We start from the raw sequence: 56,142 nt of genomic DNA, 5'->3' as shown, positions 1-56,142 counted from the left end.
TCGTCGAAGAAGCTGAAGGTGGCGCGGCCGCGGGCCTTGGCGTGATACATGGCCATGTCGGCCTTCTTCAGCAGGGTGTCGAAGTCCTGGCCGTCGCCTGGCGCCACGGCGACGCCCAGCGTGCCGGTGGCGGTCAGCGCGTGGCCGCCGAGCTCGAAGGGCTTCTCCAGCGCGCGGCAGATCTTCTCTGCCACCGCCGCGTAGAAGCGCGTCGACTCGTCCCCCTCGACAAGGATGATGAACTCGTCGCCGCCGAGGCGGCTGATCGTGTCGCTGTGCCGCAGGCAGCCGGCCAGGCGGTTGGTGACGGCCAGCAGAAGGTCGTCGCCGATGGCGTGGCCGAGGGTGTCGTTGATGTGCTTGAACTGGTCCAGGTCGAGGAAGAACATCCCCAGCGTGCCGTTGTTGCGCAGGCTGCGCTGGGAGGCGTGTTCGAAGCGGTCGCGCAGCAGGATGCGGTTGGGCAGACCGGTCAGCGCGTCATGGTGGGCCATGTACTGGATCTGGGCCTCGGCGGCCTTGCGGGCGCTGATGTCGCTGAATGCCGCCACGTAATGGGCGACGCTGCCGTCAGGGTTGCGAACGACGCGGATCGTCAGCCACTTGGGGTAGAGGCGACCGCTCTTGTGGCGGTCCACGATCTCGCCTTCCCAGCGGTCGTCCTGCTCCAGGGCATCCCAAAGCGCCTTGTAGAAGCCGGGATCGTGCTGGCCGGACTTGAGCACGGACGGACTCTTGCCCAGCACTTCGGCGGCGCCGTAGCCGGTGATGGCGGTGAAGGCCGAATTGACGCTCTCGATGCGGTTGTCCGCGTCGGTCACCATCAGCGCTTCGTTGCTGTGGTTGAAGACCAGCTGGGCCAGTTCGAGCTGGGCGTGTTGCTCGCGCTGGCGGGTGATGTCGCTGAAGACCCAGATCGAGCCTTCGCCGCCGCTGCGTGCATCCAGAGGGCGGCCCGACAGGCGGATCCACAAGGGGCTGCCGTCCTTGCGGACCATGCGGATGTCGCCTTCACTGTAACCCCGGCTGGCCAGATCACGGTAGATGCGTCCGCCTACCTCCAGATAGTCGGCGTGGCTCGGATAGAGGATCTCGGTACGCTGGCCGATCAGGTCGGATGGGGAATGGAAGCCGAAGATCGCCGCCATGTGCTGGTTGGCGTCGAGGATCAGGCGGTCGCGGCAGAAGATGATGCCAACGTGGGCGTTGTCGAAGATCGCCCGTTGCTGGACCAGCAGCCGGCCGATGCGGGCTTCGCCTTCCTTCAGGGAGGTGACGTCGCTGACGGTGAGCACGAAGCCTTCGTCGGGCATCGGGAAGCGCCCCAGCTCCAGTTCCGCGCCGTCGTCGGCGTGCTGCTCAAAGCGTGTGGCGCGGGTCTGCGGGCCGAGGCCGGGTGGGCACAGGCGGGAGACTGCAGCGCTGTGGCGACGCATCGCTTCGAGGGTGCTGCCCGTTTCGGCGAGGCGGGCCGGCAGGGTGAGCAGCGTGAAGAAGCGCTGGTTGCAGGCCACCAGATGTTCGTCCTGGCCGAACACCGCGATGCCCTGATCGATGCTGTCCAGCGTGGACTGCAGCAACTGGGACTTGCGGGCCAGGGCCTGCTGGCGCAGCAGGGCCTCCTCGGCCTTCAGGTCGGTCACGTCTGAATAGATGCCGACCAGGCCGCCGTCGTCCATGCGTCGTTCACGGATCTGCAGGATCTGGCCCGACGGGAGCTTCAGCTCGCTGCGCTCGCGTCGGCTCCGGCAGGCCTGCAGGCGGTGGGGCAGGGTGGGGTCGGTGGCGCAGGCGGCGAGCAGCTCGCGGAAGGGGCGCCCGCCGAGGTGGCCGTCGAGCCCCCACAGGCGGCGGAAAGCCTCATTGCACAGCAGAATGCGGTCGTCGGCATCGAACAGGGCAAAGCCGTCGGACATGTTGTCCATCGCCGCCTCCAGCTGGTGGCGGGCCGCGCTGGCTTCGGAGGACATCTCGCGCAGGGCCTTCAGCGTGGCGACCAGCTCCTCGGTGCGGTGGCGGATCTGCTCCTCCAGCATGAAGGTGGTCTGCAGCAGGCCGTAGTCCTGCCCGGGGGCGGAGGGGTTGCTTTCGGCCTGGTAAACCAGGGCTTCGATGATGCGGTCCCGGCGCGCGATCTCGGCGCGCAGGCCGGCCGTATCGTCCGGGGCGCAGCGCAGGTCTTCGGTACGGCTCATCGTCCGGACTCCTTGCCAAAGGCGATGCCGGTGAAGGTCTGGTTGAGGTGCAGGCCGCGGAACTGTTCGCCGAAGGTGTTGAAGCCGATGACCCGGCCCTTGGCGAAGCAGCGGCTGACCGCGTCGGCCAGGCCTGTCTCGGTGGCTGCCAGGCGCCGCAGGATGCAGTCGCAGCCGAGGATCAGCTCCGCCTCGCCGACTGCCGCGGAAGCGCTGTCGAGGGCTTTGTCCAGATTGCTCAGCAGGTCTTCGCCGTGGGCGATCTTGAAGACGATGCCGCGGTCGATGGCGCAGAAGAAGTCCAGGCTGCCGTCCGGGTTGGCGCGCTGGATGGAGCGCACGAAATCGGCGCCGCCGATGCGTACGAGCAACGGATTGGCGGCGAAGACGGCTGGCGTCAATTGCGCGACGCCGACGCCGAGAGCGCGGGCGTATTCATCCGCAGCGGGGCAGCCGTTCAGTTCGGTGACCCGGCGCTCGGCGGGAATGGCACCAGTGACGATCAGCCGTTCGTTCGTGGGAGTGAAGTGCTGGGTCTGGAACACATCCAGCCGGCGGTGGCTCACGCCCACCAGCAGCACGGCCGCGTTATCCACCAGGCGCCCCTTGTAGATCACCCGGGTATCGACGAAGTGCAGATCGTCCCCGGCCGAACCGCCCGACAGGGGGATGCCGCCGAGGCCGTCGTGGAAGGCACGGGCGACGCTTTCCTCAAGACCGCACAGGCCATCCACCAGCATGAAGGCGAAGCAGGACAGGCTGTCGAGGCGGCTGTGGCGGGTCTGCAGCGCGTTGCGCAGGTCGCGGGCGAAGGCCGCCATGCGGTGCGGATCGAGGCGATCGAGGCTGTCGAGTAGGCCGATCTCGAAATCGATCACATCGTCGCTGAGGGAGGCACCGGCCAGGCTGGCCTGCTGGTAGCCCTGCGGTCCAATCTCGCCGGCGGTGGTGCAGCCGATCAGCGGCGTTTTTCCGAAGGCGTCGGCAAGGCCGGCTTCGAGCTGTTCCGGCGCGTAATTGCTGGATGCGAACACCAGGGACAGGCGATCGGGGGCAGGAAGTAGCTTTTCGGCGAGTTGGTGAGCGGCCGCTATCGCGTCCGTGTGGTGGCTTTCGCCGACGCGGATGCCTTTTGCCGGGTCTCCGTTGGCAGAGTGGGGCGTCATTGTAGTTGTGTCTCCTCGGCGTGGCGCGTCTGTGCGCGGCCTCTACGCGCCTGCGTGGGCACGTTGCGAGGAGATTAACGGAGCCGCTGGCGTATGTCTTTAGTCATATCTCACGAAAGCCGGTGGATAAGCCGGTCTTTCACTAGTTGATGAAGTCTGCCGGAAGCTGACGCACTGCATCCAGTGTGCGCAGGATGTGATCGGAGAGGATGCGCGTGGCTTCGGCGCTGTTGCGGGCCAGGGCCGCATCGACGATGGCCTGGTGCTCGGCATGCACGTCCCGCGGGATCGGCTGACGGAACAGGGACAGGCGGCGGTAGCGCTCCGACTGGTGGTACAGGATGTTCTGGAAGTGGCGGATCCACCGCGAAGGGCAGGCCGAGATCAGCACCTCGTGGAAGGCCCGGTTGCGCAGTTCCCATTCCTCGCGGGTGCCCTTGGCGCCTTCGACGAGCTTTTCCTCGGCGCGGGACAGCATGTGGAAGGCCGCCACCACATTGGCTTCCCAGGTGTCGTCGCCGAGCTCGATGGACTGCTGCAGTGCGGAGGTTTCGAGCAGCACGCGGGTGCGCGTGATGTCCTCGAAGTCGTCGAGGGAGATCGGTGCGACGCGGAAACCGCGCTGTCCCTGGGCCACCACCAGAGCGTCGGTGACGAGTAGCTGCAGCGCTTCGCGCAGCGTGCCAGCGCCCACTTCATATTGGTCCTTCAGGTGCTCGACCCGCAGCTTTTCGCCGGGGCGGTGCACGCCTTCGATGATGTCCCGGCGCAGCTGGCGGTAGGCCGCCTCGGCCAGGGTCTTGGGTTCATCGGCCTCGCTGGCGAGGTCGGTACTGCTGACTAGGTCGTTCATGGTGTGGATTTCCGGTGTTTCTGGCGGGGCCTCGAGGGCGCCTGTCGATTGTTGTGAATTCTAGCCGAACCGGCCTGGAGCGATCATAATCAAAAATCTCGAGAAAAACTGTTGACGTCGAGATAAGAAGGAAATATCGTTTCATCAACGACACTGATTCAGGACCGACCCCAATGAGCCAGCTTTCCGCCGCCCCGCTTTCCGTTCCTCAAGCCGTGATTTCCGCCGAGGCAGCCAGCCTCGCGCTGCAGGCGGCTGTGGAGCACGCCAGGAAGATCGGCGTGCGCATCAACGTGGCGGTAGCCGACAGCGGCGGCAACCTGGCCGGCTTTCTGCGCATGCCGGGCGCCTTCGTGCAGTCCATCGACATCGCCATCGACAAGGCCTACACGGCGGCCGGTTTCGGCTTTTCCACCAAGGACTGGATGTCCGTCATCGGCCACGACGAGGGCATGAAGCTGGGCTTCTCCGCGCGGCCGCGTCTGGTGGTGTTCGGCGGCGGCCTGCCGATCCGCGGCGCGGACGGCCTGATCGGCGGCATCGGCGTGTCCGGTGCGTCCGAAGCCCAGGATGAGGAATGTGCGCGGGCGGCCCTCAAGGCCATCGGCGCCGAGTGAACAAGACAAGCTCTTCACCAAGAAGGACGAACAGCAGATGAAACTGATCAAGAACTTCATCAACGGAGAATTCGTCGAGGCCGCCGGCGGCCGCCTCTTCGATAAGCGTTCTCCGCTGGATAACAGCGTCATCGCCCAGGTCAGCGAAGCCGGCCTGCCCGAGGTGAACGCGGCGGTCGCTGCCGGCCACGCGGCGCTGGAAGGCGAGTGGGGCCGCATCACCGTCGCCGACCGTGTCGAGCTGCTGTACGGCGTGGCCAACGAGATCAACCGTCGCTTCGAGGACTTCCTGGCCGCTGAAGTGGCCGACACCGGCAAGCCACGCAGCCTGGCCAGCCACCTGGACATTCCCCGTGGCGCAGCCAACTTCAAGATCTTCGCCGATGTGGTGAAGAACGTACCCAGCGAGTTCTTCGAGATGGCCACGCCGGATGGCCGCGGTGCGATCAACTATGCGGTGCGTCGCCCGGTCGGTGTGGTCGGTGTGGTGTGCCCGTGGAACCTGCCGTTGCTGCTGATGACCTGGAAGGTCGGTCCGGCGCTGGCCTGCGGCAACGCGGTGGTGGTCAAGCCCTCCGAGGAAACCCCGCAGACCGCCACGCTGCTCGGCGAGGTGATGAACGCGGTCGGCATCCCGAAGGGTGTCTATAACGTCGTGCATGGTTTCGGTCCGAATTCCGCCGGCGAATTCCTGACCCGCCACCAAGGCGTCAATGCGATCACCTTCACCGGCGAAACCCGTACCGGCGCGGCGATCATGAAGGCCGCCTCCGATGGCGCCCGTCCGGTGTCCCTGGAAATGGGCGGCAAGAACCCGGCCATCGTCTTCGCCGACGCCGACCTGGATGCGGCCATCGAAGGCACGCTGCGTTCCTGCTTTGCCAACTGCGGCCAGGTCTGCCTCGGCACCGAGCGCGTGTATGTGGAGCGCCCGCTGTTCGACACCTTCGTCGCCCGCCTGAAGGAAGGCGCCGAGAAGCTGGTCGTCGGCCTGCCCGACAACCCGGAAACCGGCATGGGCCCGCTGATCTCCCAGGAGCACAAGCAGAAGGTCCTGTCCTACTACCGCAAGGCGGTGGAGGAGGGCGCCACGGTCGTGACCGGTGGTGGCGTGCCCGACATGCCTGGTGCCCTGAGCGAAGGCGCCTGGGTCCAGCCGACCATCTGGACCGGCCTCGGCGACGACGCAGCCATTGCCCGCGAGGAGATCTTCGGGCCCTGCACGCTGGTGATGCCCTTCGACAGCGAAGAGGAAGTCGTCCGCCGCGCCAACAACACCACCTACGGCCTCGCCGCCTCGGTGTGGACCAAGGACGTGACCCGCGCCCACCGCGTCGCCGGCCGTCTGGAAGTGGGCCTGGTGTGGGTCAACTCCTGGTTCCTGCGCGACCTGCGGACGCCCTTCGGCGGCGCCAAGCAGTCCGGTATCGGCCGCGAAGGTGGCGTGCATTCCCTCGAGTTCTACACCGAGCTCAAGAACGTCTGCGTCAAGCTTTGAAAGGGATTTGAAGATCATGAGCAGCAGTCCGTCCTCCCCGGAAATCGGCCGCTTCCTCCCGGCGGCCGGCCGGCAGACCAACGTCCATGACCTGGGCTCTGGCGAGCCGGTGCTGCTCATCCACGGCTCAGGGCCGGGTGTCACCGCATGGGCCAACTGGCGGTTGGTGATGCCGGCCCTGGCCGAGGCCCGTCGCGTCATTGCGCCGGACATGCTCGGTTTCGGCTACACCGAACGCTTGCCAGGCGATGTCTATTCGATGGACCGTCAGGTTGCCCATGCGATCGCCGTACTCGACGCCCTCGACATCGAACGCACCGACCTGGTCGGCAACTCCTTCGGCGGTGCCATCGCGCTGGCCCTGGCGATCCGCCACCCTGAGCGGGTCCGCCGGCTGGTGCTGATGGGCAGCGTCGGTGTGCCTTTCGAGATCACCCCGGCGCTGGACGCCGTGTGGGGCTACCAGCCGTCCTTCGAGGCGATGCGCGGTCTGCTCGACCTGTTCGCCCACGACCGCAACCTGGTTAACGACGAGCTCGCCCAGCTGCGCTACGAGGCCAGCATCCGCCCCGGCTTCCAGGAGTCCTTCGGCGCCATGTTCCCGGCTCCACGTCAGCGCTGGGTGGATGCGATGGTCAGCCGTGAGGCCGACATCCGCGCGCTGCCCAACCAGACCCTGGTGATCCACGGCCGCGAGGACAAGGTGATCCCGCTGCAGACCTCCCTGACCCTGGCCAGCTGGATCCTCCGCGCCCAGCTCCACGTGTTCGGTCAGTGCGGCCACTGGACCCAGATCGAGCACGCCAACCGTTTCGCCCGTCTCGTCGCCGACTTCCTCGCCGAAGCCACCGACGCCGAACCCCAACCGCTTTCCTGAGAGAAATCCATGGACAAGGCCCTGATCACCCAGCTTGGCGATGAGCTCTACAACGCTCTCGTCAATCGTGAAACCCTGACTCCGCTCACCGAGCGCCATCCCGAGATCACCATCGAGGACGCTTACCAGATCCAGCAGCAGATGATCGCCCGCCGCCTGGCGGCCGGCGAGCGCGTGGTCGGCAAGAAGATCGGCGTGACCTCCAAGGTCGTCATGAACATGCTCGGCGTGCATCAGCCCGACTTCGGCTGGCTGCTCGACGGCATGGTGTACAACGAAGGCGAGGCGATTCCCGCCAACACCCTGATCCAGCCCCGCGCCGAAGGCGAGATCGCCTTCCTCATGAAGAAGGACCTGATGGGCCCGGGGCTCACCGCCGCCGACGTGCTGGCTGCCACCGAGGGCGTGATGGCCTGTTTCGAGATCGTCGACAGCCGCATCAAGGACTGGAAGATCAAGATCCAGGACACCGTCGCCGACAACGCCTCCTGTGGCGTGCTGGTGCTGGGCGACCGCATGGTCGACCCGCGCAAGGTGGACCTCGCCACCTGCGGCATGGTCCTCGAGAAGAACGGCGAGATCGTCGGCACCGGCTCCGGCGCGGCAGCCCTCGGCCACCCGTGCAATGCCGTGGCCTGGCTGGCCAACACCCTCGGCCGTCTGGGCATCGGCCTCAAGGCCGGCGACATCGTGCTGTCCGGCTCCCTGGCCGCGCTGATCCCGGTGCAGGCTGGCGACAGCCTGCGCGTCACCATCGGTGGCATCGGCGGCTGTTCGGTTCGTTTCAGCTGAGGCCGCCATGGATCTGCAACTGACCGGCAAGCGCGCTCTCGTTACCGGCTCCACGTCGGGCATCGGCTTCGCCATCGCCCGCCAGCTGGCTGCTGAAGGCGCCGAGGTGATCATCAACGGACGCAGCCGCTCCGGCGTGTCCGCCACCATCGCCCGCCTGCTCGAAGCGCTGCCGGAAGCCAAAGTCACCGGTATCGCCGCCGATCTGGGAAGCGCTACCGGCTGCGAAGCGTTGGTCACCACCTGTCCGGACGTGGACATCCTGGTCAACAACCTCGGCATCTTCGATCCGCGCCCCTTCGAGGAGATCGACGACACCGAGTGGTTCCATTTCTTCGAAACCAACGTGATGAGCGGCGTGCGCCTGTCCCGCCACTACCTGCCGGCCATGAAGGCCCGCAACTGGGGCCGCATCGTGTTCATCTCCAGCGAGTCCGGCATCTGCCCGCCGGCCGAGATGGTGCATTACGGCATGAGCAAGTCGGCCCAGCTGTCGGTGGCCCGCGGCATCGCTGAAACCTGCACCGGCTCCGGCGTGACGGTCAATTCGGTGCTGCCCGGCCCGACCCGCACCGAAGGCGTCGCCACCTTCTTCGGCCGCCTGGCAGACGAGCAGGGCGTGTCCTTGGAGCAGGCGGAGAAGGACTTCTTCGCCAATGCCCGGCCGACCTCGCTGCTCAAGCGCTTCATCGACCCGGCGGAGGTGGCGAACCTCGTCGCCTACGTCTGCAGTCCCCTTTCGTCTGCCACCCACGGCGCGGCCCTGCGGGTCGAAGGCGGTGTGGTGCGCAGCATGGTTTAACCCTTCGCGACCCCAAAAGGAAACACAGCGATGACCAAGAAAATCAAATGCGCCCTGATCGGCCCGGGCAACATCGGCACGGACCTGCTGGCCAAGCTGCAGCGTAGCCCGGTGCTGGAGCCGGTGTGGATGGTCGGCATCGACCCGGAATCGGACGGCCTCAAGCGGGCCCGTGAGATGGGCCTGAAGACCACCGCCGACGGCGTGGACGGCCTCCTGCCCCACGTGCTCGCCGACGGCGTGCAGATCGCCTTCGACGCCACCAGCGCCTACGTGCATGCCGAGAACAGTCGCAAGCTCAACGAGCTCGGCGTGCTGATGGTCAACCTCACCCCGGCTGCGATCGGCCCCTACTGCGTGCCACCGGTGAACCTCAAGCAGCACGTCGGCCAGCGGGAAATGAACGTCAACATGGTCACCTGTGGCGGCCAGGCGACGATCCCGATGGTCGCCGCGATCTCCCGCGTGCAGCCGGTGGAATACGGCGAAATCATCGCCACGGTATCCAGCAAGAGCGCCGGCCCCGGCACCCGCAAGAACATCGACGAATTCACCCGCACCACCGCCGGAGCGGTCGAGAAGGTCGGCGGCGCCAGGAAGGGCAAGGCCATCATCATCATCAACCCGGCCGAACCCTCGCTGATGATGCGCGACACCGTGCATTGCCTCGTTGAAGGCGAACCGCAGCAGGACGCGATCCGCGAATCCATCGCCGCGATGATCCAGGAAGTCCAGAAGTACGTGCCGGGCTACCGCCTGGTGAACGGCCCGGTCTTCGACGGCAACCGCGTGTCCGTCTATCTCGAAGTCGAAGGCCTCGGCGACTACCTGCCCAAGTACGCCGGCAACCTCGACATCATGACCGCCGCCGCCGCCCGTACCGCCGAGATGTTCGCCGAGGAAATCCTCGCCGGCCACCTGACCCTTCAACCCGTCACCGCCTAAGGAAAGCACCATGGAACTCAAAGGCAAAAAGATCCGCGTTCATGACATGACCCTGCGGGACGGCATGCACCCCAAGCGTCACCTGATGAGCCTCGAGCAGATGAAGAGCATCGCCACCGGCCTCGACGCCGCCGGCGTGCCGCTGATCGAAGTCACCCACGGCGACGGCCTCGGGGGCAGCTCGGTGAACTACGGCTTCCCGGCCCACACCGACGAGGAATACCTGTCCACCGTCATCCCGCTGATGAAGCAGGCCAAGGTCTCGGCGCTGCTGCTGCCGGGCATCGGCACTGTCGATCACCTGAAGATGGCCAAGGAGCTGGGCGTGTCGACGATCCGCGTCGCGACCCACTGCACCGAGGCCGATGTGTCCGAACAGCACATCACGATGGCCCGCAAGCTCGACATGGACACCGTCGGCTTCCTGATGATGGCCCACATGAACAGCCCCGAAGGGCTGGTCAAGCAGGCCAAGCTGATGGAGAGCTACGGCGCCAACTGCATCTACGTGACCGACTCGGCCGGCCACCTGCTGCCCGACACCGTCAAGGCCCGCCTCAGCGCGGTGCGTGAAGCGCTGAAGCCGGAGACCGAGCTGGGTTTCCACGGCCACCACAACCTGGCGATGGGCGTGGCCAACAGCATCGCCGCCATCGAAGTGGGCGCCACGCGCATCGACGCGGCCGCCGCCGGCCTGGGTGCCGGGGCTGGCAACACGCCGATGGAAGTGCTGATCGCCGTGTGCAGCCTGATGGGCATCGAGACCGGCGTGGATGTTGCGAAGATCACCGACGTGGCCGAAGACCTGGTGGTGCCGATCATGGACTTCCCGATCCGCATCGACCGCGACGCACTGACCCTTGGCTACGCCGGCGTGTATGGCTCCTTCCTGCTGTTCGCCAAGCGCGCGTCCAAGAAGTACGGCGTGCCGGCCCGCGACATCCTGGTCGAACTGGGCCGTCGTGGCATGGTCGGCGGGCAGGAGGACATGATCGAAGACACGGCCATCACGATGGCGCGCGAGCGGGGGCTGACGGTATGAAGCTCGATCAAGCCACCATCGCCCGTCTCGCCGAGCACCTGGAAAACTGCGAGCTCGAGGCCAAGGACACCGTCAAGATCACCGACGAGTTCCCGGACATGGACTGGGACGACGCCTACGCGATCCAGGACACCATCAAGGCCCGCAAGGTCGCCCGTGGCACCCGCATCGTCGGCCTGAAGGCTGGCCTGACGTCCTTCGCCAAGATGAAGCAGATGGGCGTCGAGACGCCGGTCTTCGGCTTCATCACCGATTACGGCACGGTGCCGGACGGCGGCGAAGTGAAGGTGTCCGAGCTGATCCACCCGAAGGTGGAGCCGGAGATCGCCTTCGTGATGAAGCACGCGCTGAAGGGGCCCGGCTGCCATATCGGCGCCGTGCTGGCGGCGACCGACTTCGTGATCCCCGGTATCGAGGTCATCGACAGCCGCTACCGCGACTTCAAGTTCGACCTGAAGAGCGTGATCGCCGACAACACCTCGTCGGCCCGCTTCGTGGTTGGCGGCCAGCCGCTGCCGGTCAGCGAAGTGGACCTGCGCACGGTCGGCATCGTGATGGAGAAGAACGGCGAGCCGGTGGCCTTTGGTGCCGGTGCTGCAGTGCTCGGCCATCCGGCAGCGGCCATCGCGGCTCTCGCCAACCACCTCGGTGCCCGCGGCGAGGAGATCCCCGCCGGTGCGCTGATCCTGTCCGGCGGCATCACCGAAGCCGTCGCGGTGAATGCCGGTGACAACGTGACTCTGCGGGTCCAGGGCATGGGTTCCGTGTCCATCCGTTTCAAGTAATCAAGTAAGCAAGGGAGAGAAGCATGCCTTTCGCGCAGATCTACATGATTGAAGGCCGTACCGAAGAACAGAAGCGGGCGGTCATCGAGAAGGTCACCCAGGCCCTCGTCGAAGCCGTTGGCGCCCCACAGGAGAACGTCCGGGTGTGGATCCACGACGTTCCCAAAGCCAACTGGGGTATCGCCGGCGTCAGCGCGAAGGATCTGGGGCGCTGATCTTCCCCCGGGGCCGGCGGCGAAGCCCGCCGTCGGTCTCTGACAATTCGGGCGAGTGACTTCGCACAACAACAAGAACTCCAGGCTTTTGCCATGGAGCGGGGCCGTTTTGCGCCCAAAAAACGAAATAGCTGGAGGAGACCCAGTGAAAGTCAGAATCGAATGCCGCGCCCGCGGCATGGTCGCGCTCGCCAGTGCGACCACTCTTCTCGCCGCTTGCCATGCCGCGCCCGATCTCTCCGGGGTCGCCAGCGAGTCGGCCAAGCCCGTTCAACGTTACGACACCACCCAGGCCCTGGCCAGCAACGGCAAGGTCGTCGTCGCCGGCACCCAGAGTGGGGCTCTGTTGGTTTCTGCTGACCAGGGCCGTACCTGGAAGCGCCAGCCCCTCGCCGGCGCCTCGGTGATCGGCATCGCCACCTGCCCGGATGGGCGCTTCGTGGCGGTGGATTTCTTCCGCAAGGTGTGGAGCGCCGATGCCTCGGGTAGCGGCTGGAAGTCTGTGCCTCTCGACAAGCCGCGCACGCCGCTGGCCATCAGCTGCGACGGGGAAGGTCGCTGGTGGGTCGCCGGCACCGGCGCGACGCTGGCGGTCAGCGCCGACGCCGGCGCCAACTGGAAGGTCACCGACCTGCAGGAGGATGCCCAGCTAACCGGCATCCAGATGGTGGACAAGGAGGTTGGCTACGCCACCGGTGAGTTCGGCCTGGTCGCGACGACCACGGACGGCGGTGCGACCTGGGCACGCCAGGGCAAGATGCCCGACGAGTTCTATCCCTACGCCAGCCTGTTCGCCAGCCGGAGTGAAGGCTGGGTCAGCGGTATCGCCGGCCAGGTCCTGCACACCACCGACGGTGGCAAGAGCTGGGCCAAGCAGACCAACGCGAGCCGCGCCCCGCTGTACCGGCTGTTCATGCACGAAGGCGTGCCCTACGGCGTCGGCGCTGGTGGCGTCGTTGCCCGCCTGGAAGGCGATACCTGGCGCAACGTGGCCTATCCGGACGCTGTGCCGGTCTTCCTGGCCGCCGCCGTGTCCCTGCCCGAACAACACGCCATCGTCGCCGGCGGACCGGGAGGCCTGCTGCGCCTCATCGGTACCCAGGCCCAACCGCTCGTCGCTTCTGCGGCCCACTGAGGCGCATCATGGTCAGCCAATCCCGTCACCGCATCACCCACGCCCTGCACAAGGGTGAAGAGTGGATCTTCGCCAACCCGAAGATCGTCCTGTCCCTCATTTTCTTCGTCACGCTGATCTTCGGCGCGCTGGTGCCGAAGCTGCGGATCTATTCCGACTTCGCCGACCTGCTGCCGCAGAACCACCCGTACATCCAGACCTACAACCGCCTGAAGGAGAATTTCGGCGGTGCGAACATGATCGTGATGTCGATCGAGGTGGAGAAGGGCACGATCTTCAACGACGAAACCCTGGCCCTGATCCACAAGGCCACCCAGGGCCTCGACAGCCTGCCCGGCGTCAACCACAACCTGGTCAATAGCCTGACCCACCGCACCGCCCGCAAGATCTTCCTCGACGAGCAGGGCGGCTTCGCGTCCGAGTCCTATTACGACCCGATGAAGAGCGGCCGCACGGTGGCCGAGCTGGAGCAGCTCAAGAAGGACGTGATCGCCAACCCGACGATCTACGGCCTGCTGGTGTCCCCCGACCTGAAGGCGGCCCTCATCAAGGCCCAGCTCAACGAGGCGGACATCGACTACCCCAAGACCTTCGCGGCCCTGCAGCAGGTGCGTGAGTCCCTCGCCACCGCCGGCCACAAGATCTACGTGACCGGCAACCCGGTGCTGACCGGCTGGGTGTACACCTACCTCAACCAGATCGTCGAGATCCTGGCGTGGACGCTGGCGCTGCTGACCTTCCTGCTGGTGATCTACTTCCGCCGCCTGTACGGCATCGCGCTGCCGCTCTTGGGCATTGCGCTGTCGTCCATCTGGGGCCTCGGTTTCATGGCGCTGATGGGCATCAACCTGGAGCCGCTGTCGCTGCCGATCCCCTTCCTGATTGCCGCTCGTGCCACGTCCCACGGCGTGCAGCTGGTGGTGCGCTACTACGAGGAACTGGCCATCGTCAAGAACGGCCAGAAGGCGGCCCGCAACGCGCTGGATGCGCTGTTCCGGCCGGGTTCGCTAGCGATCATCGTGGACGCGGTGGGCATCGCCGTGCTGGTGCTCGGCGCCGCGCCGTTCAACCACAAGCTCGGCCTTGCCGCCGGTTTCTGGGGCTTCTCGGTGATCTTCACGGTGCACTTCATGGTGCCGCTGGCCCTCACGGTGCTGCCCGCGCCGAAGAACACCGTCAATGCCAACGAAGGCGTGCGCAACTTTCTGGCCGCGGCGATGGCCCGTACCGGCGGCACCGATGGCGGCGCCCGCAGCATCCTGCTGCTGACGCTGATCGGCGCCGTCGGCGGCCTGTACTTCGTCGGCAAGGTCCAGCTCGGCGAGTCGGAGCCCGGCTCCCCGCTGCTCCATGTCAATCACGACTTCAACGTGTCCACCAAGGCCATCAACACGCGCTTCCCAGGCTCCGAGGAACTGCACGTGCTGATGCGCACCGATGAGAAGGGCGGCATCAAGCGTCCGGAAGTGATGGCGGCCATCGAGCGCTTCCAGGCCCACATGCTGTCCGACCCGACCCTCGGCGGCGCGAAGGCGATCCCCGGCGTGCTGCGGGTGGTGAACAAGCTGACTCACAACGACGACCCGCGCTGGATGCAGGTGCCGGACACCGCCGATGAAGTCGGCGGCCTGATGTTTGCGTACATGGCGGCCAGCCCGATCCCCGGCGCGCTGAAGGAGTTCGTCAACGCCGACGAGAACGAAGCCGACATGGTCTTTTATTACAAGGACCACCAGGCCGACACCATCAACCGCGTCGTCGCGCTGGCCGAGGAGGGCAAGCGCCTGATCGAGGCCGACGTGAAGGGCATCCACATCGAGCTCGGCGGCGGCATCGTCGGCGTGACCGCGGCCGGCAACCAGGCCCTGCACACCGACCACATGATCATCATCCCGACCGTGATGCTGATCGCCTTCGTGATCGTGATGGTGTACTACAGCTCGCTGCACGCCGGCTGGCTGATGGTCCTGCCGATGCTGTTCGCCACGCTGATGACCTACGCCTACATGGGCGCCGCCGGTATCGGCATCAATGTGAACACCGTGCCGGTGATCGCCGTCGGCGTCGGGGTCGGCATCGACTACGCGGTGTACTTCATGGACCGCATCCGCGAGGAGTTCGCGGTGCTGCAGGACATCAAGCAGGCCGTGATCCGCGCCGTCGCCACCACCGGCTACGCGGTCAGCTTCACCGCCGCCACGCTGATCGCCGGGGTCGTGATGTGGATCTTCATGTCGGACCTGCGCTTCCAGTCGGATGCCGCCGTGCTCCTGTCCTTCATGCTCATCGTCAATGCCATCGCCGCGGTGCTGATCGTGCCGTCCTGGTGCGTGGTGTTCAAACCCAAGTTCGTCACCGCCGCCCACTACGACGCGGATGGCGTGCTCGAGAACGACTAGGAGGAAAGCCCGCCACAGCCAAGCCTATCGATTCCAGGGAGGGCGGCCGGCTTTGCTCCGGCCGCAATCGAAAATTCAAGGAGGAGACACCATGAAGAACAGATCAAACCGGGTACAACCGGCTCTCACCCTCTGCGCACTGGCGGTTGCGTCCGCCTGTGCATCCCAGGCCTTTGCCGAGGACAACCTGCCCGACATGGGCAGCAGCTCCGAGCCGTGGAAGGTCGACACCTTCTACGAGAACCACACCGCCTTCCGCGGCCGCGACGACACCGGCAAGGTCGTCGGCCTGTCCAAGTTCCGCAACACCATGCAGGTCGAGGCGGACAAGAAGCTCTCCAGCGGCTGGGCCTTCCATGGCGTGTTCCGTGGCAGCTGGGACGGCGTGTACCGCATGAACAAGGGCCAGTACGGCGAGGACGCCGGCGGCGCGATCACCTCCCAGAGCACCCTCGGCGGCGTGCAGACCACCGTGCCGTGGGGCACCACGTCGCCGGCCGGCCCCCTCGGTTACACCGCGGTGGCGGGGCTCGGCTATCCCGGTTCGACGAACAACGCGTTTCTGGATTCCTACGCCAACAATCCCAATGCAGGCCTGCGTGTCCTTGGTGATCGCTGGCACAAGACCAACGGCGGTGTCGGTTTTGCCACGCCGGTGCGTCCGTGCAACGTGGATAGCCGCGGCTGTGCCGATTTCGGCGGCTACGGTGACAAGAACCTGAACGAGCTGGAGTTCCCCGAGTTCAACAGCCGCCTGGACTTCATCCGTGAAGCCTACGTGAAGAACAGCATCGACATCGGCGGCGGCCAGGAGCTGTTCCTCAAGCTCGGCAAGCAGCAGGTGGTGTGGGGCCGGACCGACCTGTTCCGCGTCCTCGATGTGGTGAACCCGGTCGATTTCTCCCGCAACAACATCTACGACGAGCTTCAGGACATCCGCATTCCGATGTGGATCGCCCAGGCCGAGTGGCGTATGGGCGCCAGCGAGTCCATGCAGGACCGCAACCTGCAGCTGATCTGGAACGTGGATCAGTTCCGCGCCAACAACCTGGGCCAGTGCGGTACGCCCAACGTGGCGCTGGATGCGGGCTGCTTCTTCCGCGGCATGAAGAACCTGTGGGACAACGGCGGCACGGTGGCCAACTTTGCCAACGTCGGGCCCAACACCTACCTGGCGACCAACTTCGGTCCCGGCCAGATCGGCCTCGCCAACATCAACATGCCCAAGTGGAGCTTGGCCAACACGCAGATCGGCGGCAAGTTCGAAGGTGTGACGATGGGCGGCCTGTCCTTCTCGGTCAATGCGCTGCACTACCTCTCCCAACTACCGTCCCTGCATGGCGGCAAGCGCGCCACCAACTCCTTCACCGGCGCTTATCAGAATGCCTGGCCCTACCTGATCTCCTTCGACATGAACTTCCCGCGGGTCAACCTGCTGGGCGGTTCGCTGGACTTCCAGTCGGAGACGCTGGGTGCCGCTTTCCGTTTCGAAGGCGCGATGACCTGGGGCGAGGAATTCGCCAACACCATCAAGCCTGAGCTGTATTCCAAGAACCGCGTGTGGCGTAGCGTAATCGGCGTTGATCGGCCGACCTTCGTGCCCTTCATCAACCCGCACCGCACCACGCTGTTTTCCGGCCAGCTGTTCTGGCAGCACATCTTCGACCATGAGCTGGAGAGCACATCCCTCGGCATGCGCGGCATTCCGGACTTCAAGGACAACGTGATCGGCACCCTGCTGATGAAGGGCTTCATGGCGGGTGACCGCATCAGCCCGCAGCTGATCATTGCCCGCGACTTCCGTGCCCGCTCCCACGCCATCGCCCCGGCGGTGGAGTGGAGCACCACCGACAACCTGAAGTTCACCTTCGGCGCCAACTTCAAGGGCGGCTCCAACGGCCGCAACGAGTTCGACGACTGCCGCTCGTGCAACCCGTTTGCGCCGTATACGGCCGGTACCTATCCGGGTGATCCGATGACCGCCTATTCCCGCGGTCTGGCCGGCATGGAGCCCCTCGGCCGCTTCCGCGCTGGCCCGATTGGCACCGCGATGCGCGAAGACGAGATCTACCTGACCATGCGTTACAAGTTCTGATCGAGGAGACACCCATATGAAAAAGACCTTCATCGCCGCGGCCCTGGCCGTGCTCGCCTCCGGCCTGGCCCACGCCGCCACCGAAGCCGATGTGGAAAACACCTTCAACCCCTACAAGGGTGGCTTCCCCAAGGCGGCTGGCCTGAGCGCCGGCACGGTGATCAACAAAGGCAACGCCGACCAGTTCAAGGACGTGCTGCCGGCCGGTGTGTTCAAGCTGCTGAAGGACGGCCTGTTCGAGATCAAGGTCGGCCCGACGACCCAGTTCGAACTCTCCAAGCCCTATATCGAGGCGACCCGCAAGAACCTCGGCAAGGCCAAGCTCGGCGCCAAGAACGGTGACATCGAAGGCTACGTGGCCGGCCGTCCGTTCCCCGAAGAGCCGGACGCCAAGGACCCGCGCGCCGGCGAGAAGCTGGCCTGGAACTACAAGTACGGCGTGAACTGGGGCGACAACGCGGCGATCTACCCGTTCTACTGGAAGTACCGCAACATGCAGACCGGGCAGGTCGAGAAGACCCTCAAGCTCAACATGCACTTCCTCAACTTCAAGCACCGCGTGAAGGATGCGCCGATGCCGGAAGTGACGCCGAACCCGTCCGAGCTGTTCCGCGCCATCTACATGAAGGTGCTCGAGCCCCAGGATCTGAAGAACACCCAGCTCCTGATCCAGCGCTACGAGGATGACCAGAAGCTCGACGATGCCTACCTGTACCTGGGCTTCCAGCGCCGCGTGCGCCGCCTGGCCACCGGTCAGACGACCGATGCCTTCCTCGGCTCCGACCTGATGATCGAAGACTTCGAGGGCTACAACGGCCGCATCTCCGACATGAAATGGACCTACAAGGGCACCAAGAACGTGATCCTGCCCATGTGGAACCACAGCGACCTCAAGCTCGCCGGCGACATGCCGGCCGAGGGTGACGGCTACAAGTACGTGAACTTCGGCGGGCAGGGCGGCTGCTTCCACGAGGGCAGCTGGCAGCTGCGCAAGGTCTATGTGCTCGAAGCCGCGCCGGTCAACCCGAACCATCCGGTCTCCAAGCGCGTGTTCTACATGGACGCCCAGCTCGGCAACCTGAACGGCGCCAACGAGATCTACGACCGCAAGGGCGAACTGTGGAAGGTCTTCATGGTCGGCAAGTCCCATCCGGACCACCACCTGCCGCTCAACAAGGGCTCCGGCATCGGCATCGACGACGCCTTCTCGATGGTGGACGTGCAGAGCAAGCACTGCACGACCGGCCAGTTCAAGGGCCAGGTGGACGCCAAGCTGAACCCGCCGTCCATGTTCCAGGTGCAGTACATGCGCGGTGGCGATTGATTCGCTGAAAGCATGACTTTGGGCCAGCCCGCGGAGCTTCCGCCGGCTGGCCCTTTTTCCCTCAAGACGGGGCTTTTCATGACGACTGAGATTCTCGCTTCCGGGATCGGCCTGATCCTGCTGTTGGCCATCTGCGCGTTGGTATTCGTGCTGGCGCGTCGCCCGCTGCGCCAGGTGCAGCGCCAGCTGGACGACATCCGCGGCCTGCTCGACGACCCGAGCGCGTCGGCCAGCGCCGCCGACTCGGTGCACAAGCTCGAAGGCCTCCTGCAACAGAAGGTTGCCGCTGCCCGCCGCATGGGCGAGCTGGCCCGCAATCTGATGGTGTCCTCCGGCACGCTGGTGTCGTCCTTCACCGACGTGGTGCAGACCGCCGACCAGCAGTCGGAACTGGCGATTGCCGCCTCGTCGGCGGTGGATGGCATGGCGGCGGGCATCGGCGCCGTGTCGACGGAGGCTGGACAACTGCTCGGCATCGCCGCCGACGCCCACGCCCGGGCTTCGTCCGGCGGTGGCCGGGTGGCCGAGATGTCGGACAGCGTGCGCGAGCTGGCGGGTGTCGTGGGCGCGGTGGGCAGCGAGTTTGCCGGCGTGCATGCGCACATCGAGCAGATCGGCAAGATCGTGCAGATCATCCAGGGTATCGCCAGCCAGACCAACCTGCTGGCCCTCAACGCGGCCATCGAGGCGGCGCGGGCCGGCGAGCAGGGGCGCGGCTTCGCGGTGGTGGCCGACGAGGTGCGCAAGCTCGCCGAGCGGACCAGCGAGGCGACGGTTAGCGTCGGTGAGATCATCGCCGCCATCGAGAGCGGCAGCGAGGGGCTCAATGTGCTGCTCGCGAGGGTGAAGGAGCAGGCCGGCGCCAGTGCCGACAGCACCGGCGAGGCGGCCCAGACCCTGGCGGCGATCGCCGACGGGGCCAGCCAGACGATGGCGGCGGTGGAGAACATCGTCAGCCGCGCTAACGGTGAAGCGGCTTCCGGCGGCCGCCTGGTGGACGAGATGGGCGGCGTGGCCGGCCTGGCGCGTGCCCTCGACGAGCGGGTCAATGGTTGTGATGAGGGCCTGCGCCAGCTGATGACCGGGCTGGTGGAACTGAACGGCCTCAGCGTAGCCATCGACGTGCGCCGCGATGCGCTGGTGGCGCTGCTCGACGCCATCGAGGAGACGCGCACCAACAGCATCCTGGTGGTCAATTCGCGCAACCGCGAGCAGGCGCTGCCGCACGTGGAGCGCATCGAGGCGCTGGATGGGGTCGTCGATGCGCAGCTGGTGCAGATCGAGCGGGCCGTGCAGGACGCAGCGGGGCGCCAGATGCTCCAGGGCTTCAAAGACGCGCTGCGGCAGTACCGCCAGGTTCGCAGCCGCATGTTGCAGCAGGCGCGGGCCGGCGATCTGGCGTGGGTGCGGACGATCGGCATTGGCGAGGTTCGGCCGGCCTACAAGGGGCTGAAGGACGCCTACGGGGCGTTGGCCCGCGTGCGTCCCACCGTCAGCGCCTGATCCCCCGGCATGCGGGGGTGGATTCCGGCTGCGGGCTGTGGACGTGCTATGGTCCGCTCCCAACGAGAAACGGAGTCCGTCGCATGAGCAGTCTGGAAAAAGGCCTGCGTTCGGCGGTGACGGAGCGGGGGCTGCGCGTGGCGCTGATCTTCGCCCTCACCGCTGAGCGCCTGTCAGCGCATTACGAGCATGGCCAGTGGTTGACCGAGGCCCAGGGCGCGACGCTGGTTGCCGACTGGCTGGGGCGCAGCAAGCGCAGCCTGCCGCTGGACGAACGCCGCCACTTGTCGGACCTCAGCGATCAGCTGGCGCGCCAGGTGGCTGGTTCAGTGTCCCGCGAGGTCGGCCTGCACATCACCCACGAGATGATGGAGGCGCTGGACCCCAACCATCAATCCGACGTCGGCCAGACGATGATGGTGGAGTGCGAGCGCATGCTCGATATGCGGACCGACGGCTGAGGCCGACGCGGGTCTTCAGTCCGGCAGGTGGCGCAGGTCGCCGTCCACCACGTCGCCGAAGTTCGGCCCCAGCAAATAGTTCACGAGGCGTTGCGCCGCCTGCTCCGGCGCGGTCAGCTGGCCGCTGCTCTTCAGCGCCTCGAAACGCTCTTTCTGCGGAAACTGCTCAACGCTGCTGGCCCGGATCTCTGCCTGCATGCCGGTATCCACGACACCCGGCGCCAGGCTGGCGACGCGCAGGCCGGGCAGGTGCTCGGCAGCCATCGATCGGGCCTGGTGATCCAGTGCCGCCTTGGTGGCGCAATACACGCTCCAGCCCGCATAGGGGCTGCGCGCCGCGCCGCTGGAAATATGCACGACACGCCGGTCGGCGCAGTGGCGCGTGGCGGCGACGAAGGCGTTGGTGAGCAGCAGCGGGGCGGTCACATTCACCGCCACTGCACGGGTGATCGCGCTTGCGTCGGCGTCGCCGACCAGCCCGACCGGCTGCAGCAGGCCGGCGTTGTTGATCAGCAGCGCGCGGTCCGCATCGGCGAGGAAGTCGCGCAGGGCGGGCGTCTGCAGCCAGGCTTCCAGCGCGGCGTTGTCCGACAGGTCGATTTGCGTTTCGTGCACAAGGTCCGGATGTGCGGCGAACAACGCAGGATTGTCGCTCCGGGCCAGCGCGAGTAGCGGAATGCCACGGGCCAGCAGTGCCTCGGCAACGGCGGCGCCGAGGCCGCGGCTGTGGCCGGTGAGGATGGCTTTGATCATGGATGTATGAGAGGCGTGGCGAAAACGTCATGCTAACGCCGACGGATTACACCCGGTGATGACCGGCGTCACGGCCCGGGGTCGCCTGCCATGTGCCAGGGCACCGGATGCCCGTGGCCCGATGGCAGGGCGAGTACCTCTCAATCGACGATCGAATCCGCTCCGGCCGGAAGCGCACTGATCAGTTTGCCCATCTGCTCCGCGACGATCGGGCGCGAGAAGTGGTAGCCCTGGCCGATCGTGCAACCCAGATCGTGCAGGATGCGCTGCTGCTCTTCCGATTCGATGCCTTCGGCGACGGTGACCAGCGACATGTCGCGGGCGATGCTGACGATGGCACGGATCAGCGTGATGTCGTCCTGGTTGCATTGCAGCTCAGACACAAAGGACTTGTCGATCTTCAGCACGTCGAAGCGGAAGTTGCGCAGGTAGGACAGGCTGGAGTAGCCGGTGCCGAAGTCGTCGAGGGACAGCTGCACACCCAGGTCGGCAAGGCCCTGCAGGGTCTCGCGGATCTGTTCGTCGTGGTTCAGGAACACGCTCTCCGTCACCTCGATCTCCAGACGCTGGGGATTGAGGCCGTGGCGTTGCAGGGTGTCGCGCACGAGGCCGACGAAGTTGCGCTGGCGCAGCTGCGGCACGGCCACATTGACTGCCATGTCGATGGGGCGGGCGCCCTCTGTGTCCCAGGCGCGCAGCTGGCGGCAGGCTTCATCGAGGACCCAGGTGCCCATGCTGTGGATCAGGCCGGTTTCCTCGGCGATCGGGATGAAGCGGTCCGGCGGAACCAGCGCGCCGCCGGTCGGTAACCAGCGCAGCAGCGCCTCGCAACCGACGATGTTGCCGCTGGCGAGATCGACTTGGGGCTGATAGTGGAGAATCAACTCCTGGCGGGCCAGCGCGTGGCGCAGCCCGTTTTCGACCTGCAGGCGTTCCATGACCCACTCGTTGAACTCCGGCGTGAAGAACTGGAAGTTGTTCCGCCCGTTGTTCTTGGCGTGATACATCGCCGTATCGGCATTCTTCAGCAGGGTTTCACTGTCCTGGCCGTTGTCCGGAAAGAGCGTGATACCGATGCTGGGGGTCAGCTGCAGTTCGTGCTCGTCGATGTAATAGGGCTGGCTCAGCGCGGAGAGGATCTTGCGCGCCGCCGGCAGCACGCGGGATGGGCCATCCAGGTGGGTCAACACCACCGCAAATTCGTCGCCGCCCAGGCGGCTCACCGTATCGCTTTCCTGTACCAGATGGCGCAGGCGGTCGGCGACGGCCTGCAGCACCCGGTCGCCGATGGGGTGGCCGAGGGAGTCGTTGATGTTCTTGAAGCGGTCGAGATCGATGAACAGCACGCCCAGTTGCCGTGCTTCCCGACGGGCCTGCGCCACCGCGTCGGTGAGGCGCTCGCTGAGCAGGCTGCGGTTGGGCAGCTGGGTCAGCGGGTCGTACTCGGCCAGCTGGCGGATCTGCTCCTCGGCTTCCTTGCGTTCCGTGATGTCGAGGAAGGTGCCCACGTAGTGCAGCACCTTGCCGGTCTGGTCGCGAACCGAGCTGATGCTGATCAGTTCGGGGTAGACGGCGCCATCCTTGCGGCGGTTGCGGATCTCGCCCGTCCACGAGCCGGTTTCCCGAATGGACTTCCACATGTTGCGGTAGAAGGCGGCGTCGTGCTCGCCGGAGGCCAGGATGCTAGGCCGCTGCCCGACGACTTCGTTCGGTGTACGGCCGGTGATCGCACAGAAGGCCGGATTGACGGCAAGAATGCGGCTGTCCGGGTCGGTGATGACGATGCCTTCCTTGCTGCTCTCGAAGACATGGCCGGCCAGCCGAAGCTGCTGGGCCTGCTTTTCCAGGGCCTGGGCGTGTTCGTCCAGCTCCCGCCGGTAGTTGCCCAGCAGTCCACTCATCCAGCGGGAGAACAGCACCGACGCGCCGATGGCCAGCATGATGGCTGTTAGCGCAGCGGCGGAAAGGAAAGGTATCTGCCGCGACAGTGCCTGCAGGGTGGCTTCCCGTTCGGCGTTGAAGGTGCCTTGCATCTCCTCTTCGAAGACCGAGGCGATGACGATCATCTTCCATGGCCGATAGACCTGCACGTAGGCGGTGCGCAGGCTCTGCGTGTTCTTGACCCGGTTGGGCCACGGATATTCGAGGAAGCCACCGCCCTCGCTGGCCACCTTGATCAGTGCCGCGCGGACCTTCTGTTCCTCCTGCGTACCGACCTCCATGAAGTGCTTGCCTTCGAGCTCCGGCCACTGGGGCTGGAGCAGCAACCGGCCGTTCTGGCTGATCGCGATGAAGCTGCCGGTATCCCCGAATTTCCACGCACGCAGTCGCTCCAGGCCCTCACGCATGCGCATGTCCTGCCATTTGTAGAGGTAGTCGCCAGTGCCGATGACCCAGCCAAAGGGCTTGAACTGCCGCACATAGGCCAGCTTGTCGGACATTTCCCTGGGGTTGTCGGGCGAATACCAGCGGTAGGCCGAATAGCCGCCTTCCGGCTTGCTGCGGGCGGTGTCGGCCAGTCCGCGCATGATGTAGTGGCCGGTGTCGTCCTGGTTGTTCCACAGGGAGCCGCCTTCGCGCTCCGGAGCGATCGGCAGCAGGATGCACTCGCCGTCCAGGCCGTCGATGAAGAAGTAGCCGCGCCCGTCATAGAAGCGCTGGGGACGCAGCGCCTCGACGATGAGGCGCTTGACCTCGGCCTCGGGGCGGCGCCCGTGTTCCCGGTCGTAGATTGCCTGCGCGGTCTGCATGGCCATGTCGACGCGGTCGCGTAGCGCTTCCTGCAGGACCATCTCGGTGCGCGAATGGACGAAGTCCAGGTAGCCGATGGCAGCCGCCATCTCGCTGCGCAGGCGTTCCTGCTTCTGCGTCGAGAAGCTGTGTTCCAGGCGGTCGATACTCTGCCGATGCTGATTGACACCGATCCACAGGAAGCTTGCGCCAAGCATGAGCGCCAGGGTGACGACCACGATCAGTGTGCCGAGCAGGTGGTAGCGGGGCAGGTTGCGGTCTGTCAGGTGAAATTTCATTACGGACTGTCGGGGGCTGGCTGCCGTCTTTTTCAGGGCGTCAAAACGCCAAATTATGTGAACAGCGTCGCAATATATATCTAAAGTAGTATTTTACCTGCAGACTGCGAATTCCGCGTGTCGGTAGCATGGCGGCTTACGTGCTTTCCTTTGAAGCCCGCAACGCTCAAAATCCACAAAGGGTGCCGATTTTTCGGTTTTTCCGGTGGTGCAGGGCATATCGACGTGCAGCAGGCGCCCTGTTTGACTCTCCGATTCGATGCCTTCTTCCTACGCTCCGCTTACTGCCGGCCGTCGTGTGCGCCTGTTTGCGCCCATCCTGATTCTCGTCCTGGCCCTGCTCGGACTTATCTGGGGGGCCGTCCTCTACAAGGCTGCGGCCGAAGAAAAACTGGTCATCCGTTCCGTGAATACGGAAAACCTGAACCTCGCGCGAGCCTTCGAGGAACACACCATCCGCACGATCAAGAGCGTCGATCAGGCGGTGCTCTTCCTGAAGTTCCAGTACGAGAAATACGGCGACAAGGTGAACATCGCAGAGTATGTGCGGGAAGGGATGATCATCAGCAGCATCTTCAACCAGCTGGGGGTGATCGACGAACACGGCATGTACATCCTCAGCAATCTGCCCGACCACAAGGTCATGGATTTGTCGGACCGGGAGCACTTCCGCGTCCATAAGGAGAAGGACACCAACCAGCTGTTCATCAGCAAGCCGGTGCTGGGGCGGGCGTCGGGCAAGTGGTCGATCCAGATGACGCGGCGCATCAACAAGCCGGACGGCAGCTTCGGCGGCGTCGTGGTGATCTCCGTCGATCCTTACTATTTCTCTGATTTCTACAGCGGCGTCGATCTGGGCCACAACGGCGTGGTGTCGCTGGTGGGGCGTGACGGTATCGTCCGGGCACGGCGTGTGGGTGACAACAACGATGTCGGCCAGAACCTCAGCGGCAGTCCGCTGATGACGGTGTGGGACAAGGCCGCGAGCGGTAGCTACCGCACCACCAGCGTCGCGGACGGCGTCAAGCGCTTCTACAGCTATCGTGCGCTCAAGGAATATCCGCTGGCCGTGGCCGTCGGTGTGGACGAAGAGGAGGCGCTGGCCGAGTTCCACGAGCGCCGCCGCGGCTACATGATCTACGCGGGAGGGATGACCCTGGTGGTCCTGCTGTTCGGCGGCCTGTCGATCCATCTGCTCAACCGTCAGCACCGCATCTCCGACGCCTTGCGCGAAAGCCAGGTCAAGGCCGAAGCGGCCAACCGCATGAAGTCCGAGTTCCTGGCGTCCATGTCCCACGAGTTGCGCACGCCGCTGAACGGCATCATGGGTTACGCCGAGTTCCTGCGTGACACCTTGGAGGACACCAACAAGGAGTTCGCCGGGATCATTCTCGACAGCAGCCATCACCTGCTGGATCTGGTCAACTCCATCCTCGACCTGGCCAAGATCGAATCCGGCAAGATGGAACTGGACCTGCGTCAGGAGGCGCTGCAGCCGCTCTTCGAGCGCATCGTACGTACCCATTACCCGTCGGCCGAGGAGAAGGGGCTCGAACTGCGCCTCGAAATCGCCACCGATGCACCCGCCGATTTCGTCTGCGATGGGACCCGGCTGGCACAGATACTCAACAACCTGTTGCACAACGCGATCAAGTTCACCGACCGGGGAAGCGTTGGCGTACAGGTGGGCCGCGATGGGGACATGCTGCGCATCGCGGTCACGGATACGGGCTGCGGTATTCCTGAAGAGATGCTGCCCCACGTGTTTGAACGCTTCCGCCAGGTGGATGGCTTCCTGACCCGGCGCCACCAGGGTACCGGCCTCGGGCTGGCCTTGGTGCAGGAACTGGTTACACTGATGGGAGGAGACGTGAGTCTTGTGTCCCGCGTGGAGGAAGGCAGCGAATTCGTTATTCGCTTGCCCCTCGTGAGCCATCCGATGCCGGAGCAGATGTGAGCCAATGAAAGTCCTGATCGTCGATGACCAGAAAATCAACCGCATGCTGCCCAGCGTGTTGCTGAAGCAGGCGGGGTGTGAGGTGTTCGAGCTGGACAATGGAGAGGCTGTACCGGCTTTGCTGCAGGCCAATCCGGTGGACGCGGTGCTGCTGGATATCAGCATGCCGGGCGTCAGCGGCATGGAGGTGTGCGCAAAGCTGCGCAAGGAGCCGGCCTGGGCAGGGTTGCTGATCGTGGCCTATACGGCCCACGCGTTGCCCAGCGAGCGCAACGAAATTCTCGCCGCGGGCTTCGACGAACTGCTGATCAAGCCGATCAACCGCCAAAGCCTGCTGAGTGCCCTGAAGCTCCTGTAAGGACAAGCCTCCTCAGGCGCCATCCCAAATGAACACCGCCCCAGGGCGGGGCGGTGTGAGTCAGTACCTAATCAGTCGCCACGCAGCGCGCTGGCCTGGGAGCGTCCCGGCGCCTGCTTGCCCTTGCGGGCGCGCTTGCCGATCCAGTTCTCCCATTCCTTCTTCGGCAGCGTGCTTTCCACCGCCTTGCCGCCGCGCGTGCTGGCGAGCAGCGTGATCGACTGGCCCGCCACGCAGACAGAGGCCAGCGTCTGGCCGTCGTTGATGCCCATGATGATGACGCCGCGGCCGCCGCCGGACAGCTCCTTCATCTGGTCGAGGCCGAAGATCAGCAGGTGGTCGTCCGACGACAGCGCAGCCAGGTGCAGATCGGCGGCATCGTCGAAGAGCACCGGTGCCAGCAGCTTGGCCTTGTCGTCTATCGTCACGAACTGCTTGCCGGCGCGCTTGGTGGCGGTCATGTCGGCGAGGCGGCACATGAAGCCGTAGCCGTCGGTGCTGGCCAGCAGCACGCGCTTGTCGGCCGGGCCGGCCAGCACGTGGGCGATCTTGCTGCCGGTGGGCAGTTCGATCAGCGACGCCAGCGGCGAGCCGTTGCCGCGCCCGTCGGGCAGCGTCGACACCGCCACCGTCAATGCGCGGCCGCCATCGGTGATGGCGATCAGCGCATCCACGCTGCGGCACTCGAAGGCTGCGCCGAGGCGGTCGCCGTCCTTGAAGCTGACGTTGGCCAGATCCACGCCGTGGCCGTTGCGGCAGCGCACCCAGCCCTTTTCGGAGACGATCACCGTCACCGGTTCGTCGAGCACCGTTTGCGTCACGCCGGCGCGGGCCGCTTCTTCCACCAGCGTGCGGCGCGCGTCGCCGTACTTGGCGGCGTCGGCGCGGATTTCCTTGATGACCAGCTTGCGCAGCTTGTGCTCGTCGGCGAGCAGGGCTTCCAGCTCGGATTTCTCGCCGCGCAGCTCGGCCAGCTCGCGCTCGATCTTGATGCCTTCGAGGCGGGCCAGCTGGCGCAGGCGGATTTCCAGGATGTCCTCGGCCTGACGGTCGGACAGATCGAAGCGGGCGATCAGTGCCGGCTTTGGCTCGTCCGACTCGCGGATGATGCGGATCACCTCGTCGATGTTCAGGAAGACGATGTGGCGGCCTTCCAGGATGTGGATGCGGTCGTTCACCTGGCCGAGGCGATGCACCGAGCGGCGGCGCACCGTGGTGACGCGGAAGCGGCCCCACTCGTGCAGGATGTCGGCCAGGTTCTTCTGCCCCGGCCGGCCGTCCAGGCCGATCATTACCAGGTTGATCGAGGCGGAGGTTTCCAGGCTGGTGTGGGACAGCAGCAGGTTGGAGAATTCGGCCACGTCCTGGTTGCGGCTCTTCGGCTCGAAGACCAGACGCACCGGCGCATCCTTGCCCGACTCGTCGCGCACCCGGTCGAGGGCGCCGAGCATCAGCGCCTTGAGCTGGGCCTGGTCGGCGTCGATGGACTTCTTGCCGGTCTTGGGCTGTGGGTTGGTCAGCGTCTCGATCTCGAACAACACCTTCTGCGCCGACACGCCCGGCGGCAGCTCGGTGACGACCAGCTGCCACTGGCCGCGGGCCAGATCCTCGATCACCCAGCGCGCACGCAGCTTGAGGCTGCCGCGGCCCGTCTCGTAAGCCTGACGGATGTCTGCCGCCGGCGAGATGAGCTGGCCGCCGCCGGGGAAGTCCGGGCCCTTGATGTGCTGCATCAGGTCGGCCACGTTCGCGGCGGGATGCTCGATGGCGTGGATCGCCGCGTCGGCCACTTCCCGCAGGTTGTGGGACGGAATCTCGGTGGCCATGCCGACCGCAATGCCGGACGCGCCGTTGAGCAGCACGAAGGGCAGGCGGGCTGGCAGCAGCTGCGGTTCTTCAAACGCGCCGTCGTAGTTGGGGCGGAAATCCACCGTGCCGCGGTCGATCTCCGACAGCAGCAGCTCGGCAATCGGCGTCAGGCGGCATTCGGTATACCGCATCGCCGCTGCGGAATCGCCGTCGCGGGAGCCGAAGTTGCCCTGGCCATCCACCAGCGGATAGCGCAGCGAGAAATCCTGGGCCACCCGCACCATCGCGTCGTAGACGCTGCTGTCGCCATGGGGGTGGTACTTACCGATCACGTCGCCGACCACGCGGGCCGACTTCACGTGCTTGGAAGCCGGCGACAGGCGCATCTCGTTCATCGCGAACAGGATGCGGCGCTGCACCGGTTTGAGGCCATCTTCGACCTGCGGCAGCGCGCGGGCCTTCACCACGCTCATCGCGTAGGCGAGGTAAGCACGCTCGGCATATTGATCGAGGGGCAGGGCGTCGTCGCTGCCCTGCAAGGGGGCCGCGGGGGGCGGCGGCGGTGCCGGCGGCTCGTTGGCCTCCGGCAGAAGGGAATCGAAAAGATCCGGAGTTTCGTTCATGGTGCTGTGTGTTGCGGCAGGCGGCGCAGGGGCCGCCGGAGTTGCGCGCGCCGGGCTTGGCGCGACGAAGGCCGCAAAAATACCACAGGCACCGCGCTTCGCCTGCTGTATAGGGCCTGTGACAGGCACATCCGCGCTGCGGATGGCCTGCGCACACGCTACTCAGCGCGGTTTGAGATGCGCGACGGCGTCCTTCACGAAGCCCAACAGCGCCGCGTCGATCAGACTACCTGCCATCAGCTCCGGCTCCTTCTCATGGGCCAGGCGGATCCTGGCGTGAGTTTCCGGGTTGTCACCTGCGTAGGAGCGGAACAAGGACAGCCAGCGCAGGGCCAGCTGCTGCACTGCCGGGGCGTCGGGCGCGCTGCCTTGCTCCAGGTGCTCGCGCAGCGCCCCGATCAGCTCGGGCCACTCGTAAGTGTGCTGGCCGTAATGCTCGCGCATGAAGGCGAACTCTTCGGGCGACAGATACTTGGCGTAGATGCGCAGCTTCGTCTCCGCGTTGGCCTGCAGCACAAAGGCCAGCACGTCCGGCGTGATGCCGGTCTGGGCCTGCACCGAAGGCTCCTTGAGATGCATCGCGTTCAGCTTGGCCAGCAGACGCGGATCCCGGTCCGTATCGCGCTCGACCCTCGCCATCCAGCGCTTCGACACCGCCTGTGCTTCTTCACTCTGCGGCGTGAGCCCGCGCTCCATCAGGGCACGCACCTCATCCACCAAGGCCCGCCATTCCATCTCCGCCGTTGTGCCACCCTGATAGAGGGGCAGCCGGGCGAGTTCGTCCTGCGAAAAATACTTGTCGTACATGGTCATCCTTTCCAGCGTTGTCAGCCATTCGGCAAGCTCCGGCTCATCGCCCCGCAGCAACTGGCCCTGCAAGCGGGACAGACGATCACGCAGCTCCATCGCCTGCTCGATCTGCTTGTCGAGCATGTCGATCTGCTGCCGCACGATGGACGCAAGCGACGAGTCGGGCCTTGCCAGTACAGCCCCGATGTCGGCCAGGGACAGGCCGAAACGACGCAAGGCCTGGATCTGATGCAGCCTGGCAATGTCGTCCCGGTCATACAAGCGATAACCGGCCTCGGAGCGCGCAGACGGAGCAAGCAGGCCGATGGCGTCGTAGTGATGCAGCGTCCGGACCGTCAGCCCGCAACGCCTGGCGAGATCGCCCACTTTAAGCAACATCGAATGCTCTCCGGTTCATGCGTGCGACAAGGCTGAGGGCTTACGTGGCGTGAGGGTCAAGCCTCACTGTGCGGACCATAGCGCCATGACGCCGTAGGCGTGCACGAGCCCAATGACAAGACGAATACCAGACGACACAAGCCAGAAACCGAAGGCGATGCAGGCGAGGTGCACCAATGCAGTTGTCGCGTTGAACAAACCACCTACGAGGAGGGCTTGTTTTCCGAATGTTGACATAGTGTGTCCTGGCGCCTCTTGCGGGATGAGCTTGATTGACAAGCACGCGGTGCAACCGTTTCAGCTTGCCCTCGCCACTCTTTATCGTGTCTTATCGTGGCATCAGCGCGAACACACCCCAGCCCAGGAATTCGCGCGTATAAGTTGTGTAGCGTTCGGGTTCCGATGTCAGTTTGGCCCGAACCTCATTTGTAAGCTCGTCGCCGGGATTGGCGTCAAGCCATCGGCGCATGGTGAGCCACTTGGCGGCCTCGTACCTGTCCCAGCCATCTTGGTCTGCCAGAACCATTTCAACGACGTCGTAGCCAAGACGGCCAAAAGACGCGAGGAGTTCGGGGAGCATCAGAAAGTCAGAGATCGAGTTGGCAAGACACCCCTTGGCGACGTCTTCCGTCGGCGGCAAATACCGCCAATAGGGCTCGCCGATGAGGATGACTCCTCCGGTGCGCAGGCTCCGCGCCAGAAGCTCAAGGGTGCCGACAACGCCCCCGGCGATCCAGGTGGCACCGACACAGGCAGCCACGCTGACCTTCTCCTCAGACACATAGCCGGCGGCATCGCCATGGATGAACTTGAGCTTATCGGCGACACCGAGTTCGACCGCACGGTGTTTCGCTTGCTCTGTGAACAGCACACTCATGTCGATGCCAGTGCCGACAATGCCGTGATCGCGCGCCCAAGTGCACAGCATCTCCCCCGAACCACTGCCGAGGTCAAGCACTCGAGCCCCTGACTCCAGATGCAAGGCTGCACCGAGCGTGGCAAGCTTTTCGGGTGTGATCGGGTTATGGATGCGGTGAGCGCTCTCAGCGATGTTGAATATCCGTGGAATGTCCATCTCGGGAAATTTCCTCATGAGAGTGAATGGATTCGGTCAGGAGCTTACGATGGCGCGGCCCATGCAGGACATCGCCTCAACCAGTGGGAAGCATTTTGATCCGGATGTTGGACCGCCAGACTCCAGGGGCAGATTGAGGAGCCAGCGAAACAGCAGGTTGTAATCGAGCTGTTCGCAGAACTGCCGATCCGAGCGCACCGAGTAAAATGCGATCAGCAATTGCGCCGTGAGCAACCGCTCCGGCGGAATCGACGGTCGGCCGCCATCGGCGTACAGCCGATCGAGCTTCGCCGAAACGGCCTGTTTCTTCACTGGCCGCAGGGATGATTGGCCGGAATCCTGGATTCGACCGACGCCTGCTAAAGTCCGGATACGCGTTCCAGACTCTCAAGCAATTCAGGACGGCATGTAATCTCAGGAGGTTCATTCATCGCCCTCGTATTCGCAGTCACAGCACATGGCCTGGCCGCCACAAACGGGGCAACGCTCAACGTCACAACCTGGGACATGTAATTGACCTTTAATAACTGCACAGTCATGACAAGGTCCGTTGTCAGCTCCCCAGTCCTCTTCTTCGCTGCCGTACGCAACTCTGGGATAGTTTTTGCGACCAATAATGTAGGTGGTTTCCCTTTGCGCAGACTCAACTTTCTCGGGCCAGCCTTCAATTACCGCCATTCCGTTATATTTGACAAATTTGTTTTCCATTTTCTAAGTGTGATATGAATTAAGAGTTGGCAGGGATTGTCTCAACAGGTTGTGTGGAGTTATGAGTTGGCCCGGGTGTCAATCATTTTTCCAAAGGAAGTGTGGCTATGTTATTCCTGCCTTCTCTGTTTGACGTTGTATCGCCACTTGCCAGATTGAAGACTGTCCAAGGGATTGTCACAGGTAATAGTGCGGTGTCGGCAATCAGCGAAAATGGAAAGTCAAAACAAGTGCCGTGGCCGCATTTCAGGTCAGCTTGTCTTATTGTGCCGGAGTAAATCTTGTTCTTTGTCTCGGCTTCGCTGAGTGTGATTAATGTGGTGCAGCCTGTGATGAGAACTGGAAGGGCCAAAAAAAGGATGACTACCTTGCGCATGATGGTTCTCTCGGTTCATGAGGACAATGTTGAATTTGAGCAGGGGGCCGCAAATTGGCGAGGCTTCACCAAGCCCAGCTAAAATGGCCGAAATCCCATCAGTGCTTGGGATCGATTTCAACGAGCGGGATTCCGTCTTTGTCGATGAAGCTCCTGTCAATTTGATCGTCTTCAGGATACTTTCCAGCTTCACAGCCGTTTGCATGCGGAATAAGAAGTGGCATGGCACAAAACGCCAGCCTGCTCCCTTGACCCCTTGCCTCGATGTTCACAAGAACATCGTTGCGGAAGTCGATCGCCAAGTGGTCATGTCCAACCGGAACGAGCAGTGGAATAGGTACGATCACGGCAAATAGAAGCACGCCGGTCCAGGCCACATCCTTGTTGTAGATCCAACGCTCCAACTCACCGCGGGGTTCGATGCGATCAGGCTCGCCCCAGCCTTTCCTTACGGCAGTCTTGTCCGTGGTAGGGGCACTTGTATTGGGCGCCAGAAGGATGATGTTGCCGCGACTCTTCGCCAGCGTTGCGCGCTTTGGTGTTTCTGTCTGACTTGAGATCACCCCAGCACCGACGCAGGCGGTAAGCAAAGGCGTTAATGCGGCGAGGAGAAGCAGTCGTTTCATTATGGGTTGGGCACCATGGAGATGGTGCAATGTCGCTCGCATGATCTTGAAGGCTGACATTGCCTGAGTACTGTGAGGACGGAGGAGGATGTCACTTGGCAGCTCCTCTCCTGTCCAGCGTGAAGAAGCCCAGCGGCCATGAGCCGCCGATGCTAAAGCCGTAATAGTCGCCACGAGCCGATTCGCCATTCAGAGGGCCTTGCAGCCTCAGATAGTTGTCGCATATCTGGTTGCGTCCGATCGTCAGCTGGCCGTCCTTGATGCGAAAGGACTGTGGATCCGACACAGGATAGAAATCCGCATCCTTCGTGCTGGCGGACACGACGTTTACACGTCGCCAGCCTCCGGCGATGCAGGACCGCGCCGTCTCGTTTGTAAATTCGATGACAAGCGTGGTGATGACGCGGTGGTCTTTATCTTCGATTTTCAAGTCCCACTGTCCCGTCAAGTCAGCGGACCAGGTCGAGGTCGAGACGGCCAGCGCAAACGCAAGAGCGGCCAGGCGACGTATGGCAATCATCATGATTTCACCTCGTGGCAGATCATCAGGCAGCGCTGCTGCATCACAGGAACCGTGCTCCACGCATCCAGCTGAATTTGCGGCCGAACCGGCTGTTATTGCCTTCGAGGTTGATGAGGATCGTCTCTCCGGGGAAGCTGACGGACTCCTGGATTAGCCGCAAGACCTCTCTGGCCCGGCGCTCATTGTCAAGTTGATACCACCGGGACGTCTTGAAGCCGAAGACGAAGCAAGGGGAATGCGGGAGGTGTTTGACCCGTTTCCTGACCAGGTAGGCCTTGCGAAGGCCCGGGATGTTTCGTAGCGCGTTGCGCAGGGCGGTCAGATCATCTTCGGCAAGGCCGTGGCGTTCGAAGCGGTCGCCGATCGCGACCCCATTGCGTTCCTTGGCGGCGGCCTCCTGCAGGGTGACGCGTTCGACCAGACGTTGATGCCACGCATGGGCTTCGTCCTGGCGGTCATTGCGCCAGTGGTAGTCACGCAGCAACTCGCAGCAGTCTGCGGTTGCGTTTTCATCCAGATGCATGACGTGCTCGATCAACGCGCAGCCACTGGCATCGTTCCGGCTCAGGAGGCGGGCGCCGAGGGAGAAGCAGACCAATGCATCGTCCGGCACGCGTTCGTGCAGGGCCTGAAACTGGGTCAGCGCGTCATCGGGGTTGTGGCCAATGGTCTCGGTGAGGTTCGCGCGATCATAGGCCTCCTGCACAGTCAGCTCGGCGCCTGCGTCGGCACGGGCATCGAGTTCGGCCAGTTGACGGCGACCGTCCTGCACTTCCCGATGGCGTTCCTCCCAGGATGGCGCAACAGCGTCCCGCCAGCGCTGGTCGAAGTTCTCCGTCACGATCTCCAGCATGCTGCCCAGCAGCCGGTCCGCGGTGTGCCCCGCATGCGGCAGTTGCAGGCGTGGGGATTCTCCCAGGGCGTTGAGGCGGTCGGTCAGTGCCGGGTGTGTATCGGCAGAGCCCGTCTGCTGAACCATGGCCCGCTCCAGCCACGCTTTGGCCGACGCCTCGTCGAGTTCGGTGGAGACTCCGTGGTCCATTCCGGAATACGGTGCAAAGCTGGGTTGCGGATGCTCGTCGGCGTGTCGGTGAATCCCGGGCCAGTACTTTTCTGCGAGGAAACTGCCCACCACATTGACGCTCGTGAGTGCCTCAGCCGCTGTCCGTGAAGAGGTGAGCTTTGCCGCAGTGGCATCCGCCTGATACTCGTTGGCCCGCGCCATCGGAAAGGTATAGGCGCTGAAGAAGGGGGCAAACCACTTCAGGAAGGGCTTGAACAGGAGGCTGCCCCAACTGTCGTCGGCGTCCAGCGCATGCAGCAGGCGGCTCCAGCGCAAGCGCTGGCGGTAGATCCAGTTCGACACGCGTCCGTGTCCCTTGGCCAGATGGCCGAACTCGTGGGCGAGCACGGCCTTGAACTGGTCGGGCGTCAGCGTCTTCATCAAGGGCAGGCCGAGCAGGAGGTAGTTGCGTGACCAACCGAAGACGCCCAGGCGCGGCGACTGCACAACCCCGGCATTGAAATCGTCGGTGATCAGCACGTGATGGAAGGGCGGGGCGCCCAACTGCCGGCGCAATCCATTCACCATGGCAAACAGCTCGGGCGCCTGCGCCGCATCGACCGGCGTACCCCTGGGAGGTTCGATCTTGACCCATAGCGCCTTGAGCACCATCCACAGAAAGAACCCGGCGATGATGATCAGCTTCACGCCGATGGCCTTGAGCACCATGATGTAAGCGCACAGCCCCACCAACACCGCGACGATCGCCAGCAGCATCACGGCAATGTAGGCATTACCCAGCGTGGCGAGCAGCAATACCTTGAGCTTGTAGAGGCCGGGACTCTGCTGGGCCTGCCCCTCCAGTCTGCCGACCAGGGCATCGAACTGTCTGTCGTTCATGAGTGCAATAAAGCTTGAATGGATATGTTTTTGGAATTATTCGGCGTCCATTCAAATTCGGCTATGCACTGCGTCACTTGTCTCCTTGATCACCGATCCGCTGATTAGACGGCATTGCACCACCGCAGCCCGAAGGGCAATGAACGAGGGGCGAACAGAAAATGCAGAACCCTGCGCCGGCTTTGACCTGTGGCCTTTGAGGAAGAGTGCAGCAGCAACGGACTCATGAGCAAAGCCCCGCCGCGGGCAACGGGGCAGACTACCTCGCCGAGGGTATCGCGCAGGGCGAGGGCGGTGTCGTGGCTGGTTCGCCCATGGGTGTGGGAGCCTGGCACGACTTTGAGCGGCCCATCATTGGAAGAGCACTCATCAACGTGCAAGCGAACAGCAACAATTTCCCGCAAGACCTCTGCGGGCGGTTGCACGAAGATATTCCCCTCTTTCTCGGACCAGCCCGTGAGGGCCGGGTGATCGATTCTCTCGGCAACCGGAATGCTCAAATCCTGATGAAGCGATACCAGCCAGTTTCGATCAACTGATTTCTCGAAAAAGGTGCACTGCACGGCCACACAATCCTGGGGCAGAAAGGGCGAAAGAGACGAGTGGTTCTTGAGATCACCTGCCAGCGAACAGCACCAATCTGCTTCAAGCAGGGAGCGGCTACCGGCCATGGAGATTGCAATCGAGGCCACGTTGGTTTCGAGCGTTTGGCAATCGTGCTCACTCAGCAATGGTGAGGTCATGAGGTAACCGTTTTGTTCGAATGTATTGGAGATCATGATCTTGCCGTCCAAATTCCGAGTTCTGCAGCGTGGCGTTTTTGCGTCCCATTGATGAGTTCGTTAAGGCTCGCGGTGATGGAAGTCAAGGTAGAGTCTTTGAAGGGGCGATGGGAGTTGTCGCCAATATGGCGCACATTTGACGTGTGGAATCTGCCAAAACAAGTTCTCGACAAATGCAACGTCGATGCAATTGCGAACGGACGGACTCGCGGTCGCAAACAAGCTGCTGACGTAGTTGAAGAGCGGAGCATGGATGCGAGCCTCAGCCTCTCTACTCATTTCTGCGTTGAGTGCATTCGCCAAGCTTTCAAACCACGAATAAGCGAACTCTGGATCAACGTCGCCAAAAAGACGGACGTGAAATTCATCAGCCTGTTCGTAAATGCTTGGGAACTCACCCCTGATGGCGTTGAATAGATCAATCACCGTTTCCACGTACAAAAGCCCTGACAGGTCGATGAAAATTCCTCGGAGCACATGGATTGGTTTTTACGTAGTTCCAGGTTTCGCTTCATGCTCTGCGTCATGGGCCAAGCGGCGGGAAGCGGCTAGCGAAATGTAGAAGTAGAACCAGAGGGAGCCAGGAATGGCATACCAGTACTGGCCGGTGGCAGCGGATAGCGCCACAAACACTGCGGCTACCACGGCGACAGCCAACAACCACCAATTGGCTTGTCGCGACCATGCGCGAGACAGCAGTTCGGCACGGTGAGGGCGGCGAAGAAACGCCAGGTGCGCGCCAGACCAAACCAGCAAGATCATAAGCAGAGCAGGTACGCCCATCAATGGAATGGCCATTGAGTCTGCCCAGTAAGGAAATTCGCCTCTGGCATACCCCTGCAATAGATCGAAGACGTAGGCGCTGACCGTTAGCAATGGTGCAGCGACGGCGAGCCCAAAGAATCCGGCGCGGGATTTAGGCGACTTGAGTTGTCGCCAACCGTGACGGAAAACAAGGAGAACACTGATCGATAGTCCAACCAAGGTGCCACCGTAATCCTGGAGTTGATACTTTGGCGTGAGCATTTCATCTCGGAGTGCCGAATACTCGTTGCTCTGGCCATCTGATAGAGCCATGTAGCGTTCCGTGAAGAGCGCTGCATCTTTGTATGGTGCAAGGGAACATGCGTAGCCGAGGAGGGCAGCGCCGACGAGCAGAAGGATGGCTGCGAGTTTCATGGTGACGAACGTGCTAGGGAATCCCTGATCAAGCCAGAAGCATAGCCTGGGCTTGGTAAAATTGCCGGCATTGCCGACAGACGAATTCACTGACACCCATGAGGCAAATCTCCTTTGCCAGGCTGGCCGAAGCCGGGAAGAAGCGGAAGACGAAACGCGAACGCTTCCTGGAAGAGATGGAAACGGTGGTGCCGTGGCCGGCGCTTGTGGCGCTGATCGAGCCGCACTACCCGAAGGCGGGCAAGGGGCGCCGACCGAGGGGCCTGGAGACCATGCTGCGCATCTACTTCATGCAGCAGTGGTTCAACCTCTCCGATCCCGGCATGGAAGACGCCCTCTACGACGTCGCCTGCATGCGGGCCTTCGCCCGGCTCGACCTGTTCGACGAGTCGATGCCGGACGAGACGACGATTCTGAAGTTCCGCCGGCTGCTGGAGAAGCATCAATTGACGGCGGCGATCATGAACGCCATCAACGACATCCTGGAACAGAAGGGCTTGCTGCTCAAGGGCAGCACCATGGTCGACGCCACCATCATCCATGCTCCGCCCTCGACCAAGAACGAGGCGAAGCAGCGCGATCCGGAAATACGCCAGACCAAGAAGGGCAACCAGTGGTATTTCGGCATGAAGGTTCATGTCGGCGCCCATGTGAACAGCGGCCTGGTCCATACCGTAGCGGTCACGGCTGCCAATGAAGCCGATGTGAGCCTGTTGCCGAACCTGCTGCGCGAAGATGACCGAGCCGTGTTCGGGGACAAGGGCTACGTCGACAACAGCCTGAAGCGGGCGGCCCGGAAGGCGGGTGTCTTCTGGGGCGTGGCGCTGAAATCCACTACCAAGCACCCGCTGACCGAAGCGAATAAGCGGTTCAACCACAAGATGTCCTCGGTCCGCAGCCGCGTGGAGCATCTCTTTCGGGTGATCAAGCGGCAATTCGGTTATACCAAGGTGCGCTACAAGGGCCTGGCGAAGAACGCGGCCCAGGTCTTCACCCTGGTTGGGCTGACCAATCTTTATCTGGCGAGGCGAGCCATGCTGACGTAAGCGGGATAGGTGCGCCCGCCGCGCTCCCAAAGGGCACCACCGGGAATCGAAAGCCCGGAAATCGGCGGGAAATTGGCACTTTCGTTGTCGCATCATGAAAAATCTGGCTTCGGCCGGACAAGTCGCCTCGTTTATTGAGGCTTGTTCAGAGATTCCTTAATGGGCCGCCCAACGTGACGATTAACCGGCGCGCGTCAGCGCGTCCGTGTTGAATTAATGGCTAGGGCATATGTAGAATGGATTTTGCAACACCCGCTATGACTCCGGCAGTCAGGCCAAAGGCACAAAGGGTTGCTCCAATAGCAGCAGCCCGCTTGCTACCAACCGCATTCCCATCTTGATCCAGCGCGCGACTTCCGAGGTAGGCGCTCGCCATCAGCGCTTCCAAAAGAATTGAAATTCCGACGTTGACCACGATTGGCAAATCCAATGGAAGTATCTTCCTAAGAACTCCGAGTATCACTGTTCCGGGAAGGAGCAACGCCGCAAAGATAAAACTGTGCTTCCAAGAGATCTTCGATCTTTTCACAAGATACCCAGCAGATTTCACCAGGGCACCGACAAGGAAGACTACCAGGATCAAGACAACTAAAAGGATTACGATATTCACATTGTTCCTAACGTTGGACGTAATGGGCGCCGGAGCGCAGCGGAGGGAACCAAACTGCGCGGCAGTTTGGCGTCCCGTTGACGGACTTGTTAGAGGGCACGCGCGGCCTCAGCAAAGACCTCATGGCAACCAGTTTCGTCCAGGAAAATTCGGTAGTGATGAAGCTCGCCATACGGTTTTACAGCCGAGGTGTCGGCCACCACGTATTGCGCAAGGGCTTCCTGAGGCGGAATTTCGACAAGGCGAAAATATGCTTGTTGAACCCACGATGCAGGGCAGTTGTGCAGCTGCGTGTAACGATGCCAGCGGACTCGGCGAAACGCGATTGCGAAAGCCGGTGACTCCGCAACGAGTATTTTGAGCGTCGCATCGCCTCCGGCCATGTTGAACTCACAGCTTTCGTACTGACCCGTATCGAAAGGTGGCAATTCCAGAACGGGTTTCGGTGTCACGACCTTGCCCTCTAACGTTTGACGTGAGGGGACGCCGTAGCGGCGAAGCCGCGAAGGGAACCTGCAAGGCGGTCCCTTACGACGGAATTGTTAGGCGGAAATTTCATTGGTTTCTTTGCCCGACTTCTAGCTCTTCTTCGTGACAGTAAAACAGGACTGTTCGTTCTAAATTGTGGAAGACAACGGCATCATCTCTACTAGGGACGAACAGATCTTTCCAGTTTTGGAGAAATTTCTCAGCTTCTACGACGCAAGCTTCTGTGTCGCTGTACACGATCTGAATCGTGCCTTCGCTATTGATACGATTCTTTAGCCACTGATCTGCTACTGAGTAGCTCTCGATAACAATGCGGTCAATGGCAGAGACGGTTTCTTCGTTGAGCCCATACCTCTTTGTGCTGCTGAAACTCAGGGCGTATTCGTAGGCATGCTTTGCATGCTTTGCATGCTCTGCGCTCAGCCAACGAGCCTGCATGCCGAGAGCCTCATATTCTTGCTGGCGCATATGCACGGACATAAGCCTAACGTTTGAATTCACCGGCCTGCGCTGCTTTTCGCGCAGGTCCGGTGGAATGATGGGTTGGGCGTCGCGGGTTCATTCGGCGATGGCTGCAGACACATCGACGGCGACGATCTCTCGTTCGAGAAATATAGCAACTGCAACATCGTGCTTTGGTGGTGTTGAGTGACCTAGGGAGCCGTGCAGCACTGACAGCCGGTTACCATGGAGCGTGACGGTAAAGCCCCCAGTACCATCGAAATATGCCTGGGCCTTGACCAAGTATGGGTGAAGCTCAGGCGACAACGCCCGTGTGTAGCGGGCAAGGTCGCGATGTGCTGTTGCGTCTTTGAGCATCCAACCGCGGCTGCTCACAAAAAACGGCATAGCTGCCTCGGTTTCACGCCTTTTCGCGTAAGCATCCGCAGCTGATGCCTGAGCGGACAGCATTTGCTGCATATCGAGCTTCGCTTGCGGCAGAAGCGCCTTAAGAGATGTACCGGACAGGGGGACGAAATCCTTTTTTCCAAGTAAGCCAAGCGCATGGGCTTGACCTTCGTCCGGGACTCGGAAGATCCTCGACTGGAAGATTGGTACTTCTGCTGAATCGAAGCTATTTCCGCCGAACATAACTGGCCCCGCCTGACTGAACGCGGAACGCGCGAATGCCACGAGGATGAGCAGCAATAGAGCTTGACCGAAACGTGGCGGAAATTTCATAGGAGCGACGCCCAACGTTTAAATTCAGCGGCCGCCGAATGCCATGTTAGGTTTTTGATTGCTTACGGAGATCATTGAAGTAAGACTTTCTCATGTGCCTAGGATAGCTTGGATGGGTAGCGAAGATGCTTTCCGAGAATTTTTGTTCGACGTAGATTTTGTCGATTTCTTGTTTGGAAATATTTGTCTTTCCCGCTCTGCGAGCGTGGACGGCCATTCTGTGTAGCCCACAGAAAATGGCCCAAACCATTACTTGGTGCCATTCGCTCCAATGACGAGCGTGATCTTCAGCTTCGTTCCAACACTTGGACAAGGTGGGGAAATACCCGCCATTGCCTTCTCGTAGCTCACCGTCCGAGATATAAATAGTAGATGGCCAAAACCGAGAAGCCTCCCGAAAAGCCTTGCTGAACCTCATTGGTACATTTGGTGAAACCTAACGTGAAGTCGACGACAAATGTCGCCAAGAGCAGCTTATACGACAGTCGTCTAAGCTGCCGAACCCATTCAAGTCCCTGTTTTCAAAAACATCGATCACTGAAAATCCTCACGTGTTGTCGTCTTCGTCTTTCCACATATGTAGAGCTGGATTGAGCCATGGGGCGTTGCTGGCGCTCCGTCTTCATAAAGGCGTCAGTAACAAGGACTACAACCCGTCATCATCCGCCCTATCTCACGTCTGCTGATTGTCAGCATAATGGCATATAGCTCTCCGGCGTCACTATGCACTGCGTCACTCGCGTGCTTCTCCACGGACTGCTTTGCCGCTCCATCAATCGTTCTACTTGACGGTCATCCAGCACTGCTTTGCCCGGTATTCCTACCCCCGCACGGTTCCGCCGCCCACCGTGAGAAGTGGGTTGTGGAGATGCAAATCGCAGCAAAGGAGCAACACCTCATGACCATTCACGCCGAAGGGCGCGCAGACGTGCGCGTGCCGATTGCATCTGTTTCTTTCGCTTCACATTCAGCTCATTCGTCGCACGTGACGAGGAGGGCCAGGGCATGAGCACGCCGATGCGCTTTCCCGCCCCCGCGAGCCCGATTTATGTTCTTGCCAGCACGGCTGACGCGCTCGCCCTCACTGATCAACTCACCGCACGACAGGCTCAACTACAAGCGCTCCTTGCGATGACCCATGGCAACGCGGGGGATGTCTTCCGGCGTATGGATGTAGATTGCCAGGAGAACTACCTGTGGGCCTGCGCGATGAGTGCGGGGGAGCTGCGGGAACTGATGGAGGCGATTCAGACGAGGTGGCGTGAAGAGAGGGCCGTGCACATCAAGGAGTGATGGCGGAAATTCATGTTGCCGCCCCCTTGAACATCGAGCGCTCGGCAACTTCTTGATAGCAGCCGGCAACATGCTGCGTTCACCCGGCAGGCAAGCATGTTGCCGGGTGAACACTCAATACGCTGATACTTGAAGCTCCGTGGTGAACATCGAATCTTGAAACTGCCGTATAACAAGTTGACGTCGTAATGATTAATGTTGCGACGTCAACTTGTTTCGTGGACGGCGGTATGTGACAGGAAGGTCCTTGGAGATTTGTTAAGTTTCGATGCGCTAGCCATTGCAGCCTCCGGCCTCAGCGCGGTTGGCAAGTTGTCCCTGAGGGTCTTCGTTGCCGCATGATGAGCGAGGGACGTAGGTCACGATCACAACTGCGGCCACGACGGGAACAAACAAGACCTTCCAAGCGGGGCCGACCCTGCTAACCAGAACAAGGTAGACGGCGGGGAGTCCCGCGGCAATTCGGCCGAGCCACCAAACATACTCGGCATTAAGAACTTGCGCGATAGCAAGGCCACCGATCGAGACGGCTGGAGCCAAGACCAGCAAGGCGCCCGCGAAAGCGAACCATCATTCCCATCGATTTTTGGGGCGCCAGATTTTCATTGAAACCTAACGTGGAGGTGAGCGGCGCGGCGCCGCGCCGCCTTTTGGCGAAGCGCCCGGCGACCCGCAGGGACAGGGGTTCGCTCGCGCATGAGTTGCCAGCTTTAGCACAAGGAGAGGGAGCAGAAAGCCGAGTATCGGGAAGACAAGAAATGAGAGCGTCACCAACGCTTGATACTCATTGAGCGGGAGATTGCCCATAGCAATCCATGAGACCACAGCACCACCAATGGCACCTAAAAATGCAGCGATCCTCCCCATGAGAGCAATACGACGAACAGCGAAAATTGCCGAGCTGAGAATGACAATTGCGCCCTGCCCAAAAAACAGGATTACAGCTTCCTCACCATGGGCATAGGCCACAGAAGGAAAAGCCACAAGGACCAGCAGTAGATGCAAATGGCCGGGAGTCATTGGCAAGCCCTCACCTAAGTTAGCAGGCCGATGCAAAGAGCCCAGACCCCACGTCCAGCCTGATGTCCGTTGTTTGATCTCTCATGGTCTCATTTTCGAGATTGGATTCTACATTCCACGCAATTCATAGCGCATGCCTCCGGCGCATCTGCTTCTGCTCGAACACGGCACTGGCGGGGAGCTCGGGGTGGATGCGTCCCAGCCGCATCAGACGGGCATCGCCTACGTCCGCCCCAGCAAACTCATCCATCGCCCAACTCCCCTCAAGAATCATTGCCATGCCATCGTCGATGAAATGGTATGGCGGAAGAGCAAGGTATACCAGACTGAAGTGAAGGCTTGCTTCTGGTGTGCTGCAGGTCTCGGGGGAATGTCAATGGAGTTGTGTGGAACGGTATGGGGACTGGCGCGGCTTTATGCGCCAGGTCCCCTGCAACGAAGGGTTGGGCATCACGGCTTGACTCTCGGCACTTGAAGAATCCTCAACGCAGAAAACATAGCTTCGCGTGCAGCAAAGTAGAAGCCATTGCCACACGAATTAATTTCGTGCCAGCCAATGCTCTTGAGTGTGACCGAAAGACCAACCGGTACGCCTGCAAATTGATACATGGCATCCGTAATGCCCTCGACAACATACTCTTCAAGGTTTTCCTGGGGCCATTGCGCTTCAGATTGGAACGATGCGGACTCGCACCCGCCACTGACGTTAAGCACAACTTCCCCGGCCACAATACGACCACCGAAACCTTGCCAATATGAAAAATTGACCGCGAGCACCCCTCGCACTTGTGCCGGAGTGGCAACCGGATATCTTCTTGCCCAAGCCTCAGAGAGTGAGATTTTCATGACGCCCAACGTTTGAATTCAGTGGACGCCGAGGGCGGTCCGCTGGAATGACGGGTTGGGCGGCTTTACGCTAGAGAATTTCATAGCTCGCATGAGATTCGGTCCAGACACCTTGCCTCCGATCTTTCCAGGATTTGTTTTCTGGCACGAAGTCGCAGAGTTCAACATGCACTGTCTCTCTGCTAGCCCAAGAAGCCCCAACGTACCTGAGTTCAAGGACGACAATCTTTCCTGTGACGTTCTCGCACGAGATCGGCTCATTAAGCTCGATTACGGCAGCAGGCTGTTTGTTTTGTCCCTTGATGAACGTGACGCACGTTCCCGTTAACTCTTCCTTGCCATTTAGCCAACGGGGCTCCATGTCGTAGCCTCCGAAAAGCCGAACCCGATCCCCGGCTTGAAGGTTTCGACTAAAGACTGACGAGAGAAACAAGATCATTGTGCCGCCCAGCGACCGAAGGGAGCGGCTTTGACCGCAATGTTAGGTGGCATTGCTTGCCCCCTTGTTGGCAATGCCAAAGGCGTATGCCTGTAATGGCACCTCGGTTCCGTCTTCAAACAGGATGCGGCCGCCATCATCTATAAAGCCCTGCAATAAATCGAGTGCTAAAGAACTCGCTAAACAAAGCGAATGAAATGAGTCGATGCCCGTTGCATCAGCTAATTTCTGGTGCAGCGGAGTGAGTGAAACGGGGCAAGCCCAATCGTCTTGGCTGTATTTTGCTCGGAGAAATGGTGTGCCGATTTCAAGGTGAATAACAATTTCTTCCCCATCGGAGCGAATGCCGCGAAATTTGGTACTTGCTGTAATGGAGTCCATGATGTTCTCGCCACCTAACGTTATCTATGGACTCCCCCAATTTTGCAAGATGAACGTGCCGTTGATTTGGTGGACAAGCCTGCAGGAATCTATCCGGCCTACTATGGCACCCGTCGGCGCTGGCTCTGATGACATACGCACCACGGAAGCCTCATTAGGTTAACGGCCTGGCTTCAGCCAACAACGTTATCAGGCTCTTTTCGTGTCGGTTTGATCCGTCATCCCATCAACACTTTCGCTCGCAAACCTACGGTAGGGAAATCACGGGTACTGCAGTTGAAGATCCGCAGCCTGCCTTGTTCAGGCGGCTACCCGGTACTCGGTTCCCCGAGCCAGCATCGCCCAGATGATACGGGCATTCTTGGCCGCCAAGGCAACAGCAGCCACGTTGTTGCATGCTCTCGATTTCAAGGCTTCGGCCCAGCGGCTTTTCTTGTCTTCCTTGCCAGCCGTTAAGCGCAAGATCGATCTCGTGCCGTGAATCAGCAAGGTCCGCAGCACCACATCCCCTCGCTTGCTGATGGCGCCAAGCCGGGTTTTGCCGCCGCTGGAGTGTTGCCGGGGCGTGAGCCCCAACCAGGCGGCAAACTGCCGCCCGTTCTTGAAGGCTTGCGCGTTGCCTACGCTGGCGACCAGAGCCGTTGCCGAAATAGGGCCAATCCCCTCGATGGCCATCAGCCGTTGGGCGGCTTCGCTTTGCCGGGCCAAGGCCGCGCACCTGATTGATGAGGGCGGTGCGTTCCGAAACAGTCAGTGCACGGGCGCGATGAACCGCCAGGACGGCTTGTGCTTCTTCGCTCTTGACCGGAACGAAACGCATGTTGGGCCGACCCACGGCTTCGCAGATCGCTTCGGCATCGTTGGCGTCGTTCTTGCCGCTTTTGCGGTAGGGGCTGACGAATTGCGCCGCCATGAGCCGAGCATCGTGCCTCAGCTTAATCAGTTCCCAGGCCCAGTAGTGGGACCCGGCGCAGGCTTCGATGCCGACCAGACATGACGGCAGGCTGGCGAAGAAAGTCAGGACTTCACCGCGGGATAAGGTCTTCCTGCAGACCGCCTTGCCGTGACTATCTACTCCGTGGAGCTGGAAGACGGATTTGGCAATGTCGAGACCGATACAGACAATCTGTTTCATGTCACATCCTCCTGATGATCTCAGTCCCATGGCTACCTGGGCGTCAGTGTCATGCTATCGAGCGGGGGAGACCATTTCATTAGGTAACCGGCCTGCACGGCTTTTCGCGCGAGGTCCGGTTGACTGTAGGGTTGGGCCACATGCGCTACTCACACTGACCGCCTATTGCCGGAGCGAAGACAGCGACCACAAGGTTTCCCGCAACGGGCAGAAAGATAAGCGCAAGCGAAAACACTGTGCCAAGCAAGAAAGCCTGACGCCGGAACCCAAGGATATTCTTGGGATGCAGCCAACGTTCCGATAACGGGCCAAGAAAATAGCAGAGATTGGCCAAGCCAAGTCCGACAAGAAGCAGGATGCCGCCAACTGCAATGGAGAAGAGCGTGATTTCGAGGCACGGCAGACGGGCCGCGAATACCCAGCCGACGGCGACAAGACTCAGGAAGGAAGCGACGGCGCCAACCAGCAGCGCCAAGTTGTAACGCAAACGGCGTGCGGCCCACCACTGTGAGGCGGAGAGACCGACTTCGGTAGCGGTGCTGTTCATGGGGGCCAACGTTTGACATGAGCGGCCTTTGAACCGCCGCTCGATGGAAGTGTTAGGCCACACACTCACACCGCCAGCTAAGCAAGACGGATTTCACTTTCACGCCAGCGCTTAATATCTCCGGCCGCAGCAACCCGACCTGCGCGCACCAGAGCATATATACGCTTGGCGACTCTGTCGAATTCGTCGTCTCGCTCTGGCGACGCGATAGCTTTGCCAACGACCCCGATGACCATTGCAACCTTCTGCCACCTGTTACTGAGGCACGCAAGGATCGCGTCGTCAATCTCGGCACTGGTCATGTGGGGCCTAACGTACATGAGAGGCGCTTGGAGGCCGTAGGTCGGAAAGCGTCCTCTCGATGGACTACAAAAGGACTTCCCCCACCCACTTGGTGGGCTTGCCACCCGGCATCCAAGTGCCAAGATCGAATTGCTGAAGCTCAATCTGAACGGCGAGGAGGGAAGTCAAAATGGATACTACGACGGTTGGTGTGGATCTGGCAAAGAACGTCTTCGTGGCCTGTGTTGCGGATTGCGCCGGTCGGATCGTGGAGCGGCGGGAATTCAACCGGGTGGGTTTTCTGACCTGGCTCGGCACCTTGCCTGCGGGCACGATGATCGGCATGGAAGCGTGTGGCAGCGCCCACCACTGGGGCCGCACAGCATAACGTCTGGGCCTGGCACAGTCTGCGCGTGGGGTGGGTGGAGGAACGATCTGCCCGGCGTCGGGCTCATCACCGCCGACGCAGGTCAGACCGACCAGCAGAGCGCCTGGCTAACCTGATGGCGGATCAAAGAGGGAAACGGCTGATCCCTGTTTCCCTGATCCCGCCGATGAACGATTGAGGCCTGCTGGTGCGGTTAGTCGCATGGCCCCGGGGGTGAGACCCGATCAAGGCCGATTAGAGAGAGGCAGTCTGTCTGTCCGATCCGTCGCGTGTGTGCAGGCGTCAGGAAACAAGAGCAGGTAGGCAGGAAAGGAAAACCGGCCTGGCGGCCGGTCATTGGAAAATGGTGCTTGACGGGGAAGTCCTTAGAAAGGGTTAGGCGCCGATCGCTTCATTTGGCCTTGCATCGTGTACCGCAACTCAGCCACCGCTTCTTCACCCTTGTGCCCGCCGATCCTCCGCCGAAACTCGGGATGCAATTTGCAGGATGACCTGATCACCTTCATGGCACTGTGCCAGAAGGTAGTTTCCTGACCAATTGTCAAAGCCCGCGGCAATGCAGACGCCTTCCCGAACGAAAGACGGAAGGATGGCTTCATCAGCACCAAACACTGGCTTTCCAGCCTCAGCGAACCGGTGCCGCTTTAGCCACTCAACGGCGCTGAACCATTGCGCCGTATCGTAGGCCTCGAAAGTGAGCCAGTTGTGGCCATTTGCGGCGAGCGTGAGCAGAGGCGTTGTCATGAGGCGCCTAACGTTGGGTAGCCGGCCGCCGGAGCCACGCAGTGGCGGAGGGGATCGGCAAGCGCAGATTGACGACGGTCCGGTTGATCGCAGGGTTGGGCATCAGGCCGAAGATTACTGGAGTAGAGTCTTGAACTCCGGAGAGCGAACGATCTTACCGATGAGATTCTGAACAGTCGGCATATACGCTTCGGCAGTCTGCTTGCAGGCGGTATCGGCAACGAAGCCACTTTCAAATTCATAGTGCTCCATCGCAGCCATACTCTTTCCGTTTGAGGACTTCAAAGTTACATCGATGTCCCAAGAGCCGCCGGTGAGCCCGCGGGCGGATGAAAACTCCAGTCTATTGACGGTGCCACTCAGGATAACCCTTGGGTCTGCTGGAGCATGTGCCCCAGCAACCTTGAGCTCATCCTCAAGAGCCTTCTTGAGATACGCGGTGTGTGACATACCATCCGGCGGAGCGAGGGGCCCAGCAGCACGGCAATTCGTATTGAACGCGCCTGGGCCGGAAAATGACCCAACGGCTACGTTCGACGCACCAATCGATTTCAATGCCACATTGGTGTCAGCGTTTATTGCATATCTGGGTGTTGTGTAGGTAGAGCAGGCGGAGACGAAAATAGCGAACGGTAATACAGCTACCAACTTCTTAGACATATATCCTCCCGAAAGATACTACTGGTCAAAGAAATGAGGACAACGCTGATGATGCCCAGAGCGTGAAGTTGACGACTCCAAGCGTCAGCAACAGGTGGTCACAACCCTTCATCATCTGCCCTATCTCACGTCTGCTGATTGTCAGCATAATGGCATATGGCTCTCCGGCGTCACTATGCACTGCGTCACTCGCGTGCATCTCCACGGACTGCTTTGCCGCCCCTTCAATCGTTCCACTTGACGGTCGTCCAGCACTGGTTCGATACTCCACCGCATCACCTAGACAATGGTGATCGGGCGTGAGAACCCGGATTGCAAAGGCCGATGAAGGCCGCGTTTCGACGCGGCTTTTTCTTGTCGGAGCATGGCTGCGCCTGTCCAATGGCGGGCCGTGCGGGGCAGCCGCAAGGCTGGCCGGTTCCTTTGCCCGGTATTCTCACCCCCGCACGGTTCCGCCGCCCACCGTGAGAAGTGGGTTGTGGATATGCAAATCGCAGCAAAGGAGCAACACCTCATGACCATTCACGCCGAAGGGCGCGCAGACGTGCGCGTGCCGATTGCATCTGTTTCTTTCGCTTCACATTCAGCTCATTCGTCGCACGTGACGAGGAGGGCCAGGGCATGAGCACGCCGATGCGCTTTCCCGCCCCCGCGAGCCCGATTTATGTTCTTGCCAGCACGGCCGACGCGCTCGCCCTCACCGATCAACTCACCGCGCGACAGGCTCAACTACAAGCGCTCCTTGCGATGACCCATGGCAACGCGGGGGATGTCTTCCGGCGCATGGATATAGATTGTCAGGAGAACTACCTGTGGGCCTGCGCGATGATTGCGGGGGAGCTGCGGGAACTGATGGAGGCGATTCAGACGAGGTGGCGTGAAGAGAGGGCCGTGCACATCAAGGAGTGATGGCGGAAATGTTCATATTGCCGCCCCCTTGATCATCGAGCGCTCGGCAACTTCTTGATAGCAGCCGGCAACATGCTGCGTTCACCCGGCAGGCAAGCATGTTGCCGGGTGAACACTCAATACGCTGATACTTGAAGCTCCGTGGTGAACATCGAATCTTGAAACTGCCGTATAACAAGTTGACGTCGTAATGATTAATGTTGCGACGTCAACTTGTTTCGTGGACGGCGGTATGTGACAGGAAGGTCCTTGGCGATTTGTTAAGTTTCGATGCGCTAGCCATTGCAGCCTCCGGCCTCAGCGCGGTTGGCAAGTTGTCCCTGAGGCAACCGATCGAGACGGCTGGAGCCAAGACCAGCAAGGCGCCCGCGAAAGCGAACCATCATTCCCATCGATTTTTGGGGCGCCAGATTTTCATTGAAACCTAACGTGGAGGTGAGCGGCGCCGCGCCGCCTTTTTGAGCGGGAGATTGCTCATAGCAATCCATGAGGCCACAGCACCACCAATGGAACCCAAAATCGATCCAGCGCTCGCAAAAACTCTCGATTGCGTAGATATCCATTGGAAGCGCTCTAGCGTTTGACATAACTGGCGTCCGAGGGGCAAAGCCCGTTGGACGTCTGGTTGATTGAAGGGCTAGACCGCATCTCTACGACGATGCTTGGAAACTCGAGCTGCGCCGCGTCGCGTCTAGCAGCGACAGATTGATATGCAGGTATGCGGCGAAGCCACTGCACCCCGAAGTAGCCAATCAGAAAGGCCCCGCCGGCTTCTAAGAACCGCTGTGAAACCGCAAGCGACACGCCTATAGCGATAGTTGACAGGACTAGGAGCACTGGTGATCGCGAAAGCCAAAGTTCTCCTGGTGTTTTCTCTACTTGAAGCGCATGCGTGACCATTTCGTCGGGAAACTCTGTGTGGAAGGCGGTGTAGCTGTAGTTGCCTGGCGTGATTGTTCCGTCGGATCTGATATTGCGATTTGGTTTGAAGCCGGAGGACGTGGATTCGATTCCGCCGAAAGCGATATTTCCCTTCTCCGTGGTAAAGGTCCCGACCAGTTTGTCTTCGGCAAGACAATAACGCTGTACCTCTTGGGGGACCGACTCGTCTACGAACAAATGCAGCAAATACGCACCATCAGCGCCCGTCGGGAAACGAATCAGATGCTTGGACTCAGCAAGAGTGGCGACTGTCGACTCATTCGGCTTGTTGGACTGCGGCAACGCGTCAACATCAAATAGCGCCATCTCGGCTACGTCGGTTCCGGCAGGAAGGCGAAGGTGGGTCATGCGGTCTAACGTTGGAAATAGCCTGCCGCCGGAGCGCAGCTTTGGGCTGTTGGGTTGATTGAGATGTTAAATGTCATGGCCGAATAAAATGCCAAGAACATCAATCACCACCTTAGCCAAACCATATATGCAACCGAGAGCCATGCTCGAGAAAAGGACAGCCAAGGCCCAATAAGTGAATGGATTTTTACGGCGCTCACAAAACGACGAGCTATTAGTGTGGGCGATACGGCCTGTGCGCAATCCTGACACAACGGTGCCACCAAGCAGATAGACAAGCCCACCGCAAATCACGGTCACGATAAGCATTCGAAGTGCGTCCATTTGTTGACACCTAACGTCCTATCTTGACTGCAGCGCCGGCAGGCGGTCCCCTCGAAGCGATGGTTAAGGCGCATTTCTTTGCTCTCTCAATGCCGTTTTCACTTGTTGGAGCGCGGCGCGACCGTTCGCCAGCGACGATGAGTTGCCGCAGCTGTTCACAGAATAGAACCCTTTCTCTTTGGTAAGAAACAGCAAGTGTTCCTCCCCGGCGGACATGAGATAGCGCCCCGAGTCATTCTCGACTCTGACGATGATGATGTTCCGAGGTGCGCGGCCTTTCAGTTGTCGGGTTAGCTTGACGCCCCAGAGATGGGCCGTGACACCATCAGGGTCGCTTGCGTCTTCTTGAATTGGCTTTGCGCCGATGACCGTGCCAACGGCAATGAACATGGCAGAGCGGACTTCCGCATTAAGCGGAACGTGATACCCAGAAACAAATGTGTCGGGATTGAGGCAAACCGCCGAAGCCGAATGAGCAAGCGCCAATGCCATTAGAGCGAGGAAGCCGCGAGTGGTAGTCATTGACATCTACGTTCTAGGAGGCCGATGCAAGAAGCCCAGACCCCACGTCCAGCCTGCAGGTCCCGGAGGAATTTCAATGGAGTTGTGTGGAATGGAATGGAATGGAATGGAATGGAATAGAATAGGATGGGATGGTGTAAAGCATCTCCCCCGGATGTGCTCACACTATTTGTAGAAGCTGACAGAGCCGTCGGACTGCACAAACTGAGCTTTGCCAAAATTGCGTTTAATGATGTCGATTTGGGTGGATCTCATGTCGAGAAGTGCTCCTTGCTCTGTGCCAATTCTCATTTCCATCAGCACCTCGGCGCTCGCCGACTTCTTGTCAGGAGCGACAGAGATAGATTTGATGGTGTATTCGATGTTGGTGTAGAGCTCGTGTCCGACGGCGTCCTCCATTTGCTTCTTTGAGCGATAGAAGTCATCGACTGATGTGCAGGCGGCCGCTTTGCTGACGACCTCATTTACGGGCATTGCGCGGAATGTACTGCGGAACCTTCCATGCACATTATCGCTGAACATGTCGCACACGGCTTTGCCATCACCGCGATCGAAAGCGGATGCATAGTCTCTGTACAAGGCTTCAACATGCTCTGAGGTAACCTGTTTTCCTCCAATAGCTGCAAACCAGATGCCGTAGCCAGTACACGCTGCGATTGCAATGAATTTGATGTTCATATTTTTTGTCATCTTGTTCGAATGAGTTTGAGATCAAGAGTTGAGCGACCTGCGCGAATTGTCGCGTAGGTCGCCTCGAACTCAGGGTTATATTTTTTCCTCCGTGCGAATTAGAACCAACCGAAAACTCCCAAGACGGGAGGATAGGAGCCAGCATAGGAGAAGGTATAGAAAATAAGCACCACAGATCAGGCCCAAGGCTCCGCCAATAATGGGCGCAGCCTTGACGGCACCGATGAGGCCAAGAAAGAAACCGACAATCCCGCCAAGTAGACCACCGCATAGTGACGACGCGAGAGTGGCGAGGGTGCCTCGCCAAAAGAAGCTCCAGCAGATGCTCGCCTTGGATGAAAAGGAAAGTTCTTTGATGTTAATTGGATTCATATGAGGCCTGGAGTGATGAAAGTAAAAAATAGCCCGCGCGCAAACCTGGATTTATCCGTGGTAGTTGCCGGTACGTCACGGTATAGGCATCACCAGCAGGGAGTCACAACTTGTTGTCATTCCTTCGACTCTCGCTTTAGCGTGTTTTTTTAGCAGAATGGCATACCGCTCTCCGGTCTCACTATGCACTGCGTCACTCGCGTGCTTCTCTGCAGATTGCTCCGCCACCCGATCAGGCTCAGCTCCAGGCGCTTCTCGCGATGACGTATGGCAACGCAGGCGACGTCTTCCGGCGCATGGATGCGGATTGTCAGGAGAACTACCTGTGGGCTTGCGCGATGATCGCGGGGGAAATGTGTGAGTTGACCGAGGCGATCCATGCTCGGCGAGCTGAGAGACGTGAAGAGCGGGCAGGGCGGTCAAGCAATGATGACTGAAAGGTCTATGTTGCAGTCCTATTGATCGTTGTGCACTCGGCAACTGCTTGATAGCCTCCGGCAACACGCTCCGTTCACCTGGCAACCCAGCATGTTGTCAGGTGAACGGAGCGTGTTGCCGGGGGAACATTCGATCTCGTTGCCACAGCACTGAATGCGCGCGCCATGGCATGAGTGGTCCAGATTGGTGTGTTTGATGTGCGGCCGCGAACATTGAATGTAGACACCGTTGTGTTGAGTGGGGGTGTCGCAATGCTCGATGTGGCGGAGACAACCTGTGCTGTTGACGGCGGCACGTGACATATCCAGCCGCCAATATTGAATGTTGTGGCGTCAACATCGATGAATGCGCCGGCAACACTTAATGTTGCGCCCGCAACGATTCAGCCGCGGGTTTCATCGTTGATCAATGTTGATGGAATATACATCCCTTGTCATGATGCGTGCTCTGATTGAGTGGGCTCGAGGGAGAAGTCGATGTTGCGTCATCTATCGCGTCGCGGTTTCGGGCTGGTGCCCTTGCTGCTGGTTCTTGCCGCGCTCGCTGCGGCGGGTGTGTTTGTCGCCAAGACGCAGCAATCCGATGAGGCGGAGTCTGTGGACGGGCCGTTCCAGATTGCGGATTTCGCCAATCGTGACTTCGAGGGCTCGCCGGCGCTGGCGCTGAGCTTCACGCATCCGATGGATGCGCGGCGGGATTACGACGGGGCGATCCAGGTGTTCGAGATGCCGCCCCGCACGGGTGAGGCCAAGCCGGACACTCAAGACGACGAGGACGCCGACAATCAGGGCGAGGGCACGCCCGGCAGCGGCAATCCGCAGGTCAGTACGGCCCCGGCGGATGTGGCGATCGACGGCGGCAAGCTGGTGAAGGGCGCCTGGGTGGTGGGGGACAACCCGCGCATCCTGTATTTCCCGCACATCAAGCCGCAAACCCGTTACGTGGTGCGCGTGGCGGCGGGGCTGCCGTCGAAGGCCGGCCAGACGCTGGCGGAAGCCAGCAGTTACTCGGTGCTTACCGCCGTCGTCTCGCCGGCCTATTACTTCGCCAGCCGTGGCATGGTGCTGCCGGCCAAGCAGAATGGCGGCCTGCCGGTGGTTACGGTCAACGTGCCGGAGGTGGATGTCCAGTTCCTTCGCGTCAAGCCGGACCAGTTGCCACGCTTCCTCGACAAGGTGATCAGCGGGCCGCGTCCGCAGCGGGGCAAGCGCCAGCAGAACAACGACGGCTACGATTACGATGAAGAATACGACGGCGACGAGGACTGGCGCGCGACCGATCTCAAGGGGGCTATCGACAACTGGTCGCTCGACAATCTGCACAGCCTGACGGAGAGCGTGTTCACCGGCCGCTTCCTGACCGAGCAGAAGCCCAACAAGCGCAACGTCACTTTCCTTCCCGTCGAGGACATCAAGGAGCTTCGCGAGCCCGGCATCTACATCGCGGTGATGAGCCAGCCGAACCGTTTCCGCTACGACTATCAGGTCACCTATTTCTATGTCAGCGATCTCGGCTTGAGTACCCGGCTGTTCGCCAAGGGGGCCGATGCCTACGTCAGCTCGCTGACCACCGGCAAGGCGATGGCGGGGGTCGAGGTGGCCTGGATGGATGAGAACGCCAAGGTCCTGGCGCGTGCCGAGACCGACAGCAACGGCAGAGCCCCCTTTGCCGAACGACCGGCTGCCGCCAAGCTCATTCTGGCGCGTAACGGCCAGCAGATCTCGTTGATCGCGCTGAAGGAGCCGGCGCTGGATCTTTCGGAATACGACATCGCGGGCCTACCCGGTCGGCCGGTGCGCCTGTTTGCGTACTCGGGTCGCAACCTGTATCGACCGGGCGAGAGCTTCGATCTGTCCGTATTGGCGCGGGATGCGGACGGCCGCGCGGTGCCACCGCAGCCGATCCAGGCCATCCTCAGGCGCCCGGACGGCAAGAGCCAGTTCACTGCCACCTGGCAGCCGGACGGTAAGCTGGGCGGCTATTACCAGAACCGCATCGTGCTGCCGGTGGATGCGCCGACAGGGTCATGGACGCTGGAGCTGCGTGCCGACCCGGCCGACAAGCTGGCCATCACCAGCTTCCGTTTCGGCGTCGAGGAGTTTTTGCCGGAGCGCATGAAGCTCGATCTGGCCAGCAAGCAGGCCACGGTGTCGCCCAATGACACGCTGACCATCGCCGTCAAGGGTGCTTATCTCTACGGCGCGCCGGCGGCTGGCAACCAGTTGCTCGGGGTTGCCGTCTTCGAGCGCCAGAAGAATCCGCTGGCTCAGAAGCTGCCCGGTTTCGAGTTTGGCGACACCAATGAGGAGAGCCAGCGCCAGCGCGTGGAACTGGACCAGAGCCAGCTCGACGAGAACGGTGAGCTGGCGCTCGACGTGGATCTCGCGCCGGCCAAGGACAAGCGGTCGCCCTACACCGTGCGGACCACGCTGAGCCTGCTGGAGAGCGGCGGCCGGCCGGTGGTGCGCAATTTCGAGCGGGTGATCTGGCCGGCGCCGGTGCTGGTGGGTGTCCGCCCGCTGTTCACCGGCGACTACGCCCGCGAAGGCAGCATCGCGCAGTTCGAGGTGGTGCGCGCCAATGCGGAGGGCAAGTTGAGCGCGGGCAGTGGGTTGCCGGTCCGCCTGTTCCGCGAGAACCGCGATTACTACTGGCGCTTCGACGACCAACGGGGCTGGCATTCGGGTTTCACGGAGACCGACGAGCTGGTGAACACCGCGAGCGTCAGCATTCCCGATGGCGGACGCGGCAAGCTCGGCGTGCCGGTCAAATACGGGCGTTACCGCCTGGAGATCACCGATCCAGCTACGCAGCAGACGACGAAATACCGCTTCTACGCCGGCTGGAGCGCCCGTGGTGACGAGACCCAGGGCGTCCGCCCCGACCGCGTCGCGCTGAAGTTCGACAAGCCGGCCTACCAGGATGGCGAAACCGCCAAGCTG

Annotated in this window: 55 protein-coding genes and 2 pseudogenes (2 of these 57 cut by a window edge); 22 read left to right on the top strand and 35 right to left on the bottom strand. The window is 61.6% G+C overall.

Features of this window, described 5'->3' with window-relative positions; all coding sequences use genetic code 11:
- The 3 genes from AC1PQG_RS14140 to AC1PQG_RS14130 all read right to left on the bottom strand — a co-directional run.
- Positions 1-2,195: the 5' portion of an EAL domain-containing protein gene (locus AC1PQG_RS14140; protein WP_481118482.1), read on the bottom strand. It extends 808 nt beyond the left edge of the window; 2,195 of the gene's 3,003 nt are visible here — the first part of the coding sequence; the start codon lies at positions 2,193-2,195; its stop codon lies off the left edge, out of view.
- Complete coding sequence (locus AC1PQG_RS14135; protein WP_481118481.1) at positions 2,192-3,361, bottom strand: FIST N-terminal domain-containing protein; 1,170 nt, start codon at positions 3,359-3,361, stop codon at positions 2,192-2,194. Before AC1PQG_RS14135 ends, AC1PQG_RS14140 begins: the two co-directional genes overlap by 4 nt.
- Positions 3,362-3,503: 142 nt before the next feature.
- Positions 3,504-4,214: a GntR family transcriptional regulator gene (locus AC1PQG_RS14130; RefSeq protein ID WP_481118480.1), complete on the bottom strand. Its 711-nt coding sequence runs from the start codon at positions 4,212-4,214 to the stop codon at positions 3,504-3,506.
- 173 nt (positions 4,215-4,387) lie between these two features.
- On the opposite strand from AC1PQG_RS14130, the gene AC1PQG_RS14125 reads away from it, so the two are divergent.
- The 15 genes from AC1PQG_RS14125 (at position 4,388) to AC1PQG_RS14055 (ending at position 20,704) form a co-directional block, all read left to right on the top strand.
- On the top strand, positions 4,388-4,831 hold the full coding sequence (locus tag AC1PQG_RS14125; RefSeq protein ID WP_481118479.1) for a GlcG/HbpS family heme-binding protein: 444 nt from the start codon (positions 4,388-4,390) through the stop codon (positions 4,829-4,831).
- A gap of 37 nt (positions 4,832-4,868) precedes the next feature.
- Positions 4,869-6,329 (top strand): 2-hydroxymuconic semialdehyde dehydrogenase, encoded by a 1,461-nt coding sequence (locus tag AC1PQG_RS14120; RefSeq protein WP_481118478.1) that lies wholly within the window; start codon positions 4,869-4,871, stop codon positions 6,327-6,329.
- A 16-nt stretch (positions 6,330-6,345) separates the two neighbouring features.
- On the top strand, positions 6,346-7,206 hold the full coding sequence (locus AC1PQG_RS14115) for an alpha/beta fold hydrolase (RefSeq protein WP_481118477.1): 861 nt from the start codon (positions 6,346-6,348) through the stop codon (positions 7,204-7,206).
- A 9-nt stretch (positions 7,207-7,215) separates the two neighbouring features.
- The gene (gene dmpE, locus AC1PQG_RS14110) at positions 7,216-7,998 is read left to right on the top strand and encodes a 2-oxopent-4-enoate hydratase (protein ID WP_079437414.1); all 783 of its coding nucleotides are present in this window, start codon (positions 7,216-7,218) and stop codon (positions 7,996-7,998) included.
- A 7-nt stretch (positions 7,999-8,005) separates the two neighbouring features.
- The gene (locus AC1PQG_RS14105) at positions 8,006-8,800 is read left to right on the top strand and encodes an SDR family NAD(P)-dependent oxidoreductase (protein ID WP_481118476.1); all 795 of its coding nucleotides are present in this window, start codon (positions 8,006-8,008) and stop codon (positions 8,798-8,800) included.
- 30 nt (positions 8,801-8,830) lie between these two features.
- Positions 8,831-9,745, top strand: a complete 915-nt coding sequence (locus AC1PQG_RS14100; RefSeq protein WP_481118475.1) for an acetaldehyde dehydrogenase (acetylating) — start codon at positions 8,831-8,833, stop codon at positions 9,743-9,745.
- 10 nt (positions 9,746-9,755) lie between these two features.
- Positions 9,756-10,787, top strand: a complete 1,032-nt coding sequence (gene dmpG / locus AC1PQG_RS14095; RefSeq protein ID WP_481118474.1) for a 4-hydroxy-2-oxovalerate aldolase — start codon at positions 9,756-9,758, stop codon at positions 10,785-10,787.
- Positions 10,784-11,572 carry a 2-oxo-3-hexenedioate decarboxylase gene (dmpH, locus tag AC1PQG_RS14090; RefSeq protein WP_481118473.1) on the top strand — a complete coding sequence of 263 codons (789 nt, stop codon included), beginning with the start codon at positions 10,784-10,786 and terminating at the stop codon, positions 11,570-11,572. The genes dmpG and dmpH overlap by 4 nt, the downstream gene beginning before the upstream one ends.
- A 23-nt stretch (positions 11,573-11,595) precedes the next feature.
- Entirely contained in the window at positions 11,596-11,787 is a 192-nt protein-coding gene (locus AC1PQG_RS14085; RefSeq protein ID WP_079437550.1) for a 2-hydroxymuconate tautomerase, read from the top strand.
- 145 nt (positions 11,788-11,932) lie between these two features.
- On the top strand, positions 11,933-12,922 hold the full coding sequence (locus AC1PQG_RS14080; RefSeq protein WP_481118472.1) for a WD40/YVTN/BNR-like repeat-containing protein: 990 nt from the start codon (positions 11,933-11,935) through the stop codon (positions 12,920-12,922).
- An 8-nt stretch (positions 12,923-12,930) separates the two neighbouring features.
- Positions 12,931-15,321, top strand: a complete 2,391-nt coding sequence (locus AC1PQG_RS14075) for an efflux RND transporter permease subunit (protein ID WP_481118471.1) — start codon at positions 12,931-12,933, stop codon at positions 15,319-15,321.
- Between the two features lie 91 nt (positions 15,322-15,412).
- On the top strand, positions 15,413-17,416 hold the full coding sequence (locus AC1PQG_RS14070; protein ID WP_481118470.1) for a DUF1302 family protein: 2,004 nt from the start codon (positions 15,413-15,415) through the stop codon (positions 17,414-17,416).
- Between the two features lie 16 nt (positions 17,417-17,432).
- On the top strand, positions 17,433-18,740 hold the full coding sequence (locus AC1PQG_RS14065; protein WP_481118469.1) for a DUF1329 domain-containing protein: 1,308 nt from the start codon (positions 17,433-17,435) through the stop codon (positions 18,738-18,740).
- 78 nt (positions 18,741-18,818) lie between these two features.
- The gene (locus AC1PQG_RS14060) at positions 18,819-20,243 is read left to right on the top strand and encodes a methyl-accepting chemotaxis protein (RefSeq protein WP_481118468.1); all 1,425 of its coding nucleotides are present in this window, start codon (positions 18,819-18,821) and stop codon (positions 20,241-20,243) included.
- An 83-nt stretch (positions 20,244-20,326) separates the two neighbouring features.
- Positions 20,327-20,704 (top strand): hypothetical protein, encoded by a 378-nt coding sequence (locus AC1PQG_RS14055; RefSeq protein WP_481118467.1) that lies wholly within the window; start codon positions 20,327-20,329, stop codon positions 20,702-20,704.
- A 15-nt stretch (positions 20,705-20,719) separates the two neighbouring features.
- Here the strand turns inward: AC1PQG_RS14055 and AC1PQG_RS14050 are convergent, their stop codons facing one another.
- Positions 20,720-21,457 (bottom strand): SDR family oxidoreductase, encoded by a 738-nt coding sequence (locus AC1PQG_RS14050; protein ID WP_481118466.1) that lies wholly within the window; start codon positions 21,455-21,457, stop codon positions 20,720-20,722.
- A 140-nt stretch (positions 21,458-21,597) separates the two neighbouring features.
- Complete coding sequence (locus AC1PQG_RS14045) at positions 21,598-24,486, bottom strand: bifunctional diguanylate cyclase/phosphodiesterase (protein ID WP_481118465.1); 2,889 nt, start codon at positions 24,484-24,486, stop codon at positions 21,598-21,600.
- 259 nt (positions 24,487-24,745) lie between these two features.
- Here AC1PQG_RS14045 and AC1PQG_RS14040 point away from each other — a divergent pair, with 259 nt between their 5' ends.
- Together AC1PQG_RS14040 and AC1PQG_RS14035 are read left to right on the top strand one after the other, a co-directional pair.
- A complete protein-coding gene (locus tag AC1PQG_RS14040) occupies positions 24,746-26,443 on the top strand; it encodes a sensor histidine kinase (protein WP_481118464.1) in 1,698 nt (565 codons plus the stop codon).
- 4 nt (positions 26,444-26,447) lie between these two features.
- Positions 26,448-26,801, top strand: a complete 354-nt coding sequence (locus AC1PQG_RS14035; protein WP_481118463.1) for a response regulator — start codon at positions 26,448-26,450, stop codon at positions 26,799-26,801.
- 71 nt (positions 26,802-26,872) lie between these two features.
- Here the strand turns inward: AC1PQG_RS14035 and parC are convergent, their stop codons facing one another.
- The 12 genes and pseudogenes from parC to AC1PQG_RS13975 form a co-directional block, all read right to left on the bottom strand.
- Positions 26,873-29,233 (bottom strand): DNA topoisomerase IV subunit A, encoded by a 2,361-nt coding sequence (gene parC / locus AC1PQG_RS14030; protein ID WP_481118462.1) that lies wholly within the window; start codon positions 29,231-29,233, stop codon positions 26,873-26,875.
- A 162-nt stretch (positions 29,234-29,395) separates the two neighbouring features.
- Positions 29,396-30,421, bottom strand: coding sequence for a MerR family transcriptional regulator (locus tag AC1PQG_RS14025; RefSeq protein ID WP_481118461.1), 1,026 nt, complete (start codon positions 30,419-30,421; stop codon positions 29,396-29,398).
- A gap of 328 nt (positions 30,422-30,749) precedes the next feature.
- Positions 30,750-31,496 (bottom strand): SAM-dependent methyltransferase, encoded by a 747-nt coding sequence (locus AC1PQG_RS14020; protein ID WP_481118460.1) that lies wholly within the window; start codon positions 31,494-31,496, stop codon positions 30,750-30,752.
- Between the two features lie 120 nt (positions 31,497-31,616).
- Positions 31,617-31,834 (bottom strand): annotated as a pseudogene (locus AC1PQG_RS14015) (transposase); the annotation flags it as partial.
- 85 nt (positions 31,835-31,919) lie between these two features.
- Positions 31,920-32,204 carry a hypothetical protein gene (locus tag AC1PQG_RS14010; protein WP_481118459.1) on the bottom strand — a complete coding sequence of 95 codons (285 nt, stop codon included), beginning with the start codon at positions 32,202-32,204 and terminating at the stop codon, positions 31,920-31,922.
- Between the two features lie 82 nt (positions 32,205-32,286).
- Complete coding sequence (locus AC1PQG_RS14005) at positions 32,287-32,580, bottom strand: YceK/YidQ family lipoprotein (RefSeq protein WP_481118458.1); 294 nt, start codon at positions 32,578-32,580, stop codon at positions 32,287-32,289.
- 98 nt (positions 32,581-32,678) lie between these two features.
- Complete coding sequence (locus AC1PQG_RS14000; RefSeq protein ID WP_481118457.1) at positions 32,679-33,206, bottom strand: hypothetical protein; 528 nt, start codon at positions 33,204-33,206, stop codon at positions 32,679-32,681.
- A 91-nt stretch (positions 33,207-33,297) separates the two neighbouring features.
- Positions 33,298-33,729, bottom strand: coding sequence for a hypothetical protein (locus AC1PQG_RS13995; RefSeq protein ID WP_481118456.1), 432 nt, complete (start codon positions 33,727-33,729; stop codon positions 33,298-33,300).
- Positions 33,730-33,769: 40 nt separating this feature from the next.
- Entirely contained in the window at positions 33,770-35,632 is a 1,863-nt protein-coding gene (locus tag AC1PQG_RS13990) for a M48 family metalloprotease (protein WP_481118455.1), read from the bottom strand.
- Positions 35,633-35,736: 104 nt separating this feature from the next.
- Positions 35,737-36,426, bottom strand: coding sequence for a phytanoyl-CoA dioxygenase family protein (locus AC1PQG_RS13985; RefSeq protein WP_481118454.1), 690 nt, complete (start codon positions 36,424-36,426; stop codon positions 35,737-35,739).
- Between the two features lie 48 nt (positions 36,427-36,474).
- Positions 36,475-36,840 carry a DUF7674 family protein gene (locus AC1PQG_RS13980; protein WP_481123008.1) on the bottom strand — a complete coding sequence of 122 codons (366 nt, stop codon included), beginning with the start codon at positions 36,838-36,840 and terminating at the stop codon, positions 36,475-36,477.
- Positions 36,841-36,903: 63 nt separating this feature from the next.
- Positions 36,904-37,593 carry a hypothetical protein gene (locus tag AC1PQG_RS13975; protein WP_481118453.1) on the bottom strand — a complete coding sequence of 230 codons (690 nt, stop codon included), beginning with the start codon at positions 37,591-37,593 and terminating at the stop codon, positions 36,904-36,906.
- A 98-nt stretch (positions 37,594-37,691) separates the two neighbouring features.
- Between AC1PQG_RS13975 and AC1PQG_RS13970 the strand changes: the two genes are divergently transcribed.
- Positions 37,692-38,639 carry an IS5 family transposase gene (locus AC1PQG_RS13970; protein WP_481118452.1) on the top strand — a complete coding sequence of 316 codons (948 nt, stop codon included), beginning with the start codon at positions 37,692-37,694 and terminating at the stop codon, positions 38,637-38,639.
- Between the two features lie 220 nt (positions 38,640-38,859).
- Here AC1PQG_RS13970 and AC1PQG_RS13965 read toward each other — a convergent pair whose 3' ends face one another.
- From AC1PQG_RS13965 to AC1PQG_RS13950, 4 genes are all read right to left on the bottom strand, one after another.
- Complete coding sequence (locus AC1PQG_RS13965; RefSeq protein WP_481118451.1) at positions 38,860-39,249, bottom strand: hypothetical protein; 390 nt, start codon at positions 39,247-39,249, stop codon at positions 38,860-38,862.
- An 89-nt stretch (positions 39,250-39,338) separates the two neighbouring features.
- Positions 39,339-39,701, bottom strand: a complete 363-nt coding sequence (locus AC1PQG_RS13960; protein ID WP_481118450.1) for a hypothetical protein — start codon at positions 39,699-39,701, stop codon at positions 39,339-39,341.
- Between the two features lie 103 nt (positions 39,702-39,804).
- Positions 39,805-40,212, bottom strand: a complete 408-nt coding sequence (locus AC1PQG_RS13955; protein WP_481118449.1) for a hypothetical protein — start codon at positions 40,210-40,212, stop codon at positions 39,805-39,807.
- A gap of 84 nt (positions 40,213-40,296) precedes the next feature.
- The gene (locus AC1PQG_RS13950; RefSeq protein ID WP_481118448.1) at positions 40,297-40,920 is read right to left on the bottom strand and encodes a hypothetical protein; all 624 of its coding nucleotides are present in this window, start codon (positions 40,918-40,920) and stop codon (positions 40,297-40,299) included.
- A gap of 1,005 nt (positions 40,921-41,925) precedes the next feature.
- Here AC1PQG_RS13950 and AC1PQG_RS13945 point away from each other — a divergent pair.
- Positions 41,926-42,213, top strand: coding sequence for a hypothetical protein (locus tag AC1PQG_RS13945; RefSeq protein WP_481118447.1), 288 nt, complete (start codon positions 41,926-41,928; stop codon positions 42,211-42,213).
- 612 nt (positions 42,214-42,825) lie between these two features.
- On the opposite strand, the gene AC1PQG_RS13940 is transcribed toward AC1PQG_RS13945, so the two are convergent.
- The 7 genes and pseudogenes from AC1PQG_RS13940 to AC1PQG_RS13910 all read right to left on the bottom strand — a co-directional run bounded on the left by AC1PQG_RS13940 (position 42,826) and on the right by AC1PQG_RS13910 (position 46,883).
- A complete protein-coding gene (locus tag AC1PQG_RS13940) occupies positions 42,826-43,233 on the bottom strand; it encodes a hypothetical protein (protein ID WP_481118446.1) in 408 nt (135 codons plus the stop codon).
- Positions 43,234-43,357: 124 nt separating this feature from the next.
- Entirely contained in the window at positions 43,358-43,513 is a 156-nt protein-coding gene (locus AC1PQG_RS13935) for a hypothetical protein (protein ID WP_481118445.1), read from the bottom strand.
- A 170-nt stretch (positions 43,514-43,683) separates the two neighbouring features.
- Positions 43,684-44,079: a hypothetical protein gene (locus AC1PQG_RS13930; protein ID WP_481118444.1), complete on the bottom strand. Its 396-nt coding sequence runs from the start codon at positions 44,077-44,079 to the stop codon at positions 43,684-43,686.
- A 481-nt stretch (positions 44,080-44,560) separates the two neighbouring features.
- Positions 44,561-44,899, bottom strand: coding sequence for a hypothetical protein (locus AC1PQG_RS13925; protein ID WP_481118443.1), 339 nt, complete (start codon positions 44,897-44,899; stop codon positions 44,561-44,563).
- A gap of 300 nt (positions 44,900-45,199) precedes the next feature.
- Positions 45,200-46,034, bottom strand: a pseudogene (locus AC1PQG_RS13920) (IS110 family RNA-guided transposase).
- 145 nt (positions 46,035-46,179) lie between these two features.
- Positions 46,180-46,581, bottom strand: a complete 402-nt coding sequence (locus AC1PQG_RS13915; protein ID WP_481118442.1) for a hypothetical protein — start codon at positions 46,579-46,581, stop codon at positions 46,180-46,182.
- Positions 46,582-46,658: 77 nt separating this feature from the next.
- Positions 46,659-46,883 (bottom strand): DUF3658 domain-containing protein, encoded by a 225-nt coding sequence (locus AC1PQG_RS13910; protein ID WP_481118441.1) that lies wholly within the window; start codon positions 46,881-46,883, stop codon positions 46,659-46,661.
- Between the two features lie 170 nt (positions 46,884-47,053).
- On the opposite strand from AC1PQG_RS13910, the gene AC1PQG_RS13905 reads away from it, so the two are divergent.
- Entirely contained in the window at positions 47,054-47,251 is a 198-nt protein-coding gene (locus AC1PQG_RS13905) for a hypothetical protein (protein ID WP_481118440.1), read from the top strand.
- 435 nt (positions 47,252-47,686) lie between these two features.
- On the opposite strand, the gene AC1PQG_RS13900 is transcribed toward AC1PQG_RS13905, so the two are convergent.
- Positions 47,687-47,995 carry a hypothetical protein gene (locus AC1PQG_RS13900; RefSeq protein WP_481118439.1) on the bottom strand — a complete coding sequence of 103 codons (309 nt, stop codon included), beginning with the start codon at positions 47,993-47,995 and terminating at the stop codon, positions 47,687-47,689.
- Positions 47,996-48,109: 114 nt separating this feature from the next.
- Positions 48,110-48,655 carry a hypothetical protein gene (locus AC1PQG_RS13895; RefSeq protein WP_481118438.1) on the bottom strand — a complete coding sequence of 182 codons (546 nt, stop codon included), beginning with the start codon at positions 48,653-48,655 and terminating at the stop codon, positions 48,110-48,112.
- A 621-nt stretch (positions 48,656-49,276) separates the two neighbouring features.
- Here AC1PQG_RS13895 and AC1PQG_RS13890 point away from each other — a divergent pair.
- The gene (locus tag AC1PQG_RS13890) at positions 49,277-49,564 is read left to right on the top strand and encodes a hypothetical protein (RefSeq protein WP_481118437.1); all 288 of its coding nucleotides are present in this window, start codon (positions 49,277-49,279) and stop codon (positions 49,562-49,564) included.
- Positions 49,565-49,839: 275 nt separating this feature from the next.
- On the opposite strand, the gene AC1PQG_RS13885 is transcribed toward AC1PQG_RS13890, so the two are convergent.
- From AC1PQG_RS13885 to AC1PQG_RS13865, 5 genes are all read right to left on the bottom strand, one after another.
- Positions 49,840-50,127 carry a hypothetical protein gene (locus tag AC1PQG_RS13885; protein ID WP_481118436.1) on the bottom strand — a complete coding sequence of 96 codons (288 nt, stop codon included), beginning with the start codon at positions 50,125-50,127 and terminating at the stop codon, positions 49,840-49,842.
- Positions 50,128-50,137: 10 nt separating this feature from the next.
- The gene (locus AC1PQG_RS13880; protein ID WP_481118435.1) at positions 50,138-50,854 is read right to left on the bottom strand and encodes a hypothetical protein; all 717 of its coding nucleotides are present in this window, start codon (positions 50,852-50,854) and stop codon (positions 50,138-50,140) included.
- A gap of 66 nt (positions 50,855-50,920) precedes the next feature.
- On the bottom strand, positions 50,921-51,178 hold the full coding sequence (locus AC1PQG_RS13875; RefSeq protein WP_481118434.1) for a hypothetical protein: 258 nt from the start codon (positions 51,176-51,178) through the stop codon (positions 50,921-50,923).
- Positions 51,179-51,241: 63 nt separating this feature from the next.
- Entirely contained in the window at positions 51,242-51,700 is a 459-nt protein-coding gene (locus tag AC1PQG_RS13870; protein WP_481118433.1) for a hypothetical protein, read from the bottom strand.
- Between the two features lie 165 nt (positions 51,701-51,865).
- The gene (locus AC1PQG_RS13865; RefSeq protein WP_481118432.1) at positions 51,866-52,378 is read right to left on the bottom strand and encodes a hypothetical protein; all 513 of its coding nucleotides are present in this window, start codon (positions 52,376-52,378) and stop codon (positions 51,866-51,868) included.
- A gap of 1,298 nt (positions 52,379-53,676) precedes the next feature.
- Between AC1PQG_RS13865 and AC1PQG_RS13860 the strand changes: the two genes are divergently transcribed.
- Positions 53,677-56,142: the 5' end (the start) of an alpha-2-macroglobulin family protein gene (locus AC1PQG_RS13860; RefSeq protein WP_481118431.1), read on the top strand. Its footprint extends 2,679 nt past the window's final position; 2,466 of the gene's 5,145 nt are visible here — the first part of the coding sequence; its start codon is at positions 53,677-53,679; its stop codon lies beyond the right edge, outside the window.

The sequence above is a fragment of the Zoogloea sp. GDB6 genome (assembly GCF_056724105.1).
This window is presented reverse-complemented; position numbering and strand designations above follow the sequence as displayed.

Excerpts from the sequence above, each read along its gene's own strand:
- AC1PQG_RS13895 (WP_481118438.1), bottom strand. The coding sequence starts at position 48,655 with ATGTCTAAGAAGTTGGTAGCTGTATTACCGTTCGCTATTTTCGTCTCC.
- AC1PQG_RS14050 (WP_481118466.1), bottom strand. The coding sequence starts at position 21,457 with ATGATCAAAGCCATCCTCACCGGCCACAGCCGCGGCCTCGGCGCCGCC.
- AC1PQG_RS14115 (WP_481118477.1), top strand. The coding sequence starts at position 6,346 with ATGAGCAGCAGTCCGTCCTCCCCGGAAATCGGCCGCTTCCTCCCGGCG.
- AC1PQG_RS14000 (WP_481118457.1), bottom strand. The coding sequence starts at position 33,206 with ATGAAACGACTGCTTCTCCTCGCCGCATTAACGCCTTTGCTTACCGCC.
- AC1PQG_RS13875 (WP_481118434.1), bottom strand. The coding sequence starts at position 51,178 with ATGGACGCACTTCGAATGCTTATCGTGACCGTGATTTGCGGTGGGCTT.
- dmpH (WP_481118473.1), top strand. The coding sequence starts at position 10,784 with ATGAAGCTCGATCAAGCCACCATCGCCCGTCTCGCCGAGCACCTGGAA.
- AC1PQG_RS14075 (WP_481118471.1), top strand. The coding sequence starts at position 12,931 with ATGGTCAGCCAATCCCGTCACCGCATCACCCACGCCCTGCACAAGGGT.
- AC1PQG_RS13970 (WP_481118452.1), top strand. The coding sequence starts at position 37,692 with ATGAGGCAAATCTCCTTTGCCAGGCTGGCCGAAGCCGGGAAGAAGCGG.
- AC1PQG_RS14025 (WP_481118461.1), bottom strand. The coding sequence starts at position 30,421 with ATGTTGCTTAAAGTGGGCGATCTCGCCAGGCGTTGCGGGCTGACGGTC.
- parC (WP_481118462.1), bottom strand. The coding sequence starts at position 29,233 with ATGAACGAAACTCCGGATCTTTTCGATTCCCTTCTGCCGGAGGCCAAC.
- AC1PQG_RS13905 (WP_481118440.1), top strand. The coding sequence starts at position 47,054 with ATGGATACTACGACGGTTGGTGTGGATCTGGCAAAGAACGTCTTCGTG.
- AC1PQG_RS13890 (WP_481118437.1), top strand. The coding sequence starts at position 49,277 with ATGAGCACGCCGATGCGCTTTCCCGCCCCCGCGAGCCCGATTTATGTT.
- AC1PQG_RS14060 (WP_481118468.1), top strand. The coding sequence starts at position 18,819 with ATGACGACTGAGATTCTCGCTTCCGGGATCGGCCTGATCCTGCTGTTG.
- AC1PQG_RS13930 (WP_481118444.1), bottom strand. The coding sequence starts at position 44,079 with ATGAAAATCTCACTCTCTGAGGCTTGGGCAAGAAGATATCCGGTTGCC.
- AC1PQG_RS14130 (WP_481118480.1), bottom strand. The coding sequence starts at position 4,214 with ATGAACGACCTAGTCAGCAGTACCGACCTCGCCAGCGAGGCCGATGAA.
- AC1PQG_RS14035 (WP_481118463.1), top strand. The coding sequence starts at position 26,448 with ATGAAAGTCCTGATCGTCGATGACCAGAAAATCAACCGCATGCTGCCC.
- AC1PQG_RS14100 (WP_481118475.1), top strand. The coding sequence starts at position 8,831 with ATGACCAAGAAAATCAAATGCGCCCTGATCGGCCCGGGCAACATCGGC.
- dmpG (WP_481118474.1), top strand. The coding sequence starts at position 9,756 with ATGGAACTCAAAGGCAAAAAGATCCGCGTTCATGACATGACCCTGCGG.
- AC1PQG_RS14010 (WP_481118459.1), bottom strand. The coding sequence starts at position 32,204 with ATGGAAAACAAATTTGTCAAATATAACGGAATGGCGGTAATTGAAGGC.
- AC1PQG_RS13995 (WP_481118456.1), bottom strand. The coding sequence starts at position 33,729 with ATGATGATTGCCATACGTCGCCTGGCCGCTCTTGCGTTTGCGCTGGCC.
- AC1PQG_RS13990 (WP_481118455.1), bottom strand. The coding sequence starts at position 35,632 with ATGAACGACAGACAGTTCGATGCCCTGGTCGGCAGACTGGAGGGGCAG.
- AC1PQG_RS13950 (WP_481118448.1), bottom strand. The coding sequence starts at position 40,920 with ATGAAATTTCCGCCACGTTTCGGTCAAGCTCTATTGCTGCTCATCCTC.
- AC1PQG_RS13910 (WP_481118441.1), bottom strand. The coding sequence starts at position 46,883 with ATGACCAGTGCCGAGATTGACGACGCGATCCTTGCGTGCCTCAGTAAC.
- AC1PQG_RS13880 (WP_481118435.1), bottom strand. The coding sequence starts at position 50,854 with ATGACCCACCTTCGCCTTCCTGCCGGAACCGACGTAGCCGAGATGGCG.
- AC1PQG_RS13915 (WP_481118442.1), bottom strand. The coding sequence starts at position 46,581 with ATGAACAGCACCGCTACCGAAGTCGGTCTCTCCGCCTCACAGTGGTGG.
- AC1PQG_RS13870 (WP_481118433.1), bottom strand. The coding sequence starts at position 51,700 with ATGACTACCACTCGCGGCTTCCTCGCTCTAATGGCATTGGCGCTTGCT.
- AC1PQG_RS14055 (WP_481118467.1), top strand. The coding sequence starts at position 20,327 with ATGAGCAGTCTGGAAAAAGGCCTGCGTTCGGCGGTGACGGAGCGGGGG.
- AC1PQG_RS14065 (WP_481118469.1), top strand. The coding sequence starts at position 17,433 with ATGAAAAAGACCTTCATCGCCGCGGCCCTGGCCGTGCTCGCCTCCGGC.
- AC1PQG_RS14120 (WP_481118478.1), top strand. The coding sequence starts at position 4,869 with ATGAAACTGATCAAGAACTTCATCAACGGAGAATTCGTCGAGGCCGCC.
- AC1PQG_RS14005 (WP_481118458.1), bottom strand. The coding sequence starts at position 32,580 with ATGCGCAAGGTAGTCATCCTTTTTTTGGCCCTTCCAGTTCTCATCACA.
- dmpE (WP_079437414.1), top strand. The coding sequence starts at position 7,216 with ATGGACAAGGCCCTGATCACCCAGCTTGGCGATGAGCTCTACAACGCT.
- AC1PQG_RS13940 (WP_481118446.1), bottom strand. The coding sequence starts at position 43,233 with ATGACTCCCGGCCATTTGCATCTACTGCTGGTCCTTGTGGCTTTTCCT.
- AC1PQG_RS13900 (WP_481118439.1), bottom strand. The coding sequence starts at position 47,995 with ATGACAACGCCTCTGCTCACGCTCGCCGCAAATGGCCACAACTGGCTC.
- AC1PQG_RS13975 (WP_481118453.1), bottom strand. The coding sequence starts at position 37,593 with ATGAAACTCGCAGCCATCCTTCTGCTCGTCGGCGCTGCCCTCCTCGGC.
- AC1PQG_RS13865 (WP_481118432.1), bottom strand. The coding sequence starts at position 52,378 with ATGAACATCAAATTCATTGCAATCGCAGCGTGTACTGGCTACGGCATC.
- AC1PQG_RS14105 (WP_481118476.1), top strand. The coding sequence starts at position 8,006 with ATGGATCTGCAACTGACCGGCAAGCGCGCTCTCGTTACCGGCTCCACG.
- AC1PQG_RS14040 (WP_481118464.1), top strand. The coding sequence starts at position 24,746 with ATGCCTTCTTCCTACGCTCCGCTTACTGCCGGCCGTCGTGTGCGCCTG.
- AC1PQG_RS14020 (WP_481118460.1), bottom strand. The coding sequence starts at position 31,496 with ATGGACATTCCACGGATATTCAACATCGCTGAGAGCGCTCACCGCATC.
- AC1PQG_RS14045 (WP_481118465.1), bottom strand. The coding sequence starts at position 24,486 with ATGAAATTTCACCTGACAGACCGCAACCTGCCCCGCTACCACCTGCTC.
- AC1PQG_RS14125 (WP_481118479.1), top strand. The coding sequence starts at position 4,388 with ATGAGCCAGCTTTCCGCCGCCCCGCTTTCCGTTCCTCAAGCCGTGATT.
- AC1PQG_RS13945 (WP_481118447.1), top strand. The coding sequence starts at position 41,926 with ATGAGCACGCCGATGCGCTTTCCCGCCCCCGCGAGCCCGATTTATGTT.
- AC1PQG_RS14085 (WP_079437550.1), top strand. The coding sequence starts at position 11,596 with ATGCCTTTCGCGCAGATCTACATGATTGAAGGCCGTACCGAAGAACAG.
- AC1PQG_RS14135 (WP_481118481.1), bottom strand. The coding sequence starts at position 3,361 with ATGACGCCCCACTCTGCCAACGGAGACCCGGCAAAAGGCATCCGCGTC.
- AC1PQG_RS13925 (WP_481118443.1), bottom strand. The coding sequence starts at position 44,899 with ATGGACTCCATTACAGCAAGTACCAAATTTCGCGGCATTCGCTCCGAT.
- AC1PQG_RS13935 (WP_481118445.1), bottom strand. The coding sequence starts at position 43,513 with ATGGCAATGATTCTTGAGGGGAGTTGGGCGATGGATGAGTTTGCTGGG.
- AC1PQG_RS13885 (WP_481118436.1), bottom strand. The coding sequence starts at position 50,127 with ATGGATATCTACGCAATCGAGAGTTTTTGCGAGCGCTGGATCGATTTT.
- AC1PQG_RS14070 (WP_481118470.1), top strand. The coding sequence starts at position 15,413 with ATGAAGAACAGATCAAACCGGGTACAACCGGCTCTCACCCTCTGCGCA.